Genomic DNA, 57,671 nt, shown 5'->3' with positions numbered 1-57,671 from the left:
GTGGCATAACGCAGCGAACCACGAACGCCATCGGCGCTGTCGCCGAGACTCAGCGACAGGTCGAACTTCACAAAGTGGCTTTCCCCCGCCACGCCTTCCAGCGTCAGGTCGCCGAGTTGCAGGCTCGGGCCGTCATTGTTGTCCCAGCTCAGCAGAGTCTGGAACAACGCACTGTGAGCCAGACTGCGCAGCGGTTTACTGATGTCCACCACGTGCTCGAACGGCAGATCCTGATGCGCTTGCGCCGCCAGGGTTTGCGCCTTGACCCGCGCCAGCAACGCTTCGCCGCTGAGGGCGCCAGAGGTGTCGATGCGCAGGGCCAGGGTGTTGACGAACATGCCGATCAAGCCTTCGATCTCGGCGCGGGTGCGGTTGGCCACCGGCGAGCCGATGACCACGTCGGTCTGCCCGGACAAGCGACTGAGCAACATCGCCCAGGCGCTGAGGATCACCATGTACGGCGTCACCGCGCGACGTTGGCACAGCGCTTTCAGTCCGCGACTCAGCGGCGCGCCCAGCACCACATCGACATGGCTGCCGGCGAAGTCCTGTTGCGCCGGACGCGGGCGATCGGTCGGCAGCGTCAGTAACGCCGGAGCACCGGCCAGGGTCTGCTGCCAGTAATCGCTCTGCCGTTGCAGCACCTCACCACTGAGCCAGCGGCGTTGCCACACCGCGTAATCGCTGTACTGCAGCGCCAGCGCGGGCAGCGGGTCTTGCTGGTCATGACTGAAGGCTTGATACAGCGCCGCCAACTCGCGGGTCAGCACACCCATCGACCAGCCATCGGAGATGATGTGGTGCAGCGTCAGCAACAGCACATGGTGATCGTCGGCCAGACGCACCAGCCGCCCGCGAATCAGCGAATCGCGAGCAAGATTGAACGGTGCGCTGGCTTGCTCTTCGATCAGCCCACGCAAGGCGTTATCGGCCTGCGGGTGCTGGCGCAAATCTTCAACCTGCAGCAACAGCGCGGCCGCGGCCGGCACGATCAGCACCTGCGCCTGATCGTCGATCTGGGTGAAGCGGCTGCGCAGGGTTTCGTGGCGCTCGACAATGCGCGCGAGTGCCCGTTGCAGCGCGTCTTCATCCAGCCGCCCGCGCAGACGCAGGCCCAGCGGAATGTTGTACGCCGTGTTGCCGCCGTCCATTTGCGCCAGGAACCACAGGCGCTGTTGCGCAAACGACAGCGGCAGGGCTTGCTCACGCGCTGCCGGGACAATCTCCGGCAACGTGCTGCGCGCGGCCCGGCTCAACACCTGCGCCACTGCAGCCAGTTCAGGATTGGCGAACAGTTCGGCCAGTGTCAGCTCGACGTCCAGTTGTTGGCGAACCTGCGACAGCATGCGCATCGCCAGCAACGAATGCCCGCCTAGCTCGAAGAAATTATCGTGTCGTCCCACCTGCTCGACCTGCAACAACCCGGCCCAGATGCGCGCCAGGTTTTCCTCCAGCGCGGTGACCGGCGCCACATAGACCCGGCTGAGCATGGCGGCCTGGGTCGGTGCCGGCAGCGCCTTGCGGTCGATCTTGCCGTTGTTGTTCAGCGGCAACGCTTCCAGTTGCACCCAGGCCGTCGGCACCATGTATTCCGGCAAGCGCGTCGACAGTTGGGCGTGCAGTTCCACGCTATCGAGTTGTCCCTCGTGCGCGGTGAAATAGGCGACCAGACGCGTGGCGTCCTGAGCGTCGCGGCGCGCCAGCACCACGGCTTCCTTGATCCCCGCGCAGTTGAGCAAACGGCTTTCGATCTCACCCAGTTCGATGCGGAAGCCACGGATTTTCACCTGATCGTCGTTGCGCCCGACGCAATCGAGTTGCCCCGGCGCCAGCCAGCGCGCGAGGTCGCCGGTGCGATACAGCAACGCGCCGGGTTTATCGCTGAATGGATCACGGATGAATTTCTCGGCGGTCAGATCGGCTCGGTTCAGATAACCCAGCGCCACGCCCTGGCCGCCGATATACAGCTCACCGGTTACGCCCATCGGCACTGGTTGCTGATGCGCATCGAGCACATAGACCTGAGTGTTGGAAATCGGTCCACCGATCGGCACGCTCTCGGCATTTTCCGCCACCTCCCGCACTTCGAACGTCGTGGCGTAGGTGGTGGTTTCGGTCGGGCCATAGCAATGCACGATGCGCAGCTCCGGCGCCTCGGCCAGCAGCGTACGGAACGCCGCCGGATCACCGCGCTCGCCACCACAAAGCAGAATGCGCAGGCCTTTGAGCGCTTGCGGGATGAGTTGCACGTACTGGTTGAACAGCGCCGTGGTGACGAACAGGATCGTCGCGCCACTGGCGCTTAACTCACGACCGAAGGCCTGCGGATCCAGCAGGGTCTGATGATCGATGATCACCACGCGACCACCGTTGAGCAGCGGCCCCCAGATGTCCATGGTGCTGGCGTCGAATGCCGGGTTCGAGGCGAACACCACGCGATCCTGCGCATTGAAATCGGCATAACCGTTATTGAGCAGCAAGCGGCCGATGCCACGGTGCGGCACCATCACCCCCTTCGGCGTGCCAGTGGAGCCGGAGGTGTACATGATGTACGCCAGCGACTCGGAAGACTGCACCAGGTTAGGGTTATGCGTGGGTTGATCGCTGAGGGTCAGCCTGTCCAGATCGATACGCGGCGCGGCGTAATCGATGACTTCGCCGCTCAGGGTCAACAGCGCGGCCGCCCGACAGTCCTCGACCATGAACGCCTGACGCTCGCTCGGTGCATGGATGTCCAGCGGCACATAGGCCGCCGCGCACTTGGCAATCGCCAGTTGCGCCACCAGCAGTTCCAGCGAGCGTGGCAGCAGGATCGCCACGTGATCCCCCGGTTGCACGCCTTGGCCGATCAGGTGATGAGCCAGGCGATTGGCCTGCGCGTTCAGTTCGAAATAACTCAGCGATTGCGCGCCATGTACGGCCGCCACAGCCTTTGGATGCGCCGCCGCTTGTTGCTGGAAAACCCCGTGCACGGTCAAGGTCTGCGGGAAATCACGCGCGGTGGCGTTGAACTCGACGAGCAAGCGCTGACGTTCCTCCGCCGCCAGTAACGGCACATGTTCGAGCACCGCGCGATCATCGCCGACCATCGCCTCCAACAGCCGTTGGAAGTAACCGACAAAGCGGTGGATGGTCGATTCGTCGAACAGCGCCGTGGCGTAGTTCAGCGAACCGCGAATCACACCGTTGACCTCGCCCAGGGTCAGCGTCAGGTCGAACTTGGCGACCTCGACCGCGCCGGCCACCGCTTCCAGTGTCAGCTCGCCCAGCGCCAGTTGCGGCCCGCCGTGACTGTCCCAGCTCAGCGTGGTCTGGAACAGCGGGCTGTGCGCCAGGCTGCGCGACGGTCGGGTGATTTCCACCACTTGCTCGAACGGCAAGTCCTGATGCGCCTGCGCCTCCAGTGTCCGTGCCTTGACCCGTGCCAGCAGTGTTTCGACACTCGGCTCGCCCGAGGTATCGATGCGCAGCGCCAGGGTGTTGACGAACATGCCGATCAACCCTTCGACTTCAGCGCGGGTGCGGTTGGCCACCGGCGAGCCGATCACCACATCGGCCTGCCCGGACAGACGACTCATCAGCAATGCCCAGGCACTCGTCAGGGTCATGAACAGGGTCACGCCATGCCGCTGGCTCAGGGCTTTGAGTGCGGCGCTCAGGTGTTGGTCCAGCACCACTTCGAGGTTGCTGCCAGCATAATCCTGATGCGCCGGACGCGGACGATCGGTGGGCAGCGTCAACAGCGCTGGAGCACCGTCGAGGGTTTGTTGCCAATAATCACTTTGCCGTTGCAGCACGTCACCGCTGAGCCAGCGTCGTTGCCACACCGCATAGTCGCCGTATTGCAGCGTCAGCGCCGGCAGCGGATCGGGCTGGCGCTGGCTGAACGCCTGATACAACGCCATCAATTCGCGGGTCAGCACGCCCATCGACCAACCGTCGGCGATGATGTGGTGTACGGTCAGCAACAGCACATGGTGATCGTCGGCCAGACGCAGCAACTGTCCGCGAATCAACGGGTCGTTCTGCAGATCAAACGCCGTCGAGGCTTCCTGCGTCATCAACCTCTGCAAGGTGTCCTCGGCCTGTGGCTGTTGGCACAGATCTTCAACACGCAGCAGCAAGCCGCTGTCGACCGGCGCAATCGTCACCTGCGCAGTGTCATCGCGACTGATGAAGCGGATGCGCAGGGTTTCGTGGCGGGCCACGATGCGCGCCAGCGCCGCTTGCAGCGCATCGATGTCGAGTCGACCGCGCAGGCGCAGGGCGATGGGGATGTTGTACGCCGAGTTGCCGCCCGCCATTTGCGCGAGGAACCACAGGCGTTGCTGGGCGAAGGACAAGGTGCCGTCACGCGTTACCGGCACAATCGACGGCTGGGTGCTGCGCTCGGCACCCGCCAGGCACTCAGCGACCGCCGCCAGTTCGGCATTGGCGAACAGATCCGCCAACGCCAGCTCCAGCCCCAACCGTTGCCGGACCTGCGCAACCATGCGCATCGCCAGCAACGAATGCCCGCCGAGTTCGAAGAAATGATCATGGCGCCCTACCCGTTCGACCTGCAGCACCTCGGCCCAGATCTGCGCCAGGGTGGTTTCGGTCTCGCCCTGCGGCGTGGCGTAGTCGCGGGTGAACAGCGCGCTCAGCTCCGGTTTCGGCAACGCTTTGCGGTCGACTTTGCCGTTGGCCGTCAGCGGTAAGGCATCGAGCCGGACAAAAGCCGCCGGCAGCATGTACTCCGGCAGTTGCCCCAGCAGATGCGTACGCAGCTCGCCGACGTTCAGCGCCTCGCCTTGCGCGGTTTCGGTGAAATACGCCACCAGTCGCGGCTGGCCGGGCTGATCTTCACGGGCCAGCAGCACGGCTTCCTGAATGCCTGGCAAGCGATTGAGGCAGGTCTCGATTTCACCGAGTTCGATGCGCACGCCACGGATTTTCACCTGATCGTCATTGCGCCCCAGGTATTCCAGCGTGCCGTCCTCGCGCCAGCGCGCAAGGTCACCGGTGCGGTACATCCGCGCGTTTGGCAAAGGGCTGAACGGGTCGCGCAGAAAGCGCTCGGCGGTCATTTGCGGGCGATTCAAGTAGCCACGGGCGACGCCGGCACCGCCAACGTACAACTCGCCCATCACTCCCAGTGGTACCGGACGCTGCTGCTCATCGAGCAGGTAGACGCTGGCATTGCTCAGCGGCTTGCCGATGTGCAGCACTTGCCCGGCCTCGATCAATCCGGAGGTGGCAACCACCGTGGCCTCCGTCGGGCCGTAGTTGTTGATCACCTTGAAGGACTGGTTGCGGTTGAACTGGCGCAGCCGGTCACCGCCGATCAACAGGGTTTTCAGGGTTGGATGCGCCGGCTCCTGGCTGAAGGCGTACTCGGCCACCGGGGTTGGCAGGAAGCTGACGTCCAGCGGCTGTGCGCGCCACCAGTCGAGCAGTGCATCGATGTCTTCGTTGCCATCGTGGGCCGGCGCCAGATGCAGGGTCGCGCCGACGCACAACGCCGGCCAGACTTCCCAGGCCATGGCGTCGAAACCGAAGCCGGCGAGGCTTGAAGTGTGGCTGCCGGCGCGCAGATCGAACGCCGCACAGTGCCAGTCGAGCAGATTGCTCAGGGTGCGGTGCTCGACCATCACGCCTTTGGGCTGCCCGGTGGAGCCAGAGGTGTAGATCACATACGCCAAGTGTTGCGGCGTCAGCGCCGGCACTGACGGAATATCGACTCTGGCGCTCGGCCACTGACGCAAATCGAGATCGATCACCGGCACTTGCAGCACCGGCAGGCGTGCGCGCAGTGCGCTTTGGGTCAACACCGCAACCGGCGCACTGTCCTCCAGCAGATAGTTCAGACGCTCCGTTGGATGCGCCGGGTCCACTGGCACATAACCGGCGCCCGCCTTGAGAATCGCCACCAGCCCGACCAGCGTATCGAGCCCGCGACGGGCAACGATGGCCACACGATCATCAGGCCGCACACCCGCTTCGATCAGGTGATGCGCCAAGGCGTTGGCCTGCTGGTCGAGTTCGGCGTAACTCAAGCTCGCGCCTGCAAAAATCGCCGCCAGCGCGTGCGGTCGCGCAGCCACTTGCTGCTCGAAACGCTGGCCGATGGTCAGCCCCTGAGGGAAATCGGCGTGGGTGGCATTAAAGCCGATCAATAGCTGCTGGCGCTCTGCGGCCGGCAGGATCGACAAGCGTTCGAAGCCTTGATGCGGTGCCTGTTCCAGCGCTTGCACAAGGCCGTGCAAAGCACATTGCAGATAGTCGCAAGTACGCCGCGCGTCGATGCCGGCACCGGCCAATGCGCTGAGGCTGAAGCCTTCGCCGAGGTCGTCGACGCTAAGGGTCAGGCGATAATTGCTGTGTTCCTCGGCTTCCAGCAATTGCATGCCCTGCCAGGCCGCTGCGGCCTCGGTAGAACTCGCTGGCGCCGCAGCCCCGTGACGATAATTGAACAAAGTGCTGAACAGCGGCGTGGTCGGCGCCATCGCGCTGCAATGCTGGATGCGCGCCAGTTGCGCGTGTTCGTGCTGGAGCAATTGGCTCAGCCGTTGATGGGTAGCCAAGGCCGCGCCTTTGACGCTGTGCGCGGTCAGATCGATGCGCAGCGGCAAGGTATTGATAAACACCCCGAGCGCACGCTCGGCACCCTCGCCGCCGTGCAAACGGCCGAGCAATACCGTGCCGAACACCACGTCGTCGCGGCCCGACAACTGCCCGAGCACCTGCGCCCAGGCCAGGTGCATCAGGCTCGCGGCGCTGACGCCCAGACGCCGCGCCTGCTGGCGGATGTCGCGGCTCAGACCGAGGTCGAGGGTCAACCGCGCCTGCTCAGCCAGCCCTTCCTGTGCCTGGGCCTGGCCGTAAGGCAAGGTTGGCGCGTCGACATCGCCGAGCATGTCGCGGAAGAAGCTTTCATGCTGCTCATCGCTCATCCCGGTCAAGGTCTGCGCCACGTAATTGCGATACGGCACCGGCTCGGCGAGACGCTTTGGCTGGCCGCTGAGGAAGGCCTGCATTTCCTGTTGCAGCACTTCGAGCGCGACGTGGTCCATCACCAGATGGTGGAACAGCAGCAACGCGACAACCCGCTGATTGACCGCGTCCCACGCGTGAACCACGCGCATCAGCGGCGCCTGATTGACGGCCATGCGGTAGTGACCGGCATCGAAGCGACTGCGCAACTGCGCCAGTGCGTCGCCGCTCGCGCCCTCCAGCGCAATATTTTCGCAGGCCAGCGACGCCTGGCGCCAAACCACTTGCACCGGGTCTTCAAGGCCTTCCCAGAACAGCGAGGTGCGCAGGATGTCATGGCGCTGGATGACCTTCTGCAGAGCTTCAGTGAAGGTGTTCAGGCGCTGCTCATCGGCGAACGAAAACTGCGCCTGCAATACGTAGGGGTCGCCCTGAGCGGCCGCCAGGTGATGGAACAGAATGCCGGTCTGCAACGGCGCCAGCGGATAAATGTCCTGCACATTGGTCACGCCGCCGGGGACGCTGGCAACGATACGGTCAAGGGTCGCTTGATCGAGCGTCAGCAGTGGCAGCAGTTCCGGGGTGATGCGCGTGCAGTCCGGCGTAATGCGGTTGGCCGGGACCTCGGCTTGCGGCTCGCCACCAACGGCCGCCGCCAGTGCGGCGAGTGTCGGCTGGTTGAACAGCACGCGGATGTCGGCGCTGAGACCGGCACGACGCATTTTCGCCAGCAGATTCACCGCCATCAGCGAGTGCCCACCCAGTTCAAAGAAGTGGTCGTGGCGCCCTACCCGCTCGACATTGAGCAATTCGGCCCAGAGCGCGGCGAGGAGAGTTTCCACTTCGCCGACCGGCGCCTCGTATTCACGTGCAGCCAATGCCGCCAGATCCGCTGCCGGCAATGCCTTGCGGTCGAGTTTGCCGTTCGGGCTCAGTGGCAGCGCATCGAGGTGCAGAAACAGCGCAGGCACCATGTAGTCCGGCAGATGTTCCAGCAAATGGCTGCGCAGCGCTTCGATGTCCAGCCGCTCCCCGGTGTAATACGCGACCAGACGCTTGTCGCCGGGCACGTCTTCGCGGGCCAGCACCACGGCTTCCTGTACGCCATGGATCTGGGTCAGGCGCGCCTGGATTTCGCCCAGTTCGATACGCAAGCCGCGGATTTTCACCTGATCGTCGTTGCGGCCCAGGTATTCGATATTGCCGTCGGCCAGATAGCGGGCGACGTCGCCAGTGCGGTACATACGGCCATTGGCCTGGAACGGATCATCAAGAAAGCGCTCGGCACTCAGTTCAGGTCGATTGAGGTAACCACGGGCCACTTGCACGCCGCCGATGTACAACTCACCGACAACGCCTTGCGGCACCGGTTGTTGCTGGGCGTCGAGGATGTACATGCGGGTGTTGGCGATCGGTTTGCCGATCGGTGTGTTGTCCGGGGTTTGCTCCAGCGGCCCGGCGCAATTCCACGCAGTCACGTCGACGGCGGCTTCAGTCGGGCCGTAGAGATTGTGCAACGCAGTGCCCGGCAATTGCCGTTTGAAGCGCCGCACCAGACTGCCCGGCAACGCTTCGCCGCTGCACATCACCTGACGCAGCTCCGAGCAACGCTCGGTGTCGCCATGGGCAAGGAACACGTCGAGCATCGATGGCACGAAGTGCAGCGTGGTAATCCGTTCTTGCTTGATGATTTCGCTGAGATACAGCGGGTCCTTGTGCCCGCCGGGCTGCGCCATGACCAGACGTGCGCCGGTCATCAACGGCCAGAAAAACTCCCACACCGACACGTCGAAACTGAACGGCGTCTTCTGCAACACCGTGTCCGCCGCTGTCAGTGGATAGGCGTCCTGCATCCACAGCAAGCGGTTGACCACCGCGGTGTGTTCGTTGATCACGCCTTTTGGCTGGCCGGTCGAACCGGAGGTGTAGATCACGTACGCCATGTGTTGCGGGGTCAACTCGGCGGTGGGCAGAGGGTCGCTCGGCAGCGACTGCCAGTGCGCTTGATCGAGATCGATCAGCGGCACGGCGACGTCACCCAGCAGCCCGCGAGTGGAGCCTTGTACCAGCACCGCCAGCGGCGCGCTGTCGTCCAGCATGTAGCCAAGACGTTCCAGCGGATACGCCGGGTCCAGCGGCACATAACCACCGCCAGCCTTGAGGATCGCCAGCAGACCGACAACCATGTCCAGACCGCGCTCGACACAGATCGCCACCCGCGAATCCGCCTGCACACCCAAGCCACGCAGGTGCCGCGCCAGTTGGTTGGCCTTGGCGTCCAGCTCGGCATAGCTCAAGCGCTGTTCACCAGCGAGCACCGCCGGCGCCTGTGGCGTGCGCGCCACTTGCGCCTCGAACAGACCGTGGAGGGTCTGCTCTAGGTCGTAATCCACTGCCGTGGCATTGAACTCATTCAGCAGCCGCTGTTGTTCGTCCTCTGCCAGTAGCGGTGCGTGTTCCAGCACCGTTTGATCATTGGCGACCATCGCCTGCAACAGACGCTGGAAATAGCCGGCAAAACGCAGCACCGTCGCCTCGTCGAACAGCGCCGTGGCGTACTCCAGCGAACCACGAATCACACCGTTGGACTCGGCCAGGTTCAGCGACACATCAAACTTGGCGAAGTGGCTCGGCTCCGCCACGCCTTCCAGGGTCAAATCACCGAGGGCCAGCGCCGGGCTTTGCAGGCCATCCCAGCTCAGCAACGTCTGGAACACCGGGCTGTGCGCCAGGCTGCGCAATGGTCGGGTGATTTCCACCACTTGCTCGAACGGCAGATCCTGATGCGCCTGCGCCGCCAGCGTCAGCGCCTTGACTCGGGCCAGCAGCGCTTCGACGCTGAGTTCGCCCGAGGTGTCGATGCGCAAGGCCAGGGTGTTGACGAACATGCCGATCAAACCTTCGATCTCGGCACGGCTGCGGTTGGCCACGGGCGAACCGATCACCACCTCAGACTGACCGGACAAACGACTGAGCAGCATGGCCCAGGCGCTCATCAGCGTCATGTACAGCGTCACGCCATGGCGCTGGCCCAGCGCCCTGAGGCCGGCACTCAAACGTTCATCGAGCACCACGTCGACACTGCTGCCGGCATAGTCCTGCTGCGCCGGCCGCACGCGATCGGTCGGCAACAGCAACAGCGCCGGCGCCCCCGCGAGGTTCTGCTGCCAGAACTCACTCTGGCGCTGCAACACCTCACCGCTGAGCCAACGCCGCTGCCACACCGCGTAATCGGTGTATTGCAGCGTCAGCGGCGGCAGTGGATCCGGTTGCCCCTGGCTGAACGCCTGATACAGCGCCATCAGTTCGCGGGTCAAAACGCCCATCGACCAACCATCAGAAATGATGTGGTGCATCGTCAGCAACAGCACGTGATGATCGTTGGCCAGACGCACCAGCCGTCCGCGAATCAGCGCATCGTCCTGCAAATCGAACGGCCCTGAGGCTTCGCCCTGAATCAGCGCCTGCAAGGCTTGCTCGGGTTGCGGGTGTTGGCGCAAGTCTTCGACGCGCAGCAACAGGCCGCTGTCGACTGGAGCGATCAGCACCTGTGCCTGGTCATTGAACTGGGCGAAACGGCTGCGCAGGGTTTCATGGCGGGCAACGATCCGCGCCAGTGCACGCTGGAGCGCAGCGTCGTCGAGGCGGCCACGCAAACGCAGGGCCACAGGAATGTTGTACGCGGTGTTGGCACCTTCCATTTGCGCCAGAAACCACAGACGTTGCTGGGCGAACGAAAGCGGCAAGGCGCCGTCACGCGGCACTGGCACAATCTCTGGCTGCGTGCAGCGCCCCGCCTCGCTCAGTACCGCAGCGACCGCCGCCAGTTCGGCGTTGGCAAACAGCTCAGCCAGTGCCAGTTCGACGCCGAGTCGTTGGCGCACTTGCGAGACCATGCGCATCGCCAGCAGGGAATGACCGCCGAGTTCGAAAAAGTGATCCTGACGCCCGACCCGTTCGACCTGCAGCACATCCGCCCAGATCTGCGCCAGCGCGGTTTCCACCTCGCCTTCGGGCGCCGCATATTCGCGGGTGAACAGCGCCGACAGCTCCGGCGCCGGCAAGGCTTTGCGGTCGACCTTGCCATTGGCGGTCAACGGCAACGCGGCGAGTTTGACGAAGGCCACCGGCACCATGTACTCCGGCAAGCGGCTCAGCAGTTGCGCGCGCAACTCGCCGACCGGCAGTGCTTCAACCTGCGCCTGCTCGGTGAAATACGCCACCAGTCGTGGTTGGCCGGGCTGGTCTTCGCGGGCCAGCAGCACAGCTTCCTGAATCCCCGGCAACTGATTGAGGCAGGTTTCGATTTCCCCCAGCTCGATGCGCACGCCACGGATTTTCACCTGATCGTCATTACGCCCCAGGTATTCGAGGGTGCCGTCCTCGCGCCAGCGCGCAAGGTCACCGGTGCGGTACATGCGCGCGTTCGGCAAGCGGCTGAACGGGTCATGTAGAAAGCGCTCGGCGGTCATTTCCGCTCGATTGAGGTAACCACGAGCGACACCCGCCCCGCCGACGTACAGCTCGCCCGCCACGCCCATCGGCACCGGGCGTTGCTGTTCATCAAGCAGGTACACCGTGGCGTTGCTCACCGGTTGACCGATGTGCAACGCGTCGCCGCTGTCGACCCGGCCTGATGTCGCGACCACCGTGGCCTCGGTCGGGCCATAGTTGTTGATCACGTCGAAATGCTGGTTGCGATTGAACTGGCGCAAGCGGTCGCCGCCGATCAGCAGCGTGCGCAGGGTCGGGTGTTCGAGGTTCTGGCTGAAGGCGTATTCAGCCACCGGCGTCGGCAGAAAGCTCACGTCCAGCGGCTGCGCCCGCCACCACTCAAGCAGCGCGTCGATGTCTTCGTTGCCATCGTGGGTCGGCGCCAAGTGCAGCGTCGCGCCTGCGCACAGGGCCGGCCAGACTTCCCAGGCCATCGCGTCGAAACCGAAACCGGCGAGGCTCGAGGTGTGGCGACCGGCGCACAGGTCGAAGGCCGTGCAGTGCCAATCGACCAGGTTGTTCAAGGTGTGATGCTCGACCATCACACCCTTGGGCAGGCCGGTGGAGCCGGAGGTGTAGATCACATACGCGAGATGTGAAGCGGTCAGGCCCGGCACCTGCGGGTCGAGCGTGCAGGTCAATGGCCAAGTGCAGCGGTCGAGGTCGATCACCGGCACATCCAGCGCCGGCAAGCGCTCACGCAGATCGGTTTGGGTGAGGACGACCACCGGCGCGCTGTCGCCGAGCAGATAGTTCAAGCGCTCGGCCGGGTGCGCCGGATCGACCGGCACGTAACCGGCGCCGGCCTTGAGAATCGCGACCAGCCCGATCAGCGTATCGAGCCCCCGGCGGGCGACGATGGCCACGCGGTCGTCGGGTTTTACCCCGCGTTCGATCAGGTGATGCGCCAGGGCATTGGCGTGGCGGTTCAACTCGGCGTAGGTCAACTGTGCGTCGGCAAACACTGCGGCCAGCGCTTCCGGCCGCTCGGCAACCTGCGCTTCAAAGCGTTGCTGTAGGGTTTGGGCCGGCGGGAAAATCATTTGCGTAGCGTTGAAGCCGACCAGCAGTTGCTCAAGCTCCGCTGCCGGCAGAACCGGCAGTTGATTGATCGGTGTTTGCGGCGCCTGCTCGAGTGCCAGCAGCAGATTTTCCAGCGCGCAGTGCATGTAGGCGCAGATCCGCTGCGGGTCGATTTGCGTGCTTGCCAGCAACGTCAGACTGAACGCGTCGCCGAGGTCATCGACGCTCAGGGTCAGCGGATAGTTGGTGCGTTCCTCGGAGTGCAGGGTGGCAATGCCCTCCCACGCCGCGAGCGTTTCAGCGCTGGCCGTGCTGACGTTGTGGCTGTGGCGGTAATTGAGCAGCGTGCTGAACAGCGGCGTCGGTGCGACCACGTTGCTGCAGCGCTGGGCCAAGGCTAGCGGCGCGTATTCATGGCGCATCAGCGAGGTCAGCCGCGCATGGGTGGCGTTGACGGCGGCACGCACGTCGGCGCTGTCGACATTCACCCGCAACGGCAAGGTGTTGATGAAGATCCCCAGCGCGCGGTCAATGGCTTCGGCGCCCTGCATGCGCCCCATCAGCACCGTGCCGAACACCACCTGCTGCTTGCCGGTCAACGCTGCCAGCACCTGCGCCCAGCCGAGGTGAAACAGGCTCGCAGCACTCACCCCGAGCTGGCGTGCCTGAGCACGCAAGCGCTGGCCCAGCAGCGGCTCGATCGGCTGGCTCAATTCAACAATCTCGCTGCCGTCACCCTGCACGTCTTGCAAACCGTACGGCAACGTCGGCTCGTCGATGTCGCCGAGCATGTCGCGGAAAAACGCCTCATGCTCGGCTTCGCTGACACCCAGACGCGCCTGCGCCACGTAATTGCGGAACGGCACCGGCCGCCCCAACAACTCGCGCTGCCCGCTGAGGCAGGCGCGCATTTCATGCCGCACCACATCGAGGGCCGAGTGGTCGAGGGCCATGTGATGGAACAGCAACGTCGCAATCACCTGTTGCCCGGCGTCATCCCAGGCATGGGCCAGGCGCATGAGCGGCGCGCGGCTGACGTCGAGGCGAAAGTGTCGGGCGTCGAAACGCTCGTGCAGGTACGCCAGCACATCGCTGTCAGCGTCAGGCACCACGACTTCTTCCACGGGCAGCTCGGCGCGGCGCCAGACCACTTGCACGGGTGCGTCCAGGCCTTGCCAGTGCACCGATGTGCGCAGAATGTCGTGGCGATCGATCACCGCTTGCAACGCTTGCGCGAACGCCTGAAAACGTTCGCGACTGGCAAAGGCGAATTGCGACTGCATGACATACGGATCGCCTTCACCACCACTGACATGGTGGTAAAGAATGCCTTCCTGCAAGGGTGCCAGCGGGTAGATGTCCTGCACATTCGCCGCGCCGCCGGGCACTTGCGCCACGATGTGGTCGATGCTGGCCTGATCCAGCTCGACCAAGGTCAGCATCGACGGGGTGATCTGCGTGGCGTCGGCCGCGATGCCGTTGGCCGGCACTTCGACCTGACCGGCCTTGGTGGCCGAGTATTGCCCGGCCTTGATCAATTCGATCAGCGCCGGTTTATGTTCGCGCAACAGCGCCAGCAACGCCGGATCGCTCAAGGCCTGCTTGTTGCCGTTCACCCGCAGCTGATCATCGGTGACCGCCAGTTGGATGTCTTTAGCCTTCAATGTGGCCAACAGTTCGATCACGCTCACAGGACGATCTCCATTCTTTCGGTAATTGCGGCGTAGCCGGCCAGGGTCGGATGTTCGAACAGCGACCTGACATCGGCTTCCATGCCTTCCTGACGCAACCGGCCGATCAGACTGACCGCCAGCAGCGAGTGACCACCCAGTTCAAAAAAGTGATCGTGACGCCCTACTCGTTCGACGTTGAGCAGCTCGGCCCAGAGCCGTGCGAGGGTGATTTCGACTTCACCGACCGGGGCTTCGTATTCGCGGGTTTTCAGCGATTGCTGATCCGGCACCGGCAGCGCCTTGCGGTCGAGTTTGCCGTTGGCGCTCAGCGGCAAAGCGTCGAGATGCACGAACACCGCGGGCACCATATAGTCCGGCAAGTGCTCCAGCAGTTGACTGCGCAGCAGGTCGATTTCCAAACGCTCGCCGGTGTAATAGGCGACCAGACGTTTGTCGCCCGGCACGTCTTCACGGGCGACCACCACGGCCTCCTGCACACCGTGGACCTGGGTCAGGCGTGCCTGAATTTCGCCCAGTTCAATACGCAGACCGCGGATCTTCACCTGATCGTCGTTACGCCCCAGGTACTCGATATTGCCGTCCGGCCGATACCGCGCGACGTCGCCGGTACGGTACATGCGCCCGCCAGGCTGGAACGGATCGTTGAGGAAGCGCTCGGCACTCAGCTGCGGTCGGTTCAGATAACCGCGCGCCACCTGCACGCCTGCGATGTACAGCTCGCCGACCACGCCTTGCGGCACCGGTTGCTGTTGCGCGTCGAGGATGTACAGGCGGGTGTTGGCAATCGGTTTGCCGATCGGTGTGTTGTCCGGGGTCTGCTCGATGGAGCCGGCGCAATCCCACGCGGTCACGTCGACGGCGGCTTCAGTCGGGCCGTAGAGGTTATGCAACTCGCTGCCCGTCAACTGAAGTTTGAAACGTCGCACCAGACTGCCCGGCAACGCCTCACCGCTGCACATCACCTGACGCAGGCTATCGCAGCGTGTGGTGTCGCTGTTGGCGAGGAACACATCGAGCATCGACGGCACAAAGTGCAGCGTGGTGATGTTTTCGGTTTCGATCACTTCGGTGAGGTATTGCGGATCCTTGTGTCCGTCGGGCCGCGCCATGACCAGTCGCGCACCGGTCATCAGCGGCCAGAAGAACTCCCACACCGACACGTCAAAACTGAATGGGGTTTTCTGCAACACCGAATCGGCAGCGGTCAGGCAATAGGCGTCCTGCATCCACAGCAAGCGGTTGACCACACCGGCATGTTCGTTGACCACGCCCTTTGGCTGACCGGTCGAGCCGGAGGTGTAGATCACATACGCGCTGTGTTGTGGCGCCAGCGCCGGGATCTGCGGATTGTCGGCAGACAGGGATTGCCAGGTGTTCTGGTCGAGGTCGATTACCGGTGCCGAGAGATCTCCCAACAGCGTGCGGGTCGCCCCGTGCACCAGCACCACGGCCGGGGCGCTGTCCTCGAGCATGTAGGCCAGACGCTCCGCCGGATAGGCTGGGTCCAGCGGCACATAAGCGGCGCCGGCCTTGTTGATCGCCAGCAGACCGATGACCATTTCCAGACTGCGTTCGACGCAGATCGCCACCCGCGAATCCACTTGCACGCCGAGGCTGATCAAGTGCCCGGCCAGGCGGTTGGCGCGCTCGTTCAACTGCATGTAGCTCAAAGCCTGTTCGCCGGCGACGACGGCGACAGCCTGTGGCGTACGCCGCACCTGCGCTTCGAACAAGCCGTGCAGCGTCTGCTGCAAATCGTAATCGACGGCGGTGTCGTTGAGGCCGAACAGCAACGCCTGCCGCTCTTCGTCCGACAACACCGTCAGGCGATTCAACGCTTGCTGTGGTGTGTGCTCCAAGGCTTCAACCAGCGCGGTCAGCGCGTTCTCCATGTACTGGCCGAGGCGTGCCGCACCAATGCGCAACGGGGTCATCACTGTCAGTGCAAAACCGCTGCCCAGATCGTCGACGTTGAGGGTCAACGGGTAATTGGTGCGCTCCTCGCCGGCAAGGGATTCGATGCCCTGCCAGGATTCACGCTTGGCCTCTTGTCGGGCTTCACTGTCGCTGTGCCGATAGTTGAGCATCGCGCTGAACAGTGGCGACGGCGCCGCGACACCGCTGCAACGCTGGGCCAGCGCCAGCGACGCATGTTCGTGGGCCAACAGCGCACTGAGCCGCGCATGGGTCGCCTTGACCCCGGCGCGCACGTCGGATTCATCGACATCCACGCGCAATGGCAAGGTGTTGATGAACATGCCCAGTCCGCGATCCGCACCCGCGCCGCCCTGCATGCGGCCGAGTAACACCGTGCCAAAAACCACGCGTTCCTGAGCGGACGTTGCCGCCAGCACCTGTGCCCAAGCGAGATGGAACAGGCTGGCGACGCTGACGCCGAGCAACCGCGCCTGACTGCGCAAACGCTGCGCCACCGCAGCAGGCAGCGGCTGGCAGACTTCCTCGATGTCATTGCCGTCGCCGTGCACGTCCTGCAAGCCGAACGGCAGGGTCGGTTCGTCGATATCGCCGAGCATTTCGCGGAAGAACACTTCGTGCTCTTGTTCGCTGACGCCAAGGCGGGTCTGCGCGACATAATTGCGGTACGGCACTGCGGGCACAGGCAATCGTTCATCGCCGCGCAAAATCGCCTGCATTTCTTCGCTGACCACCGCCAGCGCGGTGTGGTCCATGGCAATGTGATGGAACAACAGCATGGCAACCACGCGCTGATGGTCCGGGTCGAGGGCATACACCAAGCGCAGCAACGGTGCCCGATCAAGTTCCAGACGCCAGTGCCGCGCATCGAAACGCGCCCGCAACTGATCGATGGCTTCGCCCTGCGCAGGCTCCAGCGCCACGGCTTGGACCGGTAGCTCCGCCTGCCGCCAGACCACTTGCACCGGCGCCGTCAGGCCTTGCCAGACTATCGAAGTGCGCAGGATGTCGTGGCGCGTCATGACTTGACGCAGCGCCGCAGCGAACCCTTGAAAACGTTCGATACTGTCGAATGCCAGACACGATTGCAGCAGGTACGGATCGCCTTTCACGGCGCTGAGGTGGTGATACAGAATCCCTTCCTGCAGCGGCGCCAGCGGATAAATGTCCTGCACGTTGGCCGCCCCGCCCGGCACCGTAGCAACGATGCGCTCGAGGCTGGCCTGATCCAGTTGCACCAGCGTCAGCATGTCCGCAGTGATGTGTGTGCAATCGACCGGAATCAGATTGTCCGGTACTGCAACCTCGCGCCCACTGCCCACCGCTGCCGCCAGCGCGGCCAGAGTCGGCTGGCTGAACAGCACGCGCACGTCGGTGCTCAGATCGACCTGACGCATGCGTTCGATCAGCGTCACCGCCAGCAATGAATGCCCGCCCAGTTCAAAGAAGTTGTCGTGACGGCCGACCTGTTCAACGTTCAAGACGTCCGACCAGATCTGCGCCAACGCAATTTCCACCGAACCCTGTGGCGCGGCATATTCGCGGCTCAGCCACGCCGTTTGATCCGGCTCCGGCAGCGCTTTGCGGTCGAGTTTGCCGTTGGCGGTCAGCGGCAGTGCTTGCAGGCGCACGTAAGCGGAGGGCACCAGGGCTTGCGGCAACTGCGCTTGCAGATGACTGCGCAAATCCTCGATCTCGACGTTCCGGCGTTCGGTAAACCACGCCAGCAACTGCCCGTCGCGCACCAGCACCACGCAATCCTGCACGGCCGCGTGACCGCTCAACGCCGCTTCGATTTCCCCCAGCTCGATGCGCACACCGCGCAGTTTGACCTGATCATCGTTGCGTCCCAGATACTCGATTGTGCCGTCAGCCAACCAGCGCGCGAGATCGCCGGTGCGGTACATACGCGCCTGCGGTTCGTCGCTGAACGGGTCGTCGAGGAAGCGTTCGGCAGTCAGCTCGGGGCGCTGCAGATACCCGCGCGCCACGCCGGCACCGCCGACATACAACTCACCAGCGACGCCGACCGGGACGGGGCGCTGCTGGTCGTCAAGCAGGTAAATCTTCGCGTTGGCCATCGGCCGGCCGATATGCAGCACCTGCCCGGCCTCGACCGCGCCAGAAGTGGCAACCACCGTGGCTTCGGTCGGGCCGTAGTTATTGATCACCGCGAAGGTCTGCTCGCGGGGGAACTGACGCAATTTATCGCCACCGATCAACAGCGTGCGCAAGGTCGGGTGGCCGAGGTCGCGACTGAACGCATATTCGGCCACCGGCGTCGGCAGGAAACTCACCTGCAACGGCTGCGCACGCCACCATTCCAGCAACTCATCGAGGTGCTCGTTGCTCACCGTTTGCGGCGGCAGGTGCAGGGTCGCGCCGACACACAGTGCCGGCCAGACCTCCCACGCCATGGCGTCGAAACCGAAACCGGCGACACTCGACGTGTGGCTGCCGGCGCGCAAGTCAAACGCCTCGCAGTGCCAGTGCACCAGGTTTTCCAGCGTCGCGTGTTCGACCATTACGCCTTTCGGCTGGCCAGTGGAGCCGGAGGTGTAGATCACATAGGCCAGATGCGCCGGGGTCAGCGTCAGCAAATGCGGATTGCTCTCGGACAACTGCTGCCAGGTGGGATTGTCCAGATCAATTAGCGGCACGTTTCCGAGCAAGTCAGCCGTCGCAGCTTGCGCCAGCACCGCCATCGGCGCGCTGTCCTGCAACAGATAGGCGATGCGTTCTGCCGGGTAAGCCGGATCGACCGGCACATAAGCGGCGCCCGCCTTGAGGATCGCCAGCAACGCGACGAGCATGTCCGGGCCACGGCGCAGACACACGGCGATGCGGTCGTCGGGCTGCACGCCGAGCCCGAGCAAGTGATGGGCCAGACGATTGGCACGCTGATTGAGCTGCGCGTAGGTCAGGTGCTGCGTGCCCTGCACCACGGCCAGTGCCTCCGGCTGCTGCTCGGCCTGAGCCTCGACCATCCGCTGAATCGTCGCGCCACGCGGATAGGCTGCTGAGTGCTGGTTGAAGCCGACCAGCAAATGTTCGTATTCCGCGACCGAGAGTACCGGCAAACGGTTGAGCGGACGTTGCGGCGCCTCTTCCAGTGCGGTCACCAGATGTTCGAGTGCGGTGTGCATGTAACTGCAGATCCGTTGCGCCCCGATCTCGGCGACCGCCAGCACGTCGAGGACAAAACCTTCGCCCAGATCATCCACCGACAAGGTCAGCGGATAATTGCTGCGCTCCTCGCCGCCAAGCATGCGCACACCCTGCCAAATCCCCTGGCCGTCGTGCGGCTGCTGCTCGGCGGCACTGTGTCGATAGTTGAGTAACGCGCTGAACAGTGGCGCCGAACCGGTCATGGCACTGCACCGCTGGGTCAGCGCCAGCGACGCGTGTTCGTGGCCGAGCAGCGCTGTCAGCCGTGCATGGGTGGTTTTCACCCCGGCGCGCACGCCTTCAGCGAGATCAACCCGCAGCGGCAAGGTGTTGATGAACACCCCGAGTGTGCGGTCGGCGCCCTCACCGCCCTGCATGCGCCCCATCAACACAGTGCCGAAGACCACGTCGCGGCGGCCGGAGACTACGCCCAGCACCTGCGCCCAGGCCATGTGCATCAGGCTCGCCGGGCTGACGCCCAACTGTCGCGCCTGTTCACGCAGGCGCAGATTGAGCGCGGCATCCACCGGTTGCAGCGCTTCTTCGATGCCACGTCCATCGCCCTGCACATCCTGCAGACCGAAGGGCAAGGTCGGCTCGTCGATATTGCCGAGCATCTCGCGAAAGAACGCTTCATGTTCCTGCGCATCGGCGCCCAAGCGCGCCTGCGCCACATAATTGCGGTACGGCATCGGCGGCGTCAGCGTGTCGAGCTGATCGAACATCAATGCGTGCATTTCCCGACCGATCACGTCCATGGCGGTGTGGTCGAGAATCGAGTGATGGAACAGCACGATGGCGACGACTTGCTGTTGCGCCGGATCCTCGGCGTAGACCATGCGGATCAGCGGAGCCTGATTCAGGTCGAGGCGGAAATGCCGGGCATCGAAACGCGCGTGCAACTGTTCGAGGATGTCGCCGTCCTGCGCATCAAGCGGCACTGGCTGGACGACCATCTGCGCCTGACGCCAGACCACTTGCTGCGGGCTGGGCAAACCTTCCCAGACCACGCTGGTGCGCAGAATGTCATGACGGGCAATGACCTGCTGCAAGTGCTCGGCGAAGGTCTGTAAACGTTCAAGACTGTCGAAAGCCAAGCGCGATTGCAGCAGGTACGGATCGCCCTGCTCGGCACTCAGATGGTGATAAAGAATGCCTTCCTGCAACGGTGCCAGCGGGTAGATATCCTGCACATTGGCAGCACCGCCCGGCACCGTCGCAACAATACGATCAATGCTGGCTTGATCCAGCGTTGTCAGAGTCAGCATGTCGGGCGTGATGCAGGTGCAATCGGCCGCAATCAGATTGGCCGGCACCTCGATTTCCCGGCCACTGCCCAAGGCCCGCGCCAGCGCGGCCAGACTCGGCTGGTTGAACAGCACCCGTACATCGGCGTTCAGACCAGCCTGACGCATGCGTTCGATCAGGCTCACCGCCAACAGCGAATGGCCGCCGAGTTCGAAGAAGTTGTCGTGGCGGCCGATCTGTTCGATGTTCAGAACGTCGGCCCAGATCTGCGCGAGTGCCACTTCGACCGGGCCTTGCGGCGCCGCATATTCACGGCTGAGCCACGCGTGCTGGTCCGGCTCGGGCAAGGCCTTGCGGTCGAGTTTGCCGTGGGCGGTCAGCGGCAGGTTGGCCAGTCGCACGTAAGCGGCCGGCACCAGGGTGTCCGGCAGTCGCGCTTGCAAATGCTGATGCAAGTCGCCGATCTCGACAGATTCGATGGCGGTGAACCAAGCCACCAGACGCCCGTCACGGACCAGCACCACGCATTCCTGGACCGAATCGTGAGCGTTCAGCGCCGCTTCGATTTCGCCCAACTCAATACGCACACCGCGCAATTTCACCTGATCATCGTTACGCCCCAGGTATTCGATGTTGCCATCGTCCAGCCAGCGCGCGAGGTCACCGGTGCGGTACATGCGCGCCTGCGGTTCATCGCTGAACGGGTCATCGAGAAATTGTGCGGCGGTCAGTTCCGGGCGATTCAGGTAACCGCGTGCAACCCCGGCGCCACCGACATACAACTCGCCCTGCACACCGGTCGGCACCGGCTGTTGCTGGCGGTCCAGCAGATAGACCTTGGCATTGGCAATCGGCCGGCCAATGTGCAAAACCCGCCCGGGCTCGATGCGCCCGGACGTCGCCACCACCGTGGCTTCGGTCGGGCCGTAGTTATTGATTACATCGAACGCCTGATCCCGCGGGAACTGGCGCAACTTGTCGCCACCGATCAGCAGCGTGCGCAAGGTCGGATGGCCCAGTTCACGACTGAACGCGTATTCGGCGACCGGGGTCGGCAGAAAGCTCACCTGCAACGGCTGCGCGCGCCACCACTCGAGCAGTTCGTCGAGGTGTTCATTGCTGATCACGGGCGGTGGCAGATGCACGGTGGCGCCGACGCACAGCGCGGGCCAGACTTCCCAGGCCATGGCATCGAAACCGCAACCGGCGACACTGGCGGTGTGACTGCCGGCGTGCAGATCGAAGGCTTCGGCGTGCCAGTGCACGAGGTTTTCCAGAGTGCGGTGCTCGACCATCACGCCTTTCGGCTGCCCGGTAGAGCCCGAGGTGTAGATCACGTAGGCCAGATTCGCCGGGGTCAACTTCGGCAGTTGCGGATTGTGGTCAGGCAAGTGCCGCCAGTCGTTGGTGCCCAGATCGATCACGGGGACAGCGCCAAGCAGGTCGCGCGTCGAGGCCTGCGCCAGCACCGCGATCGGGTCGCTGTCCTGCAACAGGTAGGCAATGCGTTCTGCCGGGTAATCCGGATCAATCGGCACATATCCGGCGCCGGCCTTGAGAATCGCTAGCATTCCAACAAGCATGTCCGGGCCGCGACGCAGGCACAGCGCGACGCGGTCATCGGTTTGCACGCCGAGGCCAATCAAGTGATGAGCGAGACGATTGGCGCGCTGATTCAGTTCGCGGTAGCTGAACTGTTGCTCACCCTGCACCACCGCCAATGCTTCGGGATGCGCCAAGACTTGCGCTTCAAAGAGCCGCGGCACTGTTTGTGCGGGCGGATATTCACGACCGCTGATGTTGAAGCCGACCAGCACCCGTTGCCGCTCGCCCGGCGACACGATCGTCAGTTGCTGCAACGGCGCCTGCGGTGTGTACTCCAGCGCCGTGACCAGGCTGTGCAACGCGGTTTGCAGGAAATCACAGACCCGCGCGCCATCCACCTGCGGCACGGCTTGCACGCTCAAGCGGAAACCTTCGCCGAGGTCGTCGACGCTGACGACCAGCGGATAATTGCTGCGCTCGCGCGAGCTGAGAATCTGCACGCCATCCCACGTTACAGCGGCCGAATCCGGCGCACTGTGGCGGAAGTTGAGCAAGGTGCTGAACAGCGCCTGCGACCCGGCGACACCACTGCAACGCTGGGCCAGTGCCAGCGAGGCTTGCTCATGGCCGAGCAACTGCGCCAGGCGCGCATGGGTGGCACGCACGCCGCTCTCTACCGAATCCGTACCGACGCTGACGCGCAACGGCAAGGTGTTGATGAACATGCCCAAGGCCCGATCTGCGCCCTCTCCACCTTGCATGCGCCCGAGCAAAACGGTGCCGAACACCACGTCTTGCTGACCTGACACCTGCGCCAACACCTGAGCCCAGGCTTGATGCACCAGACTGGCCACGCTGACACCCAGCCGCCGTGCTTGCTCGCGCAGACGCTGACCAAGGCTGGCGTCAAGATCGGAATGACTGTCGAGGATCGCGCTGCCGTCACCGTGCACGTCCTGCAAACCGAAGGCCACGGTCGGCTCGTCAATGTCGGCGAGCATCTCGCGGAAGAACGCCTCATGGGCCTGATCATCGGCGCCGAGCCGCGCCTGCGCGACGAAATTACGGTACTGCACCGGCGGCGGCAGATCGCTGCTGACGCCGCGCATGACGTCGTTCATTTCCGCCACCAGCACGTCCAGCGCGGTGTGATCGAGGACGATATGGTGCAGCAGGAGAATGCCGATCCAGCGGTTGTGCGGCTGATCTTCGGTGTAGACAAAGCGCATCAGCGGCGCGCGATTGAGGTCCAGGCGATAGTGGCGGGGATCGAAACGCGCCTGCATCTGCTCGAGTACGTCGCCGTCGAGTTCGTCGGCATCGACGCGTTCCAGCGCCAGTGTTGCCTCACGGCAAACCACTTGCACCGCCTCTTCAAGACCCTCCCAGAAGATGCCAGTGCGCAGAATGTCATGGCGCGCGATCACGCCGTTCAAGGCGCGGACGAAGGTTTTGATCTGCGCCAGACCGTCAAAGGCAAATTGCGCCTGCAACACATACGGATCGCCAGCGCTGGTGGCCAGATGGTGATAGAGAATCCCTGCCTGCAACGGCGCCAGCGCATAGATGTCCTGCACATTGGCGATGCCGCCCGGCACGGTTGCAACGACACGGTCGATCGCGGCCTGATCGAGATTGGCCAGCGGCAGCATCGCCGAAGTAATGCGTGTGCAACCCGGTTCGATCTGGTTTTCTGGAACAACGATGATGCGTTCGCTGCTCAGGGTCGCCGCCAGCGCGGCCACGCTCGGCTGACCGAACAGTACGCGCACGTCGCAATGCAGATCCTGTTGGCGCATGCGTTCGATCAGCTTTACCGCCAACAGCGAATGACCACCGAGTTCGAAGAAATTGTCATGACGGCCGACCTGCTCGACACCGAGCAATGTCTGCCAGAGCCCGGCGATCAGATTCTCTACTGCTCCGACCGGCGCTTCGAAACCACGGTGGGCGAAGGCCTCGCTGTCCGGTTGCGGCAAGGCTTTGCGGTCAAGCTTGCCGTTGGTGGTCAGCGGGAAGGCTTCCAGGCGAACGAACGCGCTCGGCACCATGTAGTCGGCCAACGTGGCCAGCAAATGATCACGCAACTGCGCCACGTCAGGCGCGGCACCGGCGTCGGCGTCGGCGTCGGCGTCGGCCAGCCAGTAGGCAACCAGCCGCTGGTCACCGGGGCTGTCCTCACGGGCGATCACCACGGCTTCGCGCACACCTTCGCAGCTAGACAGGCGCGCTTCGATTTCACCCAGCTCAATGCGGAAACCGCGAATTTTCACCTGATCGTCATTGCGGCCGAGGTATTCGAGGCTGCCGTCCGCCGCCCAACGCGCAAGGTCGCCGGTTTTATACAACCGCGCCTCGGCGTTTGCACCAAACGGATCATTGATAAAACGTTCGGCCGTCAGCGCTTCGCGATTCAGATAACCGCGCGCCACGCCGGCGCCGCCGACGTACAACTCGCCAATCACACCGACCGGGACCGGTTCACGCTGAGCATTGAGGACATACAGTTGCAGGTCGGGAATGCGCACGCCAATCGGGCTGACGCCGAGCAACTGCGCGTCGGCGGCCTGCAACGGCCGATACGTCACGTGCACCGTGGTTTCGGTGATGCCATACATGTTCACCAACCGCGTTCCGGCATTGCCGACCCGCGCGTACCACGGCTTGAGCAGCCCGGGCTCCAGCGCTTCGCCGCCGAAAACCACTTCCCGCAAGGAATGCTGCAAGGTGCTGCGGCCCTGGGCGGCGATCAGTTGGCGGAATGCGCTCGGCGTCTGGTTGAGCACGGTCACACCGGTTTCGCAGAGCAGTGCATAGCAGTCGTCCGGCGAGCGGCTGACGGCTTGCGGGACCAGCAGCAATTGCCCGCCGAACGCCAGCGCGGCCCAGATTTCCCAGACCGAGAAGTCGAACGCGAAGGAATGGAACAGCACCCCGATGTCTTGCTGGTTGAACTGGAACCAGTCCTGGGTGGCAGAAAACAGCCGCGCCACGTTGCGGTGCTCGACCATCACGCCTTTGGGCAAACCGGTGGAGCCCGAGGTGTAGATCACGTACGCCAGATGCGCCGGAATCAGCTCGGGGATCTGCGGATTACTGTCGAGTTTGGCCGTGAGGTGAGCGCTGTCGAGATCGATCTGCGGCACCTCGAGAGCGGCCACGCGATCGCGGGTCGCCGCCTGCATCAGCAGCGCTGCCGGGGCGCTGTCCTGCAAGGTGAAACTGATTCTGTCGAGCGGATAGGCCGGATCGATCGGCACATAACCGGCACCAGCCTTGAGCACGCCAAGCAGACCGATGATCATTTGCGGGCTGCGCTCGACGCAGATGGCCACGCGGTCATCGGGACGAATGTTCAGCGCCAGCAAATGGTGGGCGAGCTGATTGGCGCGACGGTTGAGCTCGCCGTAGCTGAGTGTTTGCCCTTCGAAGATCAGCGCCGTGGCATCAGGTCGGGCCTGCGCATGTGCTTCGAATTGCTGATGGATCAGCGGGGTGTCGGGGAACTGCGTCAGCGGCAAATTGCTGCCGTGCAGCAGGTGTTCGCGTTCGCTGGCGGGGAGAATTTTCAGTTCTTGCAGCGCCACATCGGCGCTGGATTGCAGGGCCGCCGCCAGACTTTCCAGCGCCGTGTTCAGGTACGCGGCAATGCGCTCGGCGCCGAGTGCCGCATCCGCCAACGCAGTGATGCGCAAATCCACACCAAGGTCATCGATATTGATGGTCAGCGGATAGTTGGTGCGCTCACGGGCGCCGAGCACCTGCACACCGGGGGCAATGTCGACCACGTCAGCGACTTCTTCGACGCTGCTGTGCCGGTAGTTGAGGATCGCGCTGAACAACGGCGTCGGTACCGCGACGGCGCTGCAGCGTTGCGCCAACGCCAGCGAAGCTTGCTCATGCGCCAGCAACGCCGTCAGACGCTGATGGGTCGTGCGCACGCCGGCACGCACGTTTTGCGCGCCGACATCAACGCGCAGCGGCAAGGTGTTGATGAACATGCCCAACGCCTGCTCGCCACCCTCGCCCGCGTCCATCCGCCCCAGCAGCACGGTGCCAAACACCACCGCCGTGCGCCCGGACAATTGCCCCAACACCCGCGCCAGCGCCAGATGCGTCAGGCTCGCAACGCTCACGCCGAGCTGCCGCGCCTGCTCGCGCAACTGCCGGCTCAAGCCGCTGTCGAGCATCAGCGAGGCTTCCTCGATGGCGTGGCCGTCACCCTGCACATCCTGCAAACCACACGGCAGCGTCGGCTCGTCGATATCGGCAAGCATCTCGCGGAAAAACGCTTCCTGCGCCTGCTCATTGCCGGCACCGCGTGCCTTGGCCAAGTGATCGCGATACGGCACCGCCGCCGGTACTTGCGCAGTCTGCCCGAGCAGACAGGCCTGGATTTCCCGACGCAGCACATCCAGCGCCACGTGATCCATGATCATGTGATGAAACAGCAACAGCGCGACCACGCGGCCCTGGGCAGGGTCCTGCGCATAGACCATGCGCAGCAGCGGCGCTTGTTGCATGTCGAGGCGGAAGTGCTGCGGGTCATGGCGTTCGAGCAACTGCGTGAGCACGTCGGCGCCACTGTCGACATTGATTTCCTTACACAGCAGCGGCGCCTCGCGCCAGACCACTTGCACCGCTTCGTCGAGGTATTCCCAGACGAACGAGGTGCGCAGGATGTCGTGGCGCTTGACCACCCAGCGCAGCGCCTCGGCGAACGCGTCCAGCCGTTGCTGGCTGTCGAACACGAAGCGCGCCTGCGAGATATAGGGGTCGCCAGCAGCCGCCGAGAGGTGGTGATAGAGCATGCCCTCCTGCAACGCGGACAACGGATAAATGTCCTGCACGTTGGCGGCGCCGCCAGGCACCGTGGCGACGATGCGGTCGAGGGTGTGCTGATTCAGCGTCACCAGCGGCAGCATGTCCGGGGTAATGCGAAAGGCCGGGCTCAGCCAGTCACCGCCGTGTTGGGCAACCAGCTCCAGCAGTTGCGCCTTGTGCGCCGCGAGGCTGTCCCACAACGCGTCATCCAGCGCGTCGTCGCTGCCCAGAATGACCAGGTCTTCATCTTCCTGTTGAAGGCGGATCGCATGGGTGGAAATGGCAGCCATCAGTTCGCTGAAATGCATGAGGTAACCTGCTGTAAATACGGAAAAAAGGAGCGCGCAGCAGCGAGTCCGTGCACGCGGCGCGCAGCCTGGAAAAACTAAAACATCGGGGCGTGGGTGTCTGACATGGGAAGCGGGGACAAGCCATACCGGACAGGGGCCACACAACCTCCCCTGTAGGAGTGAGCCTGCTCGCGATGGTGTCAGGTCAGGCAATATGTTCGTGACTGACCCACCGCAATCGCGAGCAGGCTCACTCCTACAGGGATTGTGTTCGCCGTCAGAGGCGGCGTTTGCGGTTGAGGTTGGGGATGGTGGTCTGGGCGATCTCGACGTGCGTGGCCTGTCGCGAGGTCTGTGCCGCCAGCGCCGCCAGTGTCGGCTGGCTGAACAGCGTCCGCGCGTCGACATGCAGCCCGGCCAGACGCATGCGCGCGACCAGACTGACCGCCAGCAGCGAATGCCCGCCCAGCTCGAAGAAGTTGTCGTGCCGGCCTACCTGCTCGACCTTGAGCACCTGCGCCCAGATCTGCGCCAAAGCACTTTCCACGTCACCTTCGGGTGCCTCGTAAGGACGGCTGAGCAGCGCTTCCGCCCCCGGTTCCGGCAACGCCTTGCGATCGACTTTGTCGTTGGGGGTCAGGGGCAGCGCCGCCAGCATCACATAGGCACCGGGCACCATGAACTCCGGTAGCTGCGCCAATACATGCGCGCGCAATGCTTCAAGCGTCGGCGCCGTCAGCTCGGTACGCAGGGTGTAATAAGCCACCAGCCGCTCATCGCGCACCAGCACCACTGCCTCACGGATCGCCGGATGTTCCAGCAGGCGCGCTTCAATCTCGCCCAGCTCAAGACGAACCCCGCGCAACTTGACCTGAAAGTCGTTGCGACCGAGGAATTCGAGGTTGCCATCGGCGCCGTAGCGCACCAGATCACCGGTGCGATACAAGCGATCACCGGTCACGAACGGGCTGTCGATAAAGCGTTCGGCCTGCAATTGCGCCAGTCCCAGATAGCCGCGCGCAACGCCCACTCCACCAATATGCAAATGCCCACTGACGCCAATCGGCACCGGTTGATCGCAGCCATCGAGGACATACAGCCGCGTGTTGCTCAGCGCCTTGCCGATCGGCACCAGCGTCGGCGGCACCGGCTCGCCGGGCTCCAGCGTCCAACCGCTGCTGTCGACCGTGGTTTCGGTCGGCCCATAGACGTTGTGCAGACGCACCCACGGCAGGCGCTCGCGCACTTGCCGGGCCAGGGCGACGGTCAACTCGCCGCCACCGTTAAGCACGTCGGTGAGGCTGGTGCACTGGCTGACATCGTCCTGCTCGATGAACTGCTGCAACAAGGCCGGCACGAACTTGACCACGGTAATGTTCTGTTCGCGGATCACTTGCGTGACATAAGCCGAATCGCGATTACCGTCGGCCCGCGCCAGCACTAGGCGCATGCCCGAGCACAGCGGCCAGAAGATCTCCCACACCGAACTGTCGAAACTGTACGGGGCCTTTTGCAGCAACGCGCCGGTTTCAGTCGGCGGCGACAACTGCGAGCCCCAGTGCACCATGTTGCAGGCACTGCGGTGCTCGATCATCACGCCCTTCGGCGTACCGGTGGAGCCGGAGGTGTAGATCATGTAGGCCAGGTTCAACGCGCCGAGACCCGGAACCTGCGGATTGTCGTGCGGCGCCTCCTGCCAGACGCCGAGGTCGAGATCGATCAGCGGCACGCCGGGTTCGCCAAGCAGATCGCGCGTCGCGGCGTGCACCAGCAGCGCAACCGGCGCGCTGTCCTGCAACATGTAGTTGAGGCGTTGCAGCGGATAATCCGGATCGAGCGGCACATAAGCACCGCCAGCCTTGAGAATGCCCAGCAGACCGATCACCAGTTCCGGCCCGCGCTCAACGCAGATCGCAACCCGCGAATCCGGCTGCACGCCGTGTCCGCGCAGATGATGGGCCAAGCGGTTGGCCTGCTCGTTCAGCTCGCGATAGGTCAGGCGCTGCTCGGCGAACTGCACGGCGATGGCATCCGGTTTGCGCTGCACCTGTTGTTCGAACAGCGCCTGCAGCGGCTGATCCATCGGGCAATCGACTGCCTTATCGTTGCACTCGATCAGCAGCCGTTGCAGTTCTTCTTGCGGCAACAACGGCAGACTGTTCAACGGTCGTTGCGGCGTGGTTTCCAGCGCCTCGATCAAGCCGCTGATGGCCGCTTGCACGTAGCCGCCAATCCGCTGCGCGCCAATGCTCGACACGGTTCGGGTGGTCAGACGCAAGCCTGTGCCGAGATCGTCGACGCTTAGGGTAAACGGGTAATTGGTGCGTTCCTCGCTGGCCAGGGTCTCGATGCCTTGCCACGTTTGCCGGGAGGTTTTTTGCTCGACATCATCGCTGTGCCGATAGTTGAGCAAGGCACTGAACAGCGGCGCCGGCGCAGCGACGCCACTGCAACGCTGAGCCAGCGCCAAAGAAGCGTGCTCATGGGCAAGCAACGCGGTCAGGCGGGCATGGGTGGACTTCACCGCCGCGCGCGCGCCTTCGCCGACATCGACGCGCAGCGGCAAGGTGTTGATGAACACCCCCAGCGCCCGGTCGGCACCCGCGCCGCCCTGCATGCGCCCCATCAACACCGTGCCGAACACCACGCTGTGCTGGCCGGATGTCGCCGCCAATACTTGCGCCCAGGCGAGGTGGATCAGGCTGGCGACGCTGACGCCGGCCAGACGTGCCTGCTGCTGCAGGCGCGGATAGAGCTCAGGCGCCAGGGTTTGCTCGGCTTCTTCGATGTTGCTGCCATCACCCTGCACATTCTGCAAAGCGAACGGCAAGGTCGGCTCTTCGATGTCGCCGAGCATCTGCCGGAAAAACGCTTCATGCTCTTGTTCACTGACACCCAGTCGCGTCTGCGCCACATAGTTGCGATAAGGCACCGGCGCCGCCAGCGGTTCAGCGCTCCCGGACAGGCAGGCGTGGATTTCTTCGCGCATCGCTTCCAGCGCAATGTGATCCATCGCCAGATGGTGGAACAGCAAAATGCCGACCACTCGGTTATGCGTCAGATCACGGGCAACCATCAGGCGCAGCAGCGGCGCCTGACTGACGTCGAGGCGATAGCGCCGCGCATCGAAGCGCTGGTGTAATTGATCGATGATCGCGCCGTGGGCAGGATCAAGTTCAACCTCTTGCACCGGCAAAACGGCCTCGCGCCAGACCACTTGCACCGGTGACGTCAGCCCCTCCCAGACCACCGCCGTACGCAGGATGTCGTGCCGCGCCATGACCTGACGCAATGCTGCAGCGAAGGCCTCGACCCGTTCAAGGCTGTCGAACGCCAGCAGCGATTGCAGCAGGTACGGATCGCCCTGCGCGGCGGTGATGTGGTGATAGAGAATGCCTTCCTGCAACGGCGCCAACGGGTAGATGTCCTGCACATTGGCGGCACCACCCGGCACCGTCGCAACGATGCGCTCGATCATTGCCTGATCCAGCTGCACCAGCGGCAGCAGTTCAGGGGTGATGTGCGTGCAATCGGCGGCAATGCGGTTGACCGGCACCTCGACTTCGCGGCCGCTGCCCTCCGCCGCTGCCAGCGCCGCCAGTGTCGGCTGGCTGAACAGCACGCGAACGTCGCTGCTCATGCCGATCTGGCGCATGCGTTCGATCAGGCCGACGGCCAACAACGAGTGCCCGCCCAGCTCAAAGAAGTGGTCGTGACGCCCTACCCGTTCAACCTGCAAGACCTCGGCCCAGATCTGCGCCAGGGCGATTTCGACGTCACCTTGTGGCGCCTCGTATTCGCGACGGATCAACGCCTCCGGTCCCGGTGCTGGCAAGGCCTGGCGATCGAGTTTGCCGTTGGCGGTCAGTGGCAACGTCGCCAAGCGCACGTAAGCCGCCGGCAACAGGGCGGACGGCAAGCGCGAGGTCAGGTGCGCGTGCAGTTGCAGGATATCCAGCGCCTCATGCTCGGTGAACCATGCCAACAGCTGACCGTCACGCACCAGCACCACGGCTTCCTGCACCGCGTCATGGCTGGCGAGTGCCGCTTCGATTTCGCCCAGTTCGACACGCACGCCACGGACTTTCACTTGGTCATCGTTGCGACCGATGTACTCAAGATTGCCGTCGGCGCGCCAGCGGGCGAGATCGCCGGTGCGATACATACGCGCATCCGGCTGTTCACTGAACGGGTCGTCGAGGAAGCGTTCGGCCGTCAGATCCGGACGATTCAGGTAACCCCGGGCAACCCCGGCGCCGCCGACATACAGCTCACCGATGATGCCGATCGGCACCGGACGCAGCTGATCATCGAGCAAATACGCCGTGGCATTGCTCACGGGTTTGCCGATGTGCAACGCCAGCCCCGGTGTGATCAACCCCGACGTGGCGACCACCGTGGCTTCGGTCGGGCCATAGTTGTTGACCACCGCAAAAGACTGCGCACGGTTGAACTGGCGCAGACGATCGCCGCCGATCAGCAAGGTGCGCAAGGTCGGGTGATCGAGTTGCTTACTGAAGGCATATTCGGCAATCGGCGTTGGCAGGAAGCTGACATCCAACGGCTGCGCCCGCCACCAGGCGAGCAGCGCGTCGATGTCTTCGTTGCCTTCGCTCGCGGGTGACAAATGCAGCGTCGCCCCGGCACACAACGCCGGCCAGACCTCCCACGCCATCGCGTCAAAACCGAAGCCGGCCAGACTCGAGGTGTGCTGCCCGGGAGCGAGTCCGAATGCCGCGCAATGCCAGTCGACCAGATTGCCCAACGTGCGGTGTTCGACCATCACGCCTTTGGGCAAGCCGGTTGAACCTGAGGTGTAAATCACATAAGCGAGGTTGTTCGTGGCCAACCCCGGCAGGTCAGGATCGGTCGTGTTGTCGAGCGACCATTCTCGGCGATCAAGCTCGATCACTGGCAGCGCTGTGGCGGGCAAGCGATCACGCAAATCACTTTGCGTCAGCAGCGCGACCGGAGCACTGTCGCCGAGCAAATAACTCAGGCGCTCGGGCGGATGCACCGGGTCAATCGGCACATAAGCAGCACCAGCCTTGAGAATCGCCAGCAGCCCGACCAGCGTCTCCAGGCTCCTGCGCGCGACGATCGCCACCCGGTCATCCGGCCGCACACCGAGGCCCAGCAGATGATGGGCCAGCGCATTGGCTTGCTGGTTCAGTTCGGCATAGCTCAGGGTTCGTCCCTGATACGTCGCGACCACGGCGTCCGGTTGTTCGGCCACTCGGGATACGAATCGCTGATGAATCAGTGGGCCTTGCGGATAACTGACGCGGGTGTCGTTCCACTCATCGAGCAGGGCCAACTCTGCCGGGCTATTGAGGTTGAAATCGGCGATCGCCAGTTCCGGACATTCCAGACCCTGCTCCAGTATCAGCAACAAGCGCTCGGTCAACGACGCCATCTCGTCTGCCGTGAAATAGGCCGGCGAGTACACCAGATGCAGCCAGGCCTTGTCGTTGTAACGGTTGCTGCGCAGGTGAAGGGCCAGCGGTGTCGCCTCGTGCTGGTTGGAGACCTTGACCGAGTGTCCCGACGCCTCACCGTAACGGTAATCATGGTCGTCCTGTTCGTAGGACACCGACAGCTCGAACAGTTGCGCACGGTCTTCACGCAACAGGCCCAGCGCGCGGTTCATCTCGCTCAGCGGGTAGCGTTGATGGCGAAAATCCTGTTTCAGGCTATCGCCGATCGCCTTGATCAATTCGCCAAATGACAGCGCCCGGCCAAAACCCATGCGCATCGCACTGACCTGGGTGAACAAGCCCAAGGTGCTTTTGAAGCGGGCACCGGAGCGATTGAGAATCGGCAAGCCGACCACCCACTCATCACGTTGGGCGGTACGACTGAAATACACATGCAGCGCCGCCAGCAACACATGAAAGGCCGAGCCACCGAATCGTCGCGCGCAGTCTTTCATGCGCTCGTGCAGCACCGCTGGAAAAGCCTCGACGTGGATGCGACTTGGCGCTGCTTCAGCGTCAAGAAATTCGCGATGACGGGGGGTCAACAACGGTTCGGGCAAGCGGCGGTACTTGTCCAGCCAGTAGCGCTGATCGCGCTCGTAGCGAGGTGACTGATGGTAGCGCGCGTCATCTTCGATAAAGCCGACATAGGACGGTGCCGCCCTGCGCGGATGCTCGCCACGGCACAACGCGCTGTAGATCTCGCCCACCGACTTGAACAGCAGCGCGAATGCCCAGCCATCGATGATCAAGTGATGAGCCTGGGCCGCCAACCAGTGGCGATGGCGATCGAGGCGAATCAGACTGAAGCGGAACAACGCTTGCCCGCTCAACACAAAGGCCTGCGCCATTTGCGCTTCGACCAGTGTCCGGGCAGCCGACTGTGGATCAGGTTGGCTGCTGACATCATGCAGCGGCATGGCCACCGGCAACGCCTGGGCAAACCCTTGCAACGGCAGCCCGTCGTGACCAACGTCCGATCGCAGAACAATGCGCAAGGCATCATTGGCTTCAATCAGATATTCAAGTGCCGATTGCAGCAATGCCGGATCCAGCGGCCCGGTCAGTTCGACATATCCACCAATGTTATACAGCGGCGAATCTCCGCGGCTCAGTTGGTCCAGCCAGATATCCCGTTGCGCGGCGGTCAGCGCGAATGTCTCGACAGGCACGGACGGATCGTCCGCCACGTTGGCAGAAGTAGGCTGCATAAGATCCTTCTCATGAAATTTTGCCGGTATTCAAGCATCGGCCCCGCCACCGACATGACACCTGAAACCCGGACAATCACTAGACTCGTAAGCGCCTGTCTGACGTTGCGGGCGTGTTTATCGCGGGCTCTGTCTAAAAGTTCTGAGAGGAAATACTGAAAAGCTTGTAGGAAAAAAACCACATACCAGCGCCGCCATTTGCCCGAGCGCTGCCGATCACATTTCACCATCGCCCGGTTTTCCGGGGCTTGAGCGTGACTGAACAGTCACGCTCGTCGTTACGCCGGTGTTCAACAGCGTCAGAACCCCGGCGCCAACAATCAGAAATAGTGGCACTTTGTGTCCCTGTTTTCCCCTACAGACGTAGGACAAATCCATAGGCTTAAATCCCGCTCCAGATCGTGTTCAAGGAGAAATGACGGCGTGGGTGGCTTTTGCATAATCGGCAGACGATTCAGTGATGGTTCTGAACCAGGGATGACAAGGATATGAATCTGACCGGCAGTATTCGCAATATGGAAAACCCGCATTTCTACTGGCAACTGGGTGAGCTGATTGCAAGCACCGGCGATGATCACTTCGCCACGAACATGTTCCAGTTGGTCGACACGCTGGTGCCGGTCAATCGGGTGGATCTCAGTGAGTGGACGCTGGATGAGCGTCAGGCCAGCGTGCTCGATATCAAACCGCTGGGCAGCGCCGGGCTGACGCAGACCTGTGCACCGGCCGAGCCGCTGGAAAGCCCCGACGATCATCCGCTGTTGCAGAAGATGATCGAGATGAACGACTCGCTGCTGATTCAACTGAAGGCCTCGCTGCAGCCTCGCCATCCGCAACACAGTGCCCACCAATGCAATCTGGTCTCGCGCACGTCCAACCGCCGCTGTGTCATCTCGTTTTACCGACCGCATACCCAACGGGTGTTTTCCCTGCCCGAGCTGTCGTTTCTCAAGCGCCTGTCCGACACCTTGCTGCCACTGATCGAACGCCACGCGCAGATCAGCCGGCAACTCCTCGCCAGACAACCGCGTCAGCCCTTGGCCGAACTGGACCAGGCGCCGCTGGCACAGGTGTTCGACGAGCGCCTGGCGATCAGCGACATCGCCTTGTCGGTGCGTGAGAAAGAAGTCTGCCTGGGCCTGTTGACCGGCGGCACCGTGCCGCAAATGGCGGAAAAGCTGCGGGTCAAGAACAGTTCGATCGAGACGTACCTGAAACGCGCCACGGCCAAACTAGGGGTCAGTGGTCGCCATGGTCTGGCGAAATGGATGGCCGGGGCCTGAGCACAACGCTCTTTTAATGCATGAGGCAGTTCGATGTTGACGTTGCGACTTTCCCTGCTGTCCATCGCGGTGCTGATGGGCGGCTGTTCATTGATTCCCGAGTATCAGCGCCCCGCTTCCCCCACCGCCGCGCAGTATCCGGCAGCAACGCAGACTGCAACGGGCAGCGAGGACTGGCGCACACTGTTCACTGACCCGGCGCTGCAACAGTTGATCGAAAGCGCGCTGGTCAACAACCGCGACCTGCGCGTGGCGGCACTCAACGTCGAAGCGTTCCAGGCGCAATATCGCATTCAGCGCGCCGACCTGTTCCCGGCGGTGTCGGCTAATGCCAACGAGTTGCGCCAGCGCATGCCGCCGAGCGTGACCCAAGGCAAAGCGCTGATCAACTCAACGTACTCGGTCAACCTCGGTATCAGCGCTTATGAGCTGGATTTCTTCGGTCGAGTGCGCAGCCTCAGCGAACAGGCGTTGCAGACCTGGCTCTCGACCGAAGAGGCGCGACGCAGTGCCGAGCTGAGTCTGGTCGCCAACGTCGCCAACGCCTACCTGACCTGGCGCGCCGATCAGGAACTACTGGAACTGACCCGCGACACCCTTGCCGCCGATGAACAGAGCCTGCACCTGACCACGCGCAATCGCGAGGCCGGCAAATCGTCAGCGCTGGAGCAGGCGCAAGCGAAGACCAGCGTCGACAGCTCACGGGCCAATCTGGCGCGCTATCAACGTCAAGTCGCCCAGGACCTCAACAGCCTGACCTTGCTGGTCGGCGCGCCAGTGCCGGACGCCTTGCCCGGCCGTCCGCTGGCCAGCGATCTGGTGCAACAACTGCCGGCCGGTTTGCCATCGGATCTGCTGCAACGGCGTCCGGACATTCTCCAGGCCGAATACAAACTCAAGGCCGCCAACGCCAATATCGGCGCAGCGCGGGCGGCGTTTTTCCCCAGCGTCAGCCTGACGGCCAATGCCGGCACCTCCAGTCGTGACCTGTCCGGACTGTTCGCTGGCGGCTCTGGCGCGTGGACCTTTCAGCCGCAGATCAGCCTGCCGATCTTCAATGCCGGCAGCCTGCGCGCGAGTCTGGATTATTCGAAGTTGCAGAAAGACGTGGCGGTGGCCGAATACGAAAAGTCGATCCAGACCGCGTTTCAGGAAGTCGCCGACGGCCTCGCCGCACGCAGTACGTATCAGCAGCAATTGCAGGCGCAGCGCGATCTGGTCGCGGCCACGCAGACCTACTACAACCTGGCGCAGAACCGTTATCAGAATGGCGTCGACAGCAGCCTGACGTTCCTCGATGCCCAGCGTTCGCTGTTCAGTTCGCAGCAAGGCCTGATCACCGATCGCCTCGCGCAACTGGTCGCCGAGGTCAATCTGTACACCGCGCTGGGCGGTGGCTGGAGCGCTGAGGATTCACGGCTGCAGTGAGTCCGTGGTCACTTTTTCTTACACCTTTTGTCGCTCGATCCTCTGCCGTGCGGCGATCCATGGCCGGCCTCTGCCCTCAGTTTGGTATCATGCGCCGCTTTTACGGTTAACCCCCCGCCAGTCCTGCCGACTGACGGGCTGCAAAAGGCGGTATTAGATGACGGCTTTGTTGACTCGCCGCAAGGTGCTTGCGGGAATGGGCGTGCTCGGGCTAGGCCTGCTCGCCGGCTGCGACACCCGCGGCCAACTGTCGTACAAGTACGGCAAGGATCTGAGTAACAAGATCATGGGGCGCACCTTCAAACTGAAGAACACCGACGGCGAAACCATGACGCTGTCGAGCTTTCGCGGCATGATGCCGATGGTGTTCTTCGGCTTCACCCAGTGCCCGGCAGTCTGCCCGACCACCCTCGCCCGCGCGGCGAAAATCAAGAAACTGATGGGCGCCGATGGCGATCGTTTACAGGTGATTTTCATCAGCCTCGATCCCGAGCGCGATACCCCGGAAATCCTCGACGCCTACATGAAAGCCTTCGATCCGACTTTCGTTGCGCTGTACGGCACGCTTGAGGAAACCGCGGCCACGGCCAAGGAATTCGACGTGTTCTACGAGAAAGTCCCGGCCGGCGACACATACACCATCTCGCACACCGCCACCAGTTACGTTTACGACTCCAACGGCGGCTTGCGCCTGGGTCTGTCCACCTCGCTTTCGGCAGAACAATGCACGGAAGATTTGCTTACTGTTATGGAGGTTTGCTGATGCAACCTGTTTTGAACCACATCAAACGTGCCTTACTCGCTCTGTCCCTGCTTGGCCTGGCCTCGCAGGTCTCGGCGCAGACCAAAGTCGACGACGCCTGGGTGCGTGCCACCGTGCCGACCCAGTCCGCCAGCGGCGCGTTCATGACCCTCACCGCCGACAGCGACAGCAAGTTGCTCAGCGTCGCGACGCCAGCGGCCAAAGACGTGCAGATCCACGAAATGACCATGAAGAACGACGTCATGAGCATGGGCCCGGTGAAGTTCGTCGAGCTGCCGGCCGGCAAAGCCGTCAAGCTGGATCCGAACGGCTACCACGTGATGCTGATGGGCCTGACCGGTCAGCTCAAGGAAGGCGACAGCGTGCCGCTGACCCTGACCGTGGAAAACGCCAAAGGCGAGAAAGAGACCATCGAAGTCAAAGCGCCGGTTCGCGCGCTGACCAACATGGAAGGTCACGATCACAGCAAAATGCATTGATCTGACTGAGCGGCAATAAAAAGGGGCGGCCTGATCGATGATCAGGCCGCCCCTTTTTTGTTTTTGATCTGTGCCGAATTAACGCCTGCGGGCCAATGCCTTGCGCACGCTTTCCCGTGACATCCCCGAGCCGGAACGGGGCACGGCTTTCTCTACGGGCGCCTTGGCCAACTGTCCCTTGCGCTTTTCCACCTCACGCCACTGGTAACCGAGATATCCGCCTGCCGCCACAATCCCCAGCCAACCGAACACCGAACTGACGAAGAACCACAGCCCGAGGGTGATCCACACGGTTTTCGAGGTGAACAACTTCAAGCTGTCATCAGCACGCACCGGTTCAACCGGTTCAACCGCTGCCTGCGTCACCGGTACTCTGTGCACCCCATCCAGATCAATGCGCCAAGCGAAGTCCGCCCCGGCCACCGGAATGTCTAGCTGATTGCCTTCAGCACGATGCACACGAATGTCGCCATCGACGAGCGACATCGAGCTGAAACTGATCTGGGTTTCATAGCGAATCTCGCCGTTGACCTGGGTCACGATCGTTCGTTTTTGGTCGATGGGGGTGTCGCGCATGTCGATTCCTTGAGCGTTCCACGTCGGACGACGTGCGAAGGGATAATCCGTTGGGCTCGAATGCTACTGAGTGGCTATTACGCTGTCCAGAAAGCGTGACCCTTAGCTGCAGACCCACGCGAAAATCCTCCGACATGAGTGTGTTCGAGGCTATCAGCCATGATGGAAAGCGTGCTTTACATCGGATAAGTCTTCGGCGACCATGTAAAGGGTCTTTTACATAGGAAGTGAATAATGAACCGGTACTACCTCGAATTGGGCGCTGCATTAATCATCTACATGCTGGTGCTGACAGCTTCATTGATTGCCTCGCAATACCTGATGGACGCCCCCATCGTGCTGCGCTCGGCTGTCGCACTGACGCCGATCATTCCGGCGGGACTGATGTGCTGGGCCATCGTGCGCAATATGCGGCGCATGGACGAAATGCATCTGCGCATCCAGTTCGAAGCGCTGGGCTTCGCCTTCGCCGCCTCGGCACTGCTGACGTTCAGCTACGGTTTTCTGGAAAACGTCGGCGCTCCGCACATTCCGTGGACGTGCGTGTGGCCGGTGATGGGTCTGATGTGGATTGTCGGCCTGCAAATTGCGCGACGCCGTTACCAATGAAAAACCGTCTCAAGGAGTTGCGCGCCGAGCGCAAATGGTCGCAGGTCGATCTGGCTGAACGCCTGAGCGTGTCGCGTCAGACGATCAACGCTATAGAAAACGAACGCTACGACCCGAGTCTGCCGCTGGCCTTTCAGATTGCCCGGGCATTCGAAATGCCATTGGAAGATATCTTCGACGACAGTAAAACCTGACCTGCACCCACACGTAAAACAATTCCAATGCAAACGCAGCGACGGGCCATTAATGGGCAACGCATGCCAAAAGCGGCGGAATGCTAAGCCGTCGCTGTTTCAACGTCGCGCGAGATGGATCTGGCAACCATGTGCCGGGCCGCATCCACTTTTCCCAGCGTATCTATATGCGCGTGGAGTGCAGGAATCACCCGCGCCCGTCGTCTTGATCGTAGCAGCGTCGCAAGCCCCCAACACAACAGGGATGGAACGACACACTGAATTCCGTAGTAAAACGAGAAGCCTAGCGCTGGCAACAATGAAAGTATTATCCACTCCGTCCAAATGGAGGTACCAATCACATGATCAAAGAGCAATTCACCTCGCATCGGAAAGTCATTCGTTCCCAGATCATGATTGTGTATCAACACAACAACCCGGCTGTGCATGACGGGATTCGAGGCATAAAACACTGATAACCGATGCCCCTCTCGGACTTTGAAATCAGCCACGCCGAAGCTCAGGCAGATGGGGTCTTTTTCCTTCGTTCTGATCCAGCAGTCACCTTCTTCCCGCTGATCCTTGGGCAGCTTTAATGACTTGCGGCTGACAACCTGCCCATGCCTGACTTCAAAATGGACACGGGTCCGCCCACGAATAAACGCTTTCATCAATACTTCCCTGACCTATGGCTATGCAGGCCTTTCAAACACTGCGCGCCAGCAATCGACTGACATTGCGAAGCGAGTCTTCCCGCACGTAACGCTTGCCCAGCTTTTCCATGTGCAGGCCCAGATCATTGATCAACAATGCCTTGCCCTTGGCCTCCTTGGCTTTGAGCAGGAAATAGACAACAAAACCCGTCGGCGCACCCCACCAGCCAAAAACTCCGGACGCCATCGTTGAAGTTGCGATGCAAAGCAGAAACGGAACGGGGCTCGCACTGCCGTGGAGCATTTCCCTATACAGCCCCTTCGCGTCCGAAAGCTCGGTGAATTGTGAATCGTTGTGATTGAACACGCAGACCGCACGCTTGAGCGCGCCACCCGGCAGACAAGCATAGAGCACCGAAATCTTGTCCCCTCGATTGACCTGCAATTTTTTACCGTAGACATCCAGCGGCATTTCGCCGTCCGGTGTCCGTACCCAATAACGATCCTGACGAATACCGTCAGCGCTCAATCCGTGCTCATGACGAACCATCAGACCGCTGAAATCAGCGAACTCGACGACGATGGTGCCGCGGGTGAATGTTTGCATGGCTGATGTGGGTTCCGCTCATTTTCTCGCTGCCCGTCAACGTTCGGGATAGAAATCCATAGACCGCGAATGCTACTAAGTGGCCATCTCCCTGTCCAGAACGCCCCGCCCCCTCATTATTAATCGCCCACTTAGCTCCCCGCGCCACCATGCGCCTCTTCAAAGAAGTAATCCTTCCAGCTGTCGGCCTTGTTCTTCAGCACGCCCAGCTCCTGCAATTTTTCGGCGTAGATAAAGGTGCGCTGCGGCACCACGGTGAAATCGATTTCCGGGTCCTTGACGATTTGCTCGACCAGAGCCAGCGGCAACTTCGACTGCTCGACACGAATGTACGCCTGAGCCGCTGCCGGCTTATCAGCCTTGATAATCTTCTCGGCCTCGGCCAACGCGTCGTAGAACGCCTTGTAGGTTTTCGGGTTTTCGTCGTGGAATTTTTCCGTGGTGTACAGCACGTTGAATGTCGCCTGGCCGCCGAGCACGTCGTAGGAACTCAGCACTTTGTGCACGTTGGGGTTCTGCAGGGCCTGGTACTGAAACGGCGGACTGGAGAAGTGCGAGTTAATCTCCGAACCGCCGGCAATCAGCGCGGCAGTGGCATCGGGGTGCGGCAGGCTGACTGAGATATCGTCGAATTTCTTGTATTGCGCGTCGCCGAACTCCTTGGCGGTTTCGATCTGCAAGGTGCGTGACTGGAAGCCCACGCCGGCAGCCGGCACGGCAATCCGATCCTTGTCGGTGAAGTCCTTGAGCGTCTTGATGTTCGGGTTGTTGGTCAGCAAATAGTTGGGCATCGAGCCCAGTGCGGCGATGGCTTTGACGTTCTGTTTGCCCTTGGTGCGATCCCACACGGTGAGCATCGGCGGGACACCGGCAGACACCACGTCGAGCGATCCGGTGAGCAGCGCTTCGTTCATCGCCGTGGCGCCAGAGATGCTGTTCCAGTCGACCTTGATGTCGAGGCCCTGCGCCTTGCCGTGTTTTTCGATGAGATTCTGGTCGCGTACCACATCGAGGATCAAATAACCGATACCGAATTGCTGGGCGATGCTGATCTTGCCTTCGGCCTGAGCGCCGGTGCTGAACAACGCACTCGCGGCCAGAGAAGCGGCCAACAGAGTCAGTGCGGAACGTTTGAACGGTGTGGCCATGACAACCTCGCAGCATGGGGTGGTTTGCTGAAAGGCCTGACTTTATAGATATAAAAAACATAAATTAAATATCTTTATCGCATATCGATAGCACGGGTTGTTGAGCGGAATGAGGATGAGAGCTTTTGATTCCGGGTTCCGATAACAAGATCAAAAGATCGCAGCGTGCCGCAGTTCCTACATTGGAATTCGGTGGCGGCTCGAAGGGTTAAACAGCCTGAAACAATAAATCTACCAGCCTCAATATCGCCGATTGCCGTGTGACCCGAGGGCCGGTCAGGGCTGCAGACGCGCCATCACCTTCGAAAGCCCGCGCACCAACGCATCACCCGAGCGTTTAAAAGGGCGATCAGACAGCTCACCCTTGGTATCATCGCGCACACTTTTATGACGATTTAATGGCTGGAAGGTCTTTTTTTGTGAGCGCTCTTTTTAACCGGTTGCGGCAGCCGTATGCCCGCCTCTTTTCGTTGATCTTTCTCGTGCTGGTGGTGCCGGTGTGCCTGCGTGCGGCCCTCGGCTGGTCGGCTCCATTGGGCTATTTGTCGGATCTGGCCATTGGCAGCTTGTTGGTGGTGTTGCTGCATCGCCGGGCGTGGTGGCTGGCCCTGCCGGTGTTGCTGTTCTGGGGATTGCTGGCGGTGGCGACCGCTGAACTGGTCAGCGCCGTCGGTCGTCTGCCGACGCCTTCCGATATTCATTATCTGATCGATCCGCAGTTCGTCGAGAACTCCACCGGTGGCGGGTTGGCCCACCCTGCGCTGGGCATCGCTTTGCTATTGGCCCTGCTGTTCTGGCTACTGACCCGGTTTGCCGGCCGTGGCATGCCGCGTCCGCCCCTGCCCCGCGCGGTGTGGAGCGCACCGCTGGTGTTGTTCGCCGCGCACTGGGGCGCGCAGAACCTGTGGCCGAGCGAAGCGGATCCGTGGCGCCAGTACAACCTGCCGCACCAGTTGCTGGCCACCGAGGTCGCCGATCTGCAGATTCGGGGCGAGGAATGGCTGGACGGTGATATCGAGGAACCCGCGCCGGCCATGGCCGGGCTCACCGACGTCGACCTCAACGGGCAGAAACTGCTGGCCGCCCCGGGGCAAGCGCGCAACGTGCTGATCATCGCCCTGGAAGGCATTCCCGGTGCCTACATTCGCGCCAACCGCGAGGCGATCGGCAGCCATTATCAGGAAGACCTGATGCCCAACCTCAGCCGCTGGGCCGAGCGCGGCATGAACACTCCGGATTACGTGCTGCACACGCACCAGACCATTCGCGGTCTGTACGCGATGCTCTGCGGCGATTACGACAAACTCAACAACGGCACGCCCAAAGGCGTGGAAATGCTCACCCTCAACGAGCGCAATCAGGCCTGCCTGCCGGCGCAACTGCGGGAACACGGCTTCAGCACGCACTATCTGCAAGGTGCCGGGCTGCGCTTCATGGCCAAAGACAAGATCATGCCGCACATCGGTTTCGATGCGACTCATGGTCTGGAATGGTTCAGCAACAGCAACTATCTGGAATTCCCGTGGGGCAAGGATGACAAGGCGTTTTTCGAAGGCGCGCTGGATTATGTCGGCCAACTGAAAAAGCAGAAAAAGCCTTGGATGCTGACATTGCTGACCGTCGGCACCCATCAGCCCTACTCCGCGCCCGAGGAATACCTGGAGCGCTACGAAACGCCGAAACAAGCCGCCGTCGGTTATCTCGACGATGCGCTGGAGCAGTTCCTCAGCGGCCTCGAACGCCAAGGCGTTCTGAAAGACACGCTGGTGGTGATCACTTCCGACGAATCCCACGGTATCGATGGCGTACGACTGGCCTCGTCGTGGGGCTTCAATCTGACCCTGGCGCCGGAACAAGAACAACTGCCACGACTGAACAAAGGCGTGTATGGCCACGTCGATCTGAGCACCTCGATCCTCGACTATTTCGACTTGCCGGTGCCTTCCGCGCTAAGCGGTCGTTCGCTGTTTCGCGACTATGACAGCGGCCGCGAAATCATGTCGTTCACCAACGGCAAGCTGCGTTATCACAACGGTCAGGGGATCTTCTCCGAGTGCGACATGCCGCGTCGCTGCCGCTATTACGAAAGCGCCGGCTTCATCGCCGAAAGCGCCACCTATAAAGGCAACTACAGCGGCCACCCGGCCCGGCAGATCGCTGCTCGCGCCAATGCCCTCGATCTGTCGCTGCTGCGTACACCGCTCAATCATCGCTATCAGTTCGGCAGCACCAACGTCATCCCGCTGCAAGCGCAGATCAAGGATGACTGGGCCGACAATCTGATCGGCGCGCAGTACCTGGAAATGCCCAAAGGCTCGCACACCCGCGTGCGACTGACCGTCCGTTCAGTCGATCCGCAGCAGGCGGCGTACATTCAGCTCAAGGCCAAGGAGTTTGAACAGGACGTGCAGATCGGTCTGCCGCAAGAGATGGTCGCAACTGCCGAGCAGCCACTGGAAATGAACTTCAGCTTCGACAACCCGCAAGAGCGCAAAGCGTTTTCTTTCCATTTGCTGGGGTATGGATTGGGTGCGGTTGAAGTGACGGATTTCAGTGTGATTACTGAGTTGCCGGGGCAGGATGATATATTGGATGAGATGCCTGAGGATGACGCTGCACAGTCCAGCTGATAGATGGGAAAGATTAAACTGAAACCCTACATGAAATAATCAAGAACGCTCCCACGTTCACATACATTCAACCCACACCTTAAAAAAAGCGGGGCTTTTAGGCCCCGCAGCACCTCAGCGCATAAACAGAAGATAAGCTCCTGTAACTTTCTTACCGTTCTCCAAAACAAAATCAAACGTTCCTTTCGCATTATTTCGATCATTTGCAAATGTAACGGTCGTCGAACCAGCTTTTACGTCGCTTCTTTCACTATTGATGCCTACTTCCCATTTTACCATTCCAGGTGAATCGTAAAGTTCCACATCATGAGGACCATCACCAACTAAAGAGGTTGGGACCGAAAAAATCACGAAGTTCTCGTTACTTGTCCCGCCAATAAAAAAGTGTCCTGGCCACTCTTTATAATAGCCAGCGTCAGAGTAAAACATTTTTCCATCAACGAAAGCTTCAAAGTCCCCATGTAGATCCCCATCAATCCTCAAATCATTAATTGTATGCATAACTCACCACCCTTCCAATATTCGAATTTAAAGCAAGATACAATTAATCTTGCAACCTCAACTTAAGCCAACTCCGAGGCGACAACAACTGTCATAAATGACAGTCTTTTTGAGTATTAGGGAATAAAAAACTGGTTATTAAGACCATAGGATTCTGAAAGACTTTACCTATCAGCACCCAATAGTCGGCCTATTAGCTGACTCTCCAAGTCGGGTCTAGCCTTACTAGTCCGAAGTCGGCACGAGCCGGCCGTAGCAGACCTGATAAGGACCCGAACATGGCAAACGAATCGAAATGCCCGTTCAACCACGCCGCCGGTGGTGGTACGACGAACCGTGACTGGTGGCCGAATCAACTCAACCTGAAAATTCTCAGCCAGCATTCGCCCAAGTCCGACCCGCTGGGCAAGGATTTCGACTACGCCAAAGCCTTCAAGAGCCTCGACTTTCAAGCCCTGAAACAAGACCTCAATGCGCTGATGACCGACTCCCAGGACTGGTGGCCGGCCGACTTTGGCCACTACGGCCCCCTCTTCATCCGCATGGCCTGGCACAGCGCCGGGACCTATCGCACCGCCGATGGCCGTGGTGGCGCCGGCTCCGGCCAGCAACGTTTTGCGCCGCTGAACAGCTGGCCGGACAACGTCAGCCTCGACAAGGCCCGCCGCCTGCTGTGGCCGATCAAACAGAAATACGGACGCAATATTTCCTGGGCCGACCTGATCGTTTTGACCGGTAACGTCGCGCTGGAATCCATGGGCTTCAAAACCTTCGGCTTCTCCGGTGGCCGCCCCGATGTATGGGAGCCGGACGAAGATGTCTATTGGGGTTCCGAGCACGAGTGGCTCGGTGGCGACAGCCGTTACGGCAAAGACAAGTCAGCCATGCAGGAGCCCGGTGACGGCACGCTGGTCGCCGAGCCGGATCTGCACGGCAAAGAAGAGAGCCGCACCGATCAGGGCGAACGCAATCTGGAAAATCCCCTCGCTGCAGTGCAGATGGGCCTGATCTACGTGAACCCGGAAGGTCCGGAAGGCAATCCGGACCCGGTCGCGTCGGCCCATGACATCCGCGAAACCTTTGGCCGCATGGCCATGAACGATGAAGAAACCGTGGCGTTGATCGCGGGCGGTCACGCCTTCGGGAAAACCCACGGCGCCGGCCCTGCCGATAACGTCGGGCCTGAGCCGGAAGCGGCCGGCCTCGAAGAACAAGGCCTCGGCTGGCGCAACGCGTTCGGAACCGGCAAGGGTGGCGACACCATCACCAGCGGCCTCGAAGTAACCTGGACCACCACGCCGACGAAGTGGAGCAACAACTACCTGGAGAACTTGTTCGGCTTCGAGTGGGAATTGACCAAAAGCCCGGCCGGTGCCCACCAGTGGATTCCGAAAAACGGCGCCGGTGCCGGCACCGTTCCCCACGCCCATGATCCGAGCAAAAAGCTTTCGCCGACCATGCTCACCTCCGACCTGGCGCTGCGTTTCGATCCGGCCTACGAGCAGATCTCGCGGCGCTTCCTCGCCAACCCGGATCAACTGGCCGACGCCTTTGCCCGCGCCTGGTACAAACTGATCCACCGCGACATGGGTCCGTTGTCTCGTTACCTGGGCCCGGAACTGCCGAACGAAGAACTGCTGTGGCAGGATCCGATTCCGGATGCCACGCACCCACTGATCGACGACAGCGACGCGGCTGCGCTGAAAAGCAAAGTGCTTGCCTCGGGCCTGTCGGTGTCGCAACTGGTCTCCACCGCCTGGGCGGCACTCTCGACGTTCCGCGGTTCAGACAAGCGTGGCGGCGCCAACGGTGGTCGTTTGCGTCTGGCGCCGCAGAAGTTCTGGCAAGCCAACCAGCCTGAGCAACTGGCCAAAGTGCTGCAAACCCTTGAGAGCATTCAGAGCGAGTTCAATGGCGGCGGCGCGGGCAAGAAAGTCTCGCTGGCAGACCTGATCGTGTTGGCTGGGAATGCCGGGATTGAGCAAGCAGCGAAAAACGCCGGGCACTCCGTCTCCGTGCCGTTCAATCCGGGGCGTACGGATGCTTCGCAAGAGCAAACCGATGTCGACTCGTTCGGTTTCCTTGAACCGATTGCCGATGGTTTCCGCAACTACAGCAAAGGCAAATACACCGTTTCGGCCGAGGCGCTGCTGATCGACAAGGCACAACTGCTGACCCTCACCGCGCCGGAGATGACCGTGTTGCTCGGTGGCTTGCGGGTGTTGAACACCAATGTCGGGCAGACCCGGCATGGTGTGTTCACTTCGCAGACCGAGGCGCTGACCAATGACTTCTTCACCAACCTGCTGGACATGGGGGTGGAGTGGAAGCCAACGTCACGGGATGCGGATGAGTTCGAGGGGCGCGACCGTAAAACCGGCAGCGTGAAGTGGACGGCGACGCGGGTTGATCTGGTGTTTGGTTCCAATGCGCAGCTAAGGGCGTTGGCCGAGGTGTATGCAAGTTCGGATGCGAAGGAGCAGTTTGTTAAGGACTTTGTTGCGGCGTGGACGAAGGTGACAAATCTGGATCGGTTTGATTTGAAGTAATTTTCGGTAGATAAAAACGCCGCATTATTAATGCGGCGTTTTTTATGTATATGGCTTGGGCTTTGTGGTGAGGCTTACATCTTACCCCCTCACCCCAGCCCTCTCCCCCAGGGGGGCGAGGGGGAAAGGGAGCCGATCTTCGTGCCGTTCAAAATCTGAGCTCGACTCCGGACTTTCAGGTCGGTGTAACTCGAACATCCACCTCGGTCAGTCCCCTCTCCCACTGGGAGAGGGTTAGGGTGAGGGGCTTTTGATCTGTTTCAGAATCAGAGTTCGACTCCGGACTTTCAGGTCGGTGTAAATCGAACATTCACCTCGGTCAGTCCCCTCTCCCACTGGGAGAGGGTTAGGGTGAGGGCCGGTCCACAGCTGGAACACCGACTCCAATACACCATCAAGCCAGGCTTTTGCTCACCACTTCATACACATCACTCGACAACTGCCCCGACGCCCGAATCCGCTCCAGCTCGCCCTTCATCAAGGCCTGACGTGCAGCGTCATATTTGCGCCAGCGGGTCAGTGGCGCCAGTTGGCGCGAAGCGATCTGTGGGTTGAAGCCGTTCAGCTCGATCACCAGATCCGCGAGGAAGCGATAACCGGAACCGTCCGCCGCGTGGAAGTTGATCAGGTTCTGCCCGGCAAACGCACCGACCAGTGCACGCACCTTGTTCGGGTTCTTGATGTTGAACGCCGGGTGCTGCATCAACGCTTTCACGCGCTCCAGACCGCCTGGCAAAGTACTGCCGGCCTGTACGCTGAACCACTGATCCATGACCAGAGGATTGTCCTTGAATTGCTCGGCGAAACTGGCCAGCGCCAAGGCTTTCTGCTCTTCGAACGGCGAGTTGACCAACACCGCCAGCGCCGTCAAGCGCTCGGTCATGTTGTCGGCGCTTTCGAATTGCTCCAGCGCCGCCGCCAGTACTTCCGGTTTGCCGCTGAGCATCAGATACGACAGAGCAATGTTCTGCAGCGCGCGACGGGCGAAATGCTCGGCTTCGGCCACATACGGGGTTTTCTTCGACAGGTCACGGTTGGCCTGATAACGCAGCCACAGCGCTTCGAACAGACCTTCCGCCAACTGCTGACGAGCGAACTCACGGGCGATATGGATCGCATCGACATCCGCCACTTCGCTGATTTCAGTGAGGTACGCCTCACCCGGCAACGACAGCATCTCGGCGACCATCGCTTGATCCAGCGATTCGTCCGACAGCACCGTGCGCAACGCCGAGACCAGACGCGGATCAAGCTTGAGGCTCTCGCCCTTCTGCTGCTGACCAATCAGCTCTTGCAGCACCTGTACCGACAGTTGCTGACCGGCATCCCAGCGGTTGAAGCCGTCGCTGTCGTGCTGCATCAGGAACATCAGTTGATCGCGGTTGTACGGGAAGCTCAGTTTCACAGGCGCCGAGAAGCCGCGCAGCAGCGATGGCAGCGGCTGTTCAGCGATGTCAACGAAAGTGAAGGTCTGCTCGGCCTCGGTCACCGAGATCACCCGAGTGGTGCCTTGCGCCGACGCTTCACCGCTCAGACGCAAGGCAACCTCGTTGCCCTTGCTGTCGAGCAGGCCGAGTTCGACTGGAATCACGAACGGCAGCTTTTCAACTTTATCCGGGGTTTCCGGGCAGCTCTGGCGGAAGGTCAGGCTGTAGGTTTTCGCAGCGGCGTCGTAAGACTCGCTCACCGCCAGACGCGGTGTGCCGGCCTGGCTGTACCAGCGCTTGAACTGGCTCAGGTCGACGCCGTTGGCATCTTCCATGGCCTTGATGAAATCGTCGCAGGTGACTGCCTGACCATCGTGGCGCTCGAAGTACAGATCGCTGCCCTTTCGGAAGCCTTCGGCGCCGAGCAAGGTGTGGATCATGCCAACCACTTCCGAACCCTTCTCGTACACGGTCAGGGTGTAGAAGTTGGAAATCTCGATGAAGCTGTCCGGGCGCACGGCGTGAGCCATCGGGCCGGCATCTTCGGCGAACTGGTGGGTGCGCAGATAAGCCACGTCCTGAATGCGCTTGACCGTAGCCGAATTCATGTCGGCGGAGAAGCCGGAATCACGGAACACGGTGAAACCTTCCTTCAGCGACAGCTGGAACCAGTCGCGGCAGGTCACGCGGTTGCCCGACCAGTTGTGGAAGTATTCGTGAGCGACAATCGCTTCAACGCGCTGATGCGCGGCGTCGGTCGCGGTTTCGGCGCGGGCCAGTACGGCGCTGGAGTTGAAGATGTTGAGGCCCTTGTTCTCCATCGCGCCCATGTTGAAGTCATTCACGGCGACGATCATGAAGATATCCAGATCGTACTCGCGACCGTAAACCTCTTCGTCCCAGCGCATCGACTTCTTCAGGCTGTTCATCGCGTGCTGGCACTTGTCGATGTTTTCCGGCTCGACGTAAATGCGCAGCGCAACGTTGCGCTCGGTCATGGTGGTGAAGGTGTCTTCGACGCACCACAAGTCACCGGCCACCAGCGCAAACAGGTACGCCGGTTTCATGAACGGGTCTTCCCAGGTTGCCCAGTGCCGGCCGTCTTCGCCCGGGCCCGAGGCAATCGGGTTACCGTTGGAGAGCAATACCGGATAGCTGTGCTGCTCGGCGACCACGGTGGTGGTGAACTTGCTCATCACGTCCGGGCGGTCGAGGTAATAGGTGATCTTGCGAAAACCTTCGGCCTCGCACTGGGTGCAGAACATCGTGCCGGATTTGTACAGGCCTTCCAGTGCGGTATTGGTTTCCGGGTGGATCTTGACGCTGGTGTCGACGGTGAAGGTTTCGCTGGTCGGCTGCAGAGTCAGATGGTTTTCGGTGACCTGGTAATCGCCGTCAGACAGTTCTTGATCGGCCAGTGTCACCGAGAGCAATTCCAGCTGCTGGCCATCGAGCACCAGCGGCGGCAGGCCCGGGCCACGCGCCGGGTTGCGGCGCATCACCAACTGCGCGTGCACCAGGCTGTGATCCTCGAACAACTCGAAGGTCAGGTGTGTTTCGTCGATCAGGTACTCGGGCGCCTGATAGTCCTTCAGGTAAATCATCTTCGGTTGTTCGGTGCGCATGCTGGAGTCCTTATTGATGCACGGCGAGCTGATAAGCCGTGTACTTGCGAATATTGATCACGCCGGTATCGAAGATCAGGTACTGGCCTTTGATGCCCAACAACGTGCCTTCGGCAATCGGGTTCTTGTCCAGGTTGAAGCTGACGATTTTGGCCGGGTATTGCTCGACCGGATAGCGGATTTCCAGCGGTTCGACATCGGCAATGGTCTGAATTGCCTGTAGGCCGAATCGCTCCTGCAAACCTTGCAGGCCTTCGGCGCAGCTTTCAAATAACTGGTCACGCACCTGCGCCAGATCCACCGCCACCGCATCGCCCTTGAGCAATGCACGCCAGTTGGTTTTGTCGGCCACTTGGCTGCGGAACAAATCTTCAACGAAGCCCGACTGCTGCCGCGTCGACACGCGCATGATCGGCAAGGCCTGACACGCGCCCTGATCGATCCAGCGGGTCGGCAGTTGCGTTGCACGGGTGATGCCAACCTTGATGCCAGACGAGTTGGACAGGTAAACCACATGATCGGTCATGCAGAACTGCTCGCCCCACGCAGGATCGCGACAGGTGCCGGCGTCATAGTGGCAGCGCTCCGGGCTCATGATGCACAGGTCGCACTGCGCCAGTTTGGTCATGCACGGATAGCAGTAACCCTGACTGAAACTGGTTTTGGTCTTGCGCCCGCAATGGGTGCAGTGGATCGCCCCCAGGTACTCCAGACGCACCGTGGTGCCGATCAACGGGTTGACCGGCACCTCGACGTCATCCAGACGAAACGCGTATTGCACGTTCGGCCCGTCCAGGCGCGCCGACATTTTGCTGATTGCACCGCGGCCAATCTCGATCAATGGATAGCATCCGACTTGAACAGGATGTTCGGCACTTCGATCGACTTCGATGCACATTCCTGCGGGCCCATGTAACCGGTGCGCTGGTCTTCAGGCAGGTTCTGGATTTCCCAGGCGATCATCGCCTGCAGCGACAGTTCGCGCTGTTCGGCGGTGAGCTTGCCACCGTCCGACCATTTGCCGATTTCCACGGCCAGTTTCAGACTCTCGTAGATCTCCGGGGTAATGTTGTTGATCATGTCGTTAAAAGAGGACATCAGGGTCTCCGTGCTCTTAATCTACAGAAAAATTTCAGACGGCCAGTTTACGGCGGTTATACAAACCACCCAACAAACCGGTGAAGCATCCGATGAGTAACCCGCCGACATGGGCGGCGTTGGCGATTTCGCCGAAACCGATCATCGAGATCAGCCCGGACATGCACACCAGCAACCATACCAGCATCATCACCAGCACGCCGCGCGGCAGGCGATAGGCCGGGTTCGGCGCCAGCAGCTGGAAAATCCAGCAATGCCCGAGCAAACCGTAAAGTACGCCGGACAGACCGCCAAACAAGGTCGCACCGCTCCAGACAAACTGTGCGTAGTTGGAAACGAGGCTGAACAGCAGCGTCAGGCCGATCAGGTTGATGCTGCCCTGACGCGACTCGATACGCCGGCCCAGCTCCCAGTACCACATGCCGTTCATGGCCAGGTGGAGGATGCCGAAGTGGATCAGCATCGGCGTGACCAGTCGCCACCACTGCCCCGCCGCCAGACTGTCGGCCAACGGCGTGAAATGGATGTACTCGCCAACTACCTGAAAATCGAGGAAGGTCAGCCAGCGCAGCGTTTGCAGGTTCTCACCGAGGTAGGTCAGCCCGCCGACAATCAGGCACAGCAACAGGATGAACCCGGTGGCCTTGGCGTATTTCAGTTGCTCGGCGAAGCTCGGCCGCTTGAAGGTCGGCGCGACGGGGATGTCCATTTGCTGATCGGGATCGCCCGCCGGGAAGCGCTCGTACAGCGAGCGCACGTCGTCACTGATTTCCGCCGGCGCCCACAACACTTGTTCGCCGGCCTCCTCGCTGACGCGATGCGGCACCTGCATGCGTTGCAGCAGTTTGACGAAACCACTCAAGTCCACCGCCAACGGCAGACGCAATACCGCGACCGCACTCATTGCAGCACCTCCGGCCGCTCGACATCGACCCAGACAAATTTATGCGGATCCAGACGGGTTTCCTGATCCAGACGATAGGCGACCAGTTTGCCGTAGAGCACCGCGCTGTAATCCAGACACGCGAGATTCGGGCGGATCGGCGCCGGTTTGCCGCTGCGCCAGTAATGGCCGACAAACAGCAATGGCTCGTCAACGCCATAGCGCAGCAGGTTGTTTTTTTCGCTGGAGGTCAGCGGCTTCTGCGCCACCGGATCCGGCAGTGCATCCGGCTGGAAAACGATATCGCCGTAGGTCTTCGGATCGTCTTCCCAGAACTTGGTGCGGAAGAACGAACGCACCAGACCATCGCCGCTGGTCATGGTCAGACCATCCGGCAGGCGCATATCGGTGCCGCGCAACAGACGGTCGAACACGGTGCAAGCAAAACTGTCCGGCACCGCCGAGGCCTGCAGGAAGTGTTCATCGATGCAACCGTTGGGGAACAGCGCGCGCAACGGTTCGATCAGTCCGACATCCCAGCAGGCGTGGACGACGCGGAAACGCCCGGCGTCGACAAACAACGGCAGCTCATAGAACCAGCGCTGGAAATCGTGCCAGTCGCCGGGATGGTCTTCGAACTGGGTCAGGGTTTCGTGCAGCAGACGTGCGTGGCGCGGCGTGTGTTCGCGGACGAACTGCTTGCCGCTGCCCGGTAGCGCCGGGGTGCTCCAGCCCAGTGCGTTGAACTCGTGGTTGCCCATGATGCACAAGGCCTGACCGGCCTCGACCATGTCGTGGACGATGTGCAGCGCCTCGCGAATGCGCGGGCCACGGTCGATGATGTCGCCGACGAACACGGCCATGCGCGATGGATGCCGCCAGACCCCGCCCTGCTTGTGATAACCGAGACGGTCCAGCAAGTGTTCGAGGGTCAGGGCGCATCCGTGCACGTCACCAATCAGGTCATAACTGCGCGCGGGATCGAGCATCAGTCGCCTCCACCGCCCAGCTTGCTGCCCCAGCCGAGCTTGGTGCGGCAGACTTCGTAGTAGTTGTGGTCGAGCGGGTGGATCAGCCGCAGCTTCTGCGCTTTTTTGCTGACGGTGATGGTGTCGCCCGGTGCGCAGGTGAAATGGTTCTGCCCGTCACAGGAGACTTGCGGGTAAATCTGCATGTTTTTCGACACGACGATTTTCAGCTCACTGTTGCCATCGACCACAATTGGCCGGCTCGACAACATATGGGGGTACATCGGCACGATCACAATGGCATCGAGCTTGGGATGCATGATCGGCCCGCCGGCAGACAACGCGTACGCGGTGGAGCCGGTCGGTGTGGCGACGATCAGGCCGTCGGCCTTCTGGCTGCAGACGAACTGGCCGTCGATGTACAGCTCGAACTCGATCATCCGCGTCGATTTGCCCGGGTGCAGCACCACGTCGTTGAGCGCATCGCCCTGACCGATGGCCTCGGCATGGCGGCGCACTTCGGCTTGCAGCAGGAAGCGGTTTTCCACCAGATAGTGGCCGTCGAGCACTTTGGCGACTTCGACTTCCAGCTCGTCCGGGCGGATGTCAGTGAGGAAACCGAGGCTGCCACGGTTGATCCCCAGCACCGGAATATTGTGTTTGGCCAGCGCTCGCGCGGCGCCGAGCAGGCTGCCGTCACCGCCGACGACGATGACCATGTCACAGACTTCGCCAAGCATCTTGCGCGAGGAAGTCTGCAGGCCGTGGCCCGGCAGGACCTCGGCGATGGTGTCTTCGAGGATCACATGCAGGTGACGATCGAGCAGAAACCGTTTCAGTCGGCGGACGGTATCCAGCACCTGGGAACTGCCCAGGCGACCGATGATGCCGATATTACGAAATTGCTCCATGGGACCTCTGCGGACAATCGAAAACGCGAAAAACCCGATTATGGGCGAAAGCGCCGGTTAGACAAAATCCTTTCAGCCTCAAGGGTGTGCTCGTGTTTAAGGCTATGCTCGCAAGATGATCCTATTTCCCGACTTGCTGCAGTTGCCCCACCAATTACGCCACCCGGAAGTGCGTGATCTGGCGTGGGTGATCCTCGCCCCGCCGATGCTTGCTACTACGCCGTGGCCGCAGCGCCATCCGCTGGCGGGCAGCGATTGGGTGCACGATCCAGAGCGACTGGAACACTGGCTGCGCCAGCTCGACCGCGACAGTTATGGCTTGCTGCATTGGTTGTCGCAGGCGCGCACACGGCGGCTGGGCCTGTATTACGAGCGTCTGTGGCAGTTTGCCGTGGAGCATGCGCCGGGCATCGAGCTGATCGCCGCCAACCTGCCGATCCGCCGCGAGGGCCACACCCTCGGCGAACTGGACATGCTGCTGCGTGACCGCGATGGCGTGCATCACCTGGAGCTGGCGATCAAGCTTTATCTCGGCCCGCAGAATGGCGACGGTCGTAATGCGGCGCAGTGGCTGGGGCCGGGCTGTCATGATCGGCTCGATCGTAAACTGGCGCATCTGGCCGAGCATCAGTTGCCGATCTCGGCGCGTCCGGAAAGTCGCGAAGTGCTGGCGGCGCTGGATATCGAGGTGTTCAGTGCGCAACTGTGGCTGGGCGGTTATTTGCTGTACCCGTGGCCCGGGCAGGCTGAATCACCGAACGGTGCGCATCCGCAGCATCTGCGCGGTAGCTGGTTGCATCAGAAGGATTGGCCGGCGTTTGTCGCGCAACGTCCGGCCGGACGCTGGCAACCCCTGCCCCGCCATGCCTGGCTGGCGCCGGCGCACTACCCGGCGGATCAGACCTGGACTTTGGAGCATTTACGAATGTGGCTGGAGGATCTGGAACCGCTGGCACCGGCACAACTGATGGTGCGCCTGATCGAGAATGCGCAAGGGGAATGGGAAGAGGCTGAGCGGTTGTTTCTGGTCTCGGATCTTTGGCCGAATGTCCCCGGCCAGGCCTGAAGTTTTTGTGGCGTTTGTACCGGCCCTATCGCGAGCAGCTCACTCCTACATTGGAATGCGTTCCCCTGTAGGAGTGAGCCTGCTCGCGATAGGGTCACCTCGGTCTAAAGCGAAAGCCGCACAGCCAAAGCCGCCAACGTCACCAACAACACCGGCACCGTCAACACAATCCCGACCCGGAAGTAATACCCCCAGCCAATGTGAATGCCCTTGCGCTCCAGCACATGCAGCCACAACAACGTCGCCAGACTGCCAATCGGGGTAATCTTTGGCCCCAGATCGCTGCCAATCACATTGGCATAAATCATCGCTTCCTTGACCACCCCGCTCGCCTGACTGGCATCGATCGACAACAAGCCAATCAACACCGTCGGCAGGTTATTCATGATCGACGACAGCAAAGCCGTCAGCACCCCGGTGCCCATGGCCGCGCCCCAAACACCATGATCGGCGAAGACATCCAGCCAACCGGCCAGATACCCGGTCAGCCCGGCATTGCGCAGGCCATACACCACCAGGTACATGCCCAGCGAGAAAACCACGATCTTCCACGGCGCTTCTTTCATCACCTTGCGCGTGGAAATCTTGTGCCCGCGGGCGGCGATGCCCAGCAACAGCGCGGCGCACACGGCGGAAATCGCACTGATCGGAATGCCCAGCGGCTCCAGCGCAAAGCAACCGATCAGCAGAATCACCAGCACCGCCCAACCGGCATAGAACGTGGCTTTATCGTGGATCGCGGTTTCCGGATGTTCGAGTTGCTCAGGGTTGTACGCCGTCGGAATGTCGCGGCGGAAAAACCACAGCAACATGCCCAGCGTCGCCGCCACGCTGACGAAGTTCACCGGCACCATCACCGCTGCATAGCGGTTGAAGCCGATGTGAAAGAAGTCCGCCGAGACGATGTTGACCAGGTTCGACACCACCAGCGGCAGGCTCGCGGTATCTGCGATAAATCCCGCGCCCATCACGAAGGCCAAGGTTGCCGCCGGGGAAAAGCGCAGCGCCAGTAACATCGAAATCACGATCGGTGTGAGGATCAGTGCCGCACCGTCATTGGCGAACAACGCCGACACCAGCGCGCCGAGCAGCACCATGAAAGCAAACAGCTTGCGTCCACTGCCGCGTCCCCAGCGCGCCACATGTAGCGCCGCCCAGTTGAAAAATCCGGCTTCATCGAGCAACAGACTGATGATGATCAACGCGACGAAAGTGCCGGTGGCGTTCCAGATGATCTGCCACACCAGCGGGATATCGCTGAGATGAACGACGCCGAAGATCAACGCCAAAACGGCGCCAAGCGTGGCACTCCAGCCGACGCCGAGGCCTTTGGGTTGCCAGATGACAAGGGTAATGGTCAGCAGGAAAATCAGTGACGCAGCGAGCATCCGCAACAGCCTTAAATTGAAATGGGGTTATGAAGCCAACACAAAACCTGTAGGAGTGAGCCTGCTCGCGATAGCGGACTGTCAGTTACCAATTGGTCGACTGACACACCGCTATCGCGAGCAGGCTCACTCCTACATTTTTCCGTGTACAGGTTACTTTTTGTGTTGTTCTACGAATTGTCCGTAGGCATTGATAAAACTCTGCAGAAAAGGTTTCACCGTTTCACTCAACTTGCCCGCCTCATCAAACGCCGAACCCGCCCCGCCCAGATACGCTTCAGGCTGCTGCATGCACGGCACATTGAGAAACACGAACGACTGGCGCAGATGCTGATTCGCGCCGAAACCACCAATGGCACCGGGCGATACACTGATCACTGCCCCCGGTTTGCCACTCCAGACAGCCTTGCCATAAGGCCGCGAACCGACGTCGATGGCATTCTTCAGTGGCGCCGGTACCGAACGGTTGTACTCGGGCGTAACAAACAGCACCGCGTCGGATGACGCCACTTTTTGCCTGAAAGTGCTGTAGGCTGCCGGCGGTGAATCACCGTCGATGTCTTCGTTATAAAGTGGCAGATCGCCAATTTCGACAATCTCAAGCTTGAGGTTGGCCGGGGCCAGCTCTGCCAGTGCCAGGGCGACCTTGCGGTTGATCGATGCTTTGCGCAGGCTACCGACCACTACAGCGACGTTGTAGACATTGCTCATGGAAGACTCTCGATGGTCCGTGGGAGGAGCCAGTAGTTATAGATGATTCGGTGACGATTCCACCAGCACACGTTGGCAAATTCCCGGGTGCTGATTATTTTTTTCCTGTAGGAAAACTTACAGGCCTTGATGGCGGTCTACCAAGCCGCAAATCAAGCGTTTTATCTCCAGAGGTTCTAAGCAGATGGCAGCAGTACTCGTCGGTCAGTTCCATGCAAGAGATGCGGAAGGCCGCGTTTATTCCGTGCATGAGTTCCAGGAATCCAACCCGTCGGCAGACGGTTCCACTGGCTCGGAGCCGATTTACAAAC

General features: G+C 61.6%; 26 protein-coding genes (2 of these 26 running past the window's edge). 10 read left to right on the top strand and 16 right to left on the bottom strand.

Annotated elements, in window-relative coordinates; all coding sequences use genetic code 11:
• The 3 genes from KBP52_RS00390 to KBP52_RS00380 form a co-directional block, all read right to left on the bottom strand.
• A protein-coding gene (locus KBP52_RS00390; RefSeq protein WP_212621705.1) for a non-ribosomal peptide synthase/polyketide synthase crosses the window boundary here: on the bottom strand, positions 1 to 14,183 show its 5' portion. 3,646 nt of this gene lie to the left of the window's left edge; the window shows 14,183 of its 17,829 coding nt (coding positions 1-14,183); it begins with the start codon at positions 14,181 to 14,183; its stop codon lies beyond the left edge, outside the window.
• Entirely contained in the window at positions 14,180 to 27,214 is a 13,035-nt protein-coding gene (locus KBP52_RS00385) for a non-ribosomal peptide synthetase (protein ID WP_212621704.1), read from the bottom strand. The genes KBP52_RS00390 and KBP52_RS00385 overlap by 4 nt, the downstream gene beginning before the upstream one ends.
• Positions 27,215 to 27,473: 259 nt before the next feature.
• Positions 27,474 to 33,884 carry a non-ribosomal peptide synthetase gene (locus tag KBP52_RS00380; RefSeq protein ID WP_212621703.1) on the bottom strand — a complete coding sequence of 2,137 codons (6,411 nt, stop codon included), beginning with the start codon at positions 33,882 to 33,884 and terminating at the stop codon, positions 27,474 to 27,476.
• 488 nt (positions 33,885 to 34,372) lie between these two features.
• On the opposite strand from KBP52_RS00380, the gene KBP52_RS00375 reads away from it, so the two are divergent.
• From KBP52_RS00375 to KBP52_RS00360, 4 genes are all read left to right on the top strand, one after another.
• Positions 34,373 to 35,167 (top strand): helix-turn-helix transcriptional regulator, encoded by a 795-nt coding sequence (locus tag KBP52_RS00375; protein ID WP_077572420.1) that lies wholly within the window; start codon positions 34,373 to 34,375, stop codon positions 35,165 to 35,167.
• Between the two features lie 33 nt (positions 35,168 to 35,200).
• Positions 35,201 to 36,595 (top strand): efflux transporter outer membrane subunit, encoded by a 1,395-nt coding sequence (locus KBP52_RS00370; RefSeq protein ID WP_212621702.1) that lies wholly within the window; start codon positions 35,201 to 35,203, stop codon positions 36,593 to 36,595.
• 157 nt (positions 36,596 to 36,752) lie between these two features.
• Complete coding sequence (locus KBP52_RS00365; protein ID WP_008079652.1) at positions 36,753 to 37,358, top strand: SCO family protein; 606 nt, start codon at positions 36,753 to 36,755, stop codon at positions 37,356 to 37,358.
• Positions 37,358 to 37,837 carry a copper chaperone PCu(A)C gene (locus tag KBP52_RS00360; protein WP_212621701.1) on the top strand — a complete coding sequence of 160 codons (480 nt, stop codon included), beginning with the start codon at positions 37,358 to 37,360 and terminating at the stop codon, positions 37,835 to 37,837. The genes KBP52_RS00365 and KBP52_RS00360 overlap by 1 nt, the downstream gene beginning before the upstream one ends.
• A 78-nt stretch (positions 37,838 to 37,915) precedes the next feature.
• Here the strand turns inward: KBP52_RS00360 and KBP52_RS00355 are convergent, their stop codons facing one another.
• Positions 37,916 to 38,413, bottom strand: a complete 498-nt coding sequence (locus tag KBP52_RS00355; protein WP_212621700.1) for a hypothetical protein — start codon at positions 38,411 to 38,413, stop codon at positions 37,916 to 37,918.
• 234 nt (positions 38,414 to 38,647) lie between these two features.
• Here KBP52_RS00355 and KBP52_RS00350 point away from each other — a divergent pair, with 234 nt between their 5' ends.
• Both KBP52_RS00350 and KBP52_RS00345 read left to right on the top strand, forming a co-directional pair.
• A complete protein-coding gene (locus KBP52_RS00350; RefSeq protein ID WP_102899169.1) occupies positions 38,648 to 39,022 on the top strand; it encodes a hypothetical protein in 375 nt (124 codons plus the stop codon).
• Entirely contained in the window at positions 39,019 to 39,216 is a 198-nt protein-coding gene (locus KBP52_RS00345; RefSeq protein WP_007915974.1) for a helix-turn-helix transcriptional regulator, read from the top strand. The genes KBP52_RS00350 and KBP52_RS00345 overlap by 4 nt, the downstream gene beginning before the upstream one ends.
• A gap of 83 nt (positions 39,217 to 39,299) precedes the next feature.
• On the opposite strand, the gene KBP52_RS00340 is transcribed toward KBP52_RS00345, so the two are convergent.
• From KBP52_RS00340 to KBP52_RS00330, 3 genes are all read right to left on the bottom strand, one after another.
• Positions 39,300 to 39,866, bottom strand: a complete 567-nt coding sequence (locus KBP52_RS00340; RefSeq protein ID WP_212621699.1) for a hypothetical protein — start codon at positions 39,864 to 39,866, stop codon at positions 39,300 to 39,302.
• Positions 39,867 to 39,900: 34 nt separating this feature from the next.
• Positions 39,901 to 40,455 carry a hypothetical protein gene (locus KBP52_RS00335; protein ID WP_122599575.1) on the bottom strand — a complete coding sequence of 185 codons (555 nt, stop codon included), beginning with the start codon at positions 40,453 to 40,455 and terminating at the stop codon, positions 39,901 to 39,903.
• Between the two features lie 131 nt (positions 40,456 to 40,586).
• Positions 40,587 to 41,603: an ABC transporter substrate-binding protein gene (locus KBP52_RS00330; RefSeq protein WP_038365959.1), complete on the bottom strand. Its 1,017-nt coding sequence runs from the start codon at positions 41,601 to 41,603 to the stop codon at positions 40,587 to 40,589.
• Between the two features lie 419 nt (positions 41,604 to 42,022).
• On the opposite strand from KBP52_RS00330, the gene KBP52_RS00325 reads away from it, so the two are divergent.
• Entirely contained in the window at positions 42,023 to 44,233 is a 2,211-nt protein-coding gene (locus tag KBP52_RS00325) for an LTA synthase family protein (protein WP_212621698.1), read from the top strand.
• Positions 44,234 to 44,347: 114 nt separating this feature from the next.
• Here KBP52_RS00325 and KBP52_RS00320 read toward each other — a convergent pair whose 3' ends face one another.
• Positions 44,348 to 44,734, bottom strand: coding sequence for a hypothetical protein (locus KBP52_RS00320; protein WP_077572408.1), 387 nt, complete (start codon positions 44,732 to 44,734; stop codon positions 44,348 to 44,350).
• 278 nt (positions 44,735 to 45,012) lie between these two features.
• Between KBP52_RS00320 and katG the strand changes: the two genes are divergently transcribed.
• Positions 45,013 to 47,283: a catalase/peroxidase HPI gene (katG, locus tag KBP52_RS00315; RefSeq protein ID WP_212621697.1), complete on the top strand. Its 2,271-nt coding sequence runs from the start codon at positions 45,013 to 45,015 to the stop codon at positions 47,281 to 47,283.
• Positions 47,284 to 47,677: 394 nt separating this feature from the next.
• On the opposite strand, the gene pepN is transcribed toward katG, so the two are convergent.
• The 6 genes from pepN to KBP52_RS00285 are packed head-to-tail and all read right to left on the bottom strand — an operon-like array spanning position 47,678 to position 54,195.
• Entirely contained in the window at positions 47,678 to 50,335 is a 2,658-nt protein-coding gene (gene pepN, locus KBP52_RS00310) for an aminopeptidase N (protein WP_212621696.1), read from the bottom strand.
• Positions 50,336 to 50,345: 10 nt separating this feature from the next.
• The gene (locus KBP52_RS00305) at positions 50,346 to 51,176 is read right to left on the bottom strand and encodes a DUF2797 domain-containing protein (protein ID WP_038366003.1); all 831 of its coding nucleotides are present in this window, start codon (positions 51,174 to 51,176) and stop codon (positions 50,346 to 50,348) included.
• Positions 51,173 to 51,433 (bottom strand): DUF1315 family protein, encoded by a 261-nt coding sequence (locus tag KBP52_RS00300; protein ID WP_212621695.1) that lies wholly within the window; start codon positions 51,431 to 51,433, stop codon positions 51,173 to 51,175. The genes KBP52_RS00305 and KBP52_RS00300 overlap by 4 nt, the downstream gene beginning before the upstream one ends.
• 34 nt (positions 51,434 to 51,467) lie before the next feature.
• A complete protein-coding gene (locus KBP52_RS00295) occupies positions 51,468 to 52,337 on the bottom strand; it encodes a rhomboid family intramembrane serine protease (protein WP_116029628.1) in 870 nt (289 codons plus the stop codon).
• Positions 52,334 to 53,305 carry a metallophosphoesterase gene (locus KBP52_RS00290; RefSeq protein WP_212621694.1) on the bottom strand — a complete coding sequence of 324 codons (972 nt, stop codon included), beginning with the start codon at positions 53,303 to 53,305 and terminating at the stop codon, positions 52,334 to 52,336. The genes KBP52_RS00295 and KBP52_RS00290 overlap by 4 nt, the downstream gene beginning before the upstream one ends.
• On the bottom strand, positions 53,305 to 54,195 hold the full coding sequence (locus KBP52_RS00285; protein ID WP_003224174.1) for an NAD(+) kinase: 891 nt from the start codon (positions 54,193 to 54,195) through the stop codon (positions 53,305 to 53,307). Before KBP52_RS00285 ends, KBP52_RS00290 begins: the two co-directional genes overlap by 1 nt.
• A 115-nt stretch (positions 54,196 to 54,310) precedes the next feature.
• Here KBP52_RS00285 and KBP52_RS00280 point away from each other — a divergent pair, with 115 nt between their 5' ends.
• Positions 54,311 to 55,261, top strand: a complete 951-nt coding sequence (locus tag KBP52_RS00280) for a DUF1853 family protein (protein WP_212621693.1) — start codon at positions 54,311 to 54,313, stop codon at positions 55,259 to 55,261.
• A 104-nt stretch (positions 55,262 to 55,365) separates the two neighbouring features.
• On the opposite strand, the gene KBP52_RS00275 is transcribed toward KBP52_RS00280, so the two are convergent.
• Both KBP52_RS00275 and KBP52_RS00270 read right to left on the bottom strand, forming a co-directional pair.
• Entirely contained in the window at positions 55,366 to 56,649 is a 1,284-nt protein-coding gene (locus KBP52_RS00275) for an arsenic transporter (protein ID WP_212621692.1), read from the bottom strand.
• Between the two features lie 153 nt (positions 56,650 to 56,802).
• Positions 56,803 to 57,360, bottom strand: a complete 558-nt coding sequence (locus KBP52_RS00270) for an NAD(P)H-dependent oxidoreductase (RefSeq protein ID WP_077572393.1) — start codon at positions 57,358 to 57,360, stop codon at positions 56,803 to 56,805.
• A 184-nt stretch (positions 57,361 to 57,544) separates the two neighbouring features.
• Here KBP52_RS00270 and KBP52_RS00265 point away from each other — a divergent pair, with 184 nt between their 5' ends.
• Positions 57,545 to 57,671, top strand: the 5' portion of a protein-coding gene (locus KBP52_RS00265) for a hypothetical protein (protein WP_007910567.1). The gene runs 104 nt beyond the window's last position; the window shows 127 of its 231 coding nt (coding positions 1-127); the start codon lies at positions 57,545 to 57,547; its stop codon lies beyond the right edge, outside the window.

The organism is Pseudomonas sp. SCA2728.1_7, assembly GCF_018138145.1.
Lineage (GTDB): Bacteria > Pseudomonadota > Gammaproteobacteria > Pseudomonadales > Pseudomonadaceae > Aquipseudomonas > Aquipseudomonas koreensis_A.
The sequence above is the reverse complement of the archived record's forward strand: the minus strand, read 5'-3'. Positions and strand labels throughout refer to the sequence as shown.

Bases quoted from the DNA above. Each gene is read 5' to 3' on its own strand.
- KBP52_RS00365 (WP_008079652.1), top strand. From the start codon at position 36,753: ATGACGGCTTTGTTGACTCGCCGCAAGGTGCTTGCGGGAATGGGCGTG.
- KBP52_RS00370 (WP_212621702.1), top strand. From the start codon at position 35,201: ATGTTGACGTTGCGACTTTCCCTGCTGTCCATCGCGGTGCTGATGGGC.
- KBP52_RS00340 (WP_212621699.1), bottom strand. From the start codon at position 39,866: ATGAAAGCGTTTATTCGTGGGCGGACCCGTGTCCATTTTGAAGTCAGG.
- KBP52_RS00355 (WP_212621700.1), bottom strand. From the start codon at position 38,413: ATGCGCGACACCCCCATCGACCAAAAACGAACGATCGTGACCCAGGTC.
- KBP52_RS00300 (WP_212621695.1), bottom strand. From the start codon at position 51,433: ATGTCCTCTTTTAACGACATGATCAACAACATTACCCCGGAGATCTAC.
- KBP52_RS00385 (WP_212621704.1), bottom strand. From the start codon at position 27,214: ATGCATTTCAGCGAACTGATGGCTGCCATTTCCACCCATGCGATCCGC.
- KBP52_RS00330 (WP_038365959.1), bottom strand. From the start codon at position 41,603: ATGGCCACACCGTTCAAACGTTCCGCACTGACTCTGTTGGCCGCTTCT.
- KBP52_RS00335 (WP_122599575.1), bottom strand. From the start codon at position 40,455: ATGCAAACATTCACCCGCGGCACCATCGTCGTCGAGTTCGCTGATTTC.
- KBP52_RS00360 (WP_212621701.1), top strand. From the start codon at position 37,358: ATGCAACCTGTTTTGAACCACATCAAACGTGCCTTACTCGCTCTGTCC.
- KBP52_RS00375 (WP_077572420.1), top strand. From the start codon at position 34,373: ATGAATCTGACCGGCAGTATTCGCAATATGGAAAACCCGCATTTCTAC.
- pepN (WP_212621696.1), bottom strand. From the start codon at position 50,335: ATGCGCACCGAACAACCGAAGATGATTTACCTGAAGGACTATCAGGCG.
- KBP52_RS00290 (WP_212621694.1), bottom strand. From the start codon at position 53,305: ATGCTCGATCCCGCGCGCAGTTATGACCTGATTGGTGACGTGCACGGA.
- KBP52_RS00380 (WP_212621703.1), bottom strand. From the start codon at position 33,884: ATGCAGCCTACTTCTGCCAACGTGGCGGACGATCCGTCCGTGCCTGTC.
- KBP52_RS00285 (WP_003224174.1), bottom strand. From the start codon at position 54,195: ATGGAGCAATTTCGTAATATCGGCATCATCGGTCGCCTGGGCAGTTCC.
- KBP52_RS00320 (WP_077572408.1), bottom strand. From the start codon at position 44,734: ATGCATACAATTAATGATTTGAGGATTGATGGGGATCTACATGGGGAC.
- KBP52_RS00350 (WP_102899169.1), top strand. From the start codon at position 38,648: ATGAACCGGTACTACCTCGAATTGGGCGCTGCATTAATCATCTACATG.
- KBP52_RS00270 (WP_077572393.1), bottom strand. From the start codon at position 57,360: ATGAGCAATGTCTACAACGTCGCTGTAGTGGTCGGTAGCCTGCGCAAA.
- KBP52_RS00345 (WP_007915974.1), top strand. From the start codon at position 39,019: ATGAAAAACCGTCTCAAGGAGTTGCGCGCCGAGCGCAAATGGTCGCAG.
- KBP52_RS00280 (WP_212621693.1), top strand. From the start codon at position 54,311: ATGATCCTATTTCCCGACTTGCTGCAGTTGCCCCACCAATTACGCCAC.
- katG (WP_212621697.1), top strand. From the start codon at position 45,013: ATGGCAAACGAATCGAAATGCCCGTTCAACCACGCCGCCGGTGGTGGT.
- KBP52_RS00275 (WP_212621692.1), bottom strand. From the start codon at position 56,649: ATGCTCGCTGCGTCACTGATTTTCCTGCTGACCATTACCCTTGTCATC.
- KBP52_RS00295 (WP_116029628.1), bottom strand. From the start codon at position 52,337: ATGAGTGCGGTCGCGGTATTGCGTCTGCCGTTGGCGGTGGACTTGAGT.